Source organism: Kitasatospora sp. NPDC001309 (genome assembly GCF_042896295.1).
GTDB lineage: Bacteria > Actinomycetota > Actinomycetes > Streptomycetales > Streptomycetaceae > Kitasatospora.
The window spans coordinates 1-56,624 of sequence record NZ_JBIAXC010000059.1 but is presented as its reverse complement, the minus strand read 5'-3'; the positions used below and the strand labels follow the sequence as shown (position 1 = coordinate 56,624).

The 56,624-nt window shown below is 75.2% G+C and carries 49 protein-coding genes (1 of these 49 running past the window's edge); 26 read left to right on the top strand and 23 right to left on the bottom strand.

The window, feature by feature from the left end:
• The 3 genes from ACFY2K_RS38425 to ACFY2K_RS38415 all read right to left on the bottom strand — a co-directional run.
• Positions 1-4,274, bottom strand: the 5' portion of a protein-coding gene (locus ACFY2K_RS38425; RefSeq protein WP_380594836.1) for a hypothetical protein. The gene continues 292 nt to the left of window position 1, outside the view; the window shows 4,274 of its 4,566 coding nt (coding positions 1-4,274); its start codon is at positions 4,272-4,274; the stop codon falls past the left edge of the window.
• Positions 4,275-4,316: 42 nt separating this feature from the next.
• A complete protein-coding gene (locus tag ACFY2K_RS38420) occupies positions 4,317-5,192 on the bottom strand; it encodes a hypothetical protein (protein ID WP_375892322.1) in 876 nt (291 codons plus the stop codon).
• 77 nt (positions 5,193-5,269) lie between these two features.
• Positions 5,270-6,805, bottom strand: a complete 1,536-nt coding sequence (locus ACFY2K_RS38415; RefSeq protein ID WP_380525632.1) for a hypothetical protein — start codon at positions 6,803-6,805, stop codon at positions 5,270-5,272.
• A gap of 194 nt (positions 6,806-6,999) precedes the next feature.
• Between ACFY2K_RS38415 and ACFY2K_RS38410 the strand changes: the two genes are divergently transcribed.
• From ACFY2K_RS38410 to pxpB, 4 genes are all read left to right on the top strand, one after another.
• A complete protein-coding gene (locus ACFY2K_RS38410) occupies positions 7,000-8,043 on the top strand; it encodes an IPT/TIG domain-containing protein (protein WP_387717285.1) in 1,044 nt (347 codons plus the stop codon).
• A 232-nt stretch (positions 8,044-8,275) separates the two neighbouring features.
• Complete coding sequence (locus ACFY2K_RS38405) at positions 8,276-8,800, top strand: hypothetical protein (protein WP_387717284.1); 525 nt, start codon at positions 8,276-8,278, stop codon at positions 8,798-8,800.
• Between the two features lie 143 nt (positions 8,801-8,943).
• Positions 8,944-9,720, top strand: coding sequence for a LamB/YcsF family protein (locus ACFY2K_RS38400; protein WP_375892327.1), 777 nt, complete (start codon positions 8,944-8,946; stop codon positions 9,718-9,720).
• 68 nt (positions 9,721-9,788) lie between these two features.
• A complete protein-coding gene (gene pxpB, locus ACFY2K_RS38395; protein WP_380594846.1) occupies positions 9,789-10,400 on the top strand; it encodes a 5-oxoprolinase subunit PxpB in 612 nt (203 codons plus the stop codon).
• Positions 10,401-10,469: 69 nt separating this feature from the next.
• Here pxpB and ACFY2K_RS38390 read toward each other — a convergent pair whose 3' ends face one another.
• Positions 10,470-11,396, bottom strand: a complete 927-nt coding sequence (locus ACFY2K_RS38390) for an aminoglycoside phosphotransferase family protein (RefSeq protein ID WP_380525626.1) — start codon at positions 11,394-11,396, stop codon at positions 10,470-10,472.
• Between the two features lie 33 nt (positions 11,397-11,429).
• Complete coding sequence (locus tag ACFY2K_RS38385; RefSeq protein WP_387717282.1) at positions 11,430-12,209, bottom strand: alpha/beta fold hydrolase; 780 nt, start codon at positions 12,207-12,209, stop codon at positions 11,430-11,432.
• A 149-nt stretch (positions 12,210-12,358) separates the two neighbouring features.
• Here ACFY2K_RS38385 and ACFY2K_RS38380 point away from each other — a divergent pair, with 149 nt between their 5' ends.
• The 3 genes from ACFY2K_RS38380 (at position 12,359) to ACFY2K_RS38370 (ending at position 14,765) form a co-directional block, all read left to right on the top strand.
• Positions 12,359-12,892 (top strand): PadR family transcriptional regulator, encoded by a 534-nt coding sequence (locus ACFY2K_RS38380; RefSeq protein WP_375892330.1) that lies wholly within the window; start codon positions 12,359-12,361, stop codon positions 12,890-12,892.
• A 57-nt stretch (positions 12,893-12,949) separates the two neighbouring features.
• Positions 12,950-13,684 carry a class I SAM-dependent methyltransferase gene (locus ACFY2K_RS38375; RefSeq protein ID WP_387717280.1) on the top strand — a complete coding sequence of 245 codons (735 nt, stop codon included), beginning with the start codon at positions 12,950-12,952 and terminating at the stop codon, positions 13,682-13,684.
• Positions 13,685-13,922: 238 nt separating this feature from the next.
• Complete coding sequence (locus ACFY2K_RS38370; protein WP_380525629.1) at positions 13,923-14,765, top strand: undecaprenyl-diphosphate phosphatase; 843 nt, start codon at positions 13,923-13,925, stop codon at positions 14,763-14,765.
• Positions 14,766-14,858: 93 nt separating this feature from the next.
• Here the strand turns inward: ACFY2K_RS38370 and ACFY2K_RS38365 are convergent, their stop codons facing one another.
• A complete protein-coding gene (locus ACFY2K_RS38365) occupies positions 14,859-16,355 on the bottom strand; it encodes a HEAT repeat domain-containing protein (protein ID WP_380593206.1) in 1,497 nt (498 codons plus the stop codon).
• A 287-nt stretch (positions 16,356-16,642) separates the two neighbouring features.
• On the opposite strand from ACFY2K_RS38365, the gene ACFY2K_RS38360 reads away from it, so the two are divergent.
• The gene (locus tag ACFY2K_RS38360) at positions 16,643-17,146 is read left to right on the top strand and encodes a PAS domain-containing protein (RefSeq protein ID WP_380525623.1); all 504 of its coding nucleotides are present in this window, start codon (positions 16,643-16,645) and stop codon (positions 17,144-17,146) included.
• 117 nt (positions 17,147-17,263) lie between these two features.
• On the opposite strand, the gene ACFY2K_RS38355 is transcribed toward ACFY2K_RS38360, so the two are convergent.
• The gene (locus ACFY2K_RS38355; RefSeq protein WP_375892337.1) at positions 17,264-18,745 is read right to left on the bottom strand and encodes a hypothetical protein; all 1,482 of its coding nucleotides are present in this window, start codon (positions 18,743-18,745) and stop codon (positions 17,264-17,266) included.
• A 469-nt stretch (positions 18,746-19,214) separates the two neighbouring features.
• On the opposite strand from ACFY2K_RS38355, the gene ACFY2K_RS38350 reads away from it, so the two are divergent.
• Positions 19,215-20,426 (top strand): phosphotransferase, encoded by a 1,212-nt coding sequence (locus ACFY2K_RS38350; RefSeq protein WP_375892338.1) that lies wholly within the window; start codon positions 19,215-19,217, stop codon positions 20,424-20,426.
• A 57-nt stretch (positions 20,427-20,483) separates the two neighbouring features.
• Here the strand turns inward: ACFY2K_RS38350 and ACFY2K_RS38345 are convergent, their stop codons facing one another.
• The 4 genes from ACFY2K_RS38345 to ACFY2K_RS38330 form a co-directional block, all read right to left on the bottom strand.
• Complete coding sequence (locus ACFY2K_RS38345) at positions 20,484-21,788, bottom strand: acyl-CoA dehydrogenase family protein (protein ID WP_387717277.1); 1,305 nt, start codon at positions 21,786-21,788, stop codon at positions 20,484-20,486.
• A gap of 222 nt (positions 21,789-22,010) precedes the next feature.
• The gene (locus ACFY2K_RS38340; protein ID WP_380642323.1) at positions 22,011-22,094 is read right to left on the bottom strand and encodes a putative leader peptide; all 84 of its coding nucleotides are present in this window, start codon (positions 22,092-22,094) and stop codon (positions 22,011-22,013) included.
• Between the two features lie 117 nt (positions 22,095-22,211).
• A complete protein-coding gene (locus ACFY2K_RS38335; RefSeq protein ID WP_375892343.1) occupies positions 22,212-22,706 on the bottom strand; it encodes a hypothetical protein in 495 nt (164 codons plus the stop codon).
• A 792-nt stretch (positions 22,707-23,498) separates the two neighbouring features.
• Complete coding sequence (locus ACFY2K_RS38330) at positions 23,499-23,687, bottom strand: DUF397 domain-containing protein (RefSeq protein WP_360243590.1); 189 nt, start codon at positions 23,685-23,687, stop codon at positions 23,499-23,501.
• Positions 23,688-24,099: 412 nt separating this feature from the next.
• Between ACFY2K_RS38330 and ACFY2K_RS38325 the strand changes: the two genes are divergently transcribed.
• Positions 24,100-24,639 carry a PTS-dependent dihydroxyacetone kinase phosphotransferase subunit DhaM gene (locus tag ACFY2K_RS38325; RefSeq protein WP_380525620.1) on the top strand — a complete coding sequence of 180 codons (540 nt, stop codon included), beginning with the start codon at positions 24,100-24,102 and terminating at the stop codon, positions 24,637-24,639.
• A 53-nt stretch (positions 24,640-24,692) separates the two neighbouring features.
• Here the strand turns inward: ACFY2K_RS38325 and ACFY2K_RS38320 are convergent, their stop codons facing one another.
• On the bottom strand, positions 24,693-25,181 hold the full coding sequence (locus tag ACFY2K_RS38320) for an NUDIX domain-containing protein (RefSeq protein WP_380525619.1): 489 nt from the start codon (positions 25,179-25,181) through the stop codon (positions 24,693-24,695).
• A 276-nt stretch (positions 25,182-25,457) separates the two neighbouring features.
• On the bottom strand, positions 25,458-25,727 hold the full coding sequence (locus tag ACFY2K_RS38315; protein ID WP_375892349.1) for a hypothetical protein: 270 nt from the start codon (positions 25,725-25,727) through the stop codon (positions 25,458-25,460).
• Positions 25,728-26,068: 341 nt separating this feature from the next.
• Between ACFY2K_RS38315 and ACFY2K_RS38310 the strand changes: the two genes are divergently transcribed.
• Positions 26,069-27,259 carry a polysaccharide deacetylase family protein gene (locus ACFY2K_RS38310; RefSeq protein WP_380525618.1) on the top strand — a complete coding sequence of 397 codons (1,191 nt, stop codon included), beginning with the start codon at positions 26,069-26,071 and terminating at the stop codon, positions 27,257-27,259.
• Positions 27,260-27,818: 559 nt separating this feature from the next.
• On the opposite strand, the gene ACFY2K_RS38305 is transcribed toward ACFY2K_RS38310, so the two are convergent.
• Positions 27,819-28,589 (bottom strand): glutamate racemase, encoded by a 771-nt coding sequence (locus ACFY2K_RS38305; RefSeq protein ID WP_380525617.1) that lies wholly within the window; start codon positions 28,587-28,589, stop codon positions 27,819-27,821.
• 57 nt (positions 28,590-28,646) lie between these two features.
• Here ACFY2K_RS38305 and ACFY2K_RS38300 point away from each other — a divergent pair, with 57 nt between their 5' ends.
• Positions 28,647-29,795: a glycosyltransferase gene (locus ACFY2K_RS38300; protein ID WP_380525616.1), complete on the top strand. Its 1,149-nt coding sequence runs from the start codon at positions 28,647-28,649 to the stop codon at positions 29,793-29,795.
• A gap of 103 nt (positions 29,796-29,898) precedes the next feature.
• Positions 29,899-30,645 carry an SAM-dependent methyltransferase gene (locus tag ACFY2K_RS38295; protein WP_380593210.1) on the top strand — a complete coding sequence of 249 codons (747 nt, stop codon included), beginning with the start codon at positions 29,899-29,901 and terminating at the stop codon, positions 30,643-30,645.
• A gap of 18 nt (positions 30,646-30,663) precedes the next feature.
• Here the strand turns inward: ACFY2K_RS38295 and ACFY2K_RS38290 are convergent, their stop codons facing one another.
• The 3 genes from ACFY2K_RS38290 to ACFY2K_RS38280 form a co-directional block, all read right to left on the bottom strand.
• Entirely contained in the window at positions 30,664-31,542 is an 879-nt protein-coding gene (locus ACFY2K_RS38290) for an alpha/beta fold hydrolase (RefSeq protein WP_387717273.1), read from the bottom strand.
• Between the two features lie 65 nt (positions 31,543-31,607).
• The gene (locus ACFY2K_RS38285; RefSeq protein WP_380642304.1) at positions 31,608-32,300 is read right to left on the bottom strand and encodes a thiol:disulfide interchange protein DsbA/DsbL; all 693 of its coding nucleotides are present in this window, start codon (positions 32,298-32,300) and stop codon (positions 31,608-31,610) included.
• A gap of 92 nt (positions 32,301-32,392) precedes the next feature.
• On the bottom strand, positions 32,393-33,595 hold the full coding sequence (locus ACFY2K_RS38280; protein ID WP_387717271.1) for a glycosyltransferase family 4 protein: 1,203 nt from the start codon (positions 33,593-33,595) through the stop codon (positions 32,393-32,395).
• Positions 33,596-34,093: 498 nt separating this feature from the next.
• Here ACFY2K_RS38280 and mscL point away from each other — a divergent pair, with 498 nt between their 5' ends.
• The 5 genes from mscL to ACFY2K_RS38255 all read left to right on the top strand — a co-directional run bounded on the left by mscL (position 34,094) and on the right by ACFY2K_RS38255 (position 40,022).
• Positions 34,094-34,540, top strand: a complete 447-nt coding sequence (gene mscL, locus ACFY2K_RS38275; protein WP_375892363.1) for a large conductance mechanosensitive channel protein MscL — start codon at positions 34,094-34,096, stop codon at positions 34,538-34,540.
• Between the two features lie 419 nt (positions 34,541-34,959).
• Positions 34,960-35,754, top strand: coding sequence for a DUF6643 family protein (locus tag ACFY2K_RS38270; protein WP_375892364.1), 795 nt, complete (start codon positions 34,960-34,962; stop codon positions 35,752-35,754).
• 262 nt (positions 35,755-36,016) lie between these two features.
• Positions 36,017-36,892 carry an MOSC domain-containing protein gene (locus ACFY2K_RS38265; protein WP_380525612.1) on the top strand — a complete coding sequence of 292 codons (876 nt, stop codon included), beginning with the start codon at positions 36,017-36,019 and terminating at the stop codon, positions 36,890-36,892.
• A gap of 297 nt (positions 36,893-37,189) precedes the next feature.
• Entirely contained in the window at positions 37,190-39,643 is a 2,454-nt protein-coding gene (locus tag ACFY2K_RS38260) for a right-handed parallel beta-helix repeat-containing protein (RefSeq protein WP_387717268.1), read from the top strand.
• A gap of 73 nt (positions 39,644-39,716) precedes the next feature.
• Positions 39,717-40,022 carry a DUF6191 domain-containing protein gene (locus ACFY2K_RS38255; protein WP_380525611.1) on the top strand — a complete coding sequence of 102 codons (306 nt, stop codon included), beginning with the start codon at positions 39,717-39,719 and terminating at the stop codon, positions 40,020-40,022.
• Positions 40,023-40,123: 101 nt separating this feature from the next.
• On the opposite strand, the gene ACFY2K_RS38250 is transcribed toward ACFY2K_RS38255, so the two are convergent.
• Entirely contained in the window at positions 40,124-41,254 is a 1,131-nt protein-coding gene (locus ACFY2K_RS38250) for a PLP-dependent cysteine synthase family protein (RefSeq protein WP_375892372.1), read from the bottom strand.
• A 163-nt stretch (positions 41,255-41,417) separates the two neighbouring features.
• Positions 41,418-42,692, bottom strand: coding sequence for an ROK family protein (locus ACFY2K_RS38245; RefSeq protein WP_375892374.1), 1,275 nt, complete (start codon positions 42,690-42,692; stop codon positions 41,418-41,420).
• A 17-nt stretch (positions 42,693-42,709) separates the two neighbouring features.
• On the opposite strand from ACFY2K_RS38245, the gene ACFY2K_RS38240 reads away from it, so the two are divergent.
• Together ACFY2K_RS38240 and ACFY2K_RS38235 are read left to right on the top strand one after the other, a co-directional pair.
• Positions 42,710-43,966, top strand: coding sequence for an MFS transporter (locus tag ACFY2K_RS38240; protein ID WP_387717266.1), 1,257 nt, complete (start codon positions 42,710-42,712; stop codon positions 43,964-43,966).
• A gap of 109 nt (positions 43,967-44,075) precedes the next feature.
• Positions 44,076-44,666, top strand: coding sequence for a HutD family protein (locus ACFY2K_RS38235; RefSeq protein WP_380593215.1), 591 nt, complete (start codon positions 44,076-44,078; stop codon positions 44,664-44,666).
• A gap of 62 nt (positions 44,667-44,728) precedes the next feature.
• Here the strand turns inward: ACFY2K_RS38235 and ACFY2K_RS38230 are convergent, their stop codons facing one another.
• A complete protein-coding gene (locus ACFY2K_RS38230; RefSeq protein ID WP_387717288.1) occupies positions 44,729-45,649 on the bottom strand; it encodes an esterase/lipase family protein in 921 nt (306 codons plus the stop codon).
• A gap of 150 nt (positions 45,650-45,799) precedes the next feature.
• Between ACFY2K_RS38230 and ACFY2K_RS38225 the strand changes: the two genes are divergently transcribed.
• Positions 45,800-47,251, top strand: coding sequence for a PucR family transcriptional regulator (locus tag ACFY2K_RS38225; RefSeq protein WP_387717263.1), 1,452 nt, complete (start codon positions 45,800-45,802; stop codon positions 47,249-47,251).
• A 129-nt stretch (positions 47,252-47,380) separates the two neighbouring features.
• Here ACFY2K_RS38225 and ACFY2K_RS38220 read toward each other — a convergent pair whose 3' ends face one another.
• Positions 47,381-48,136, bottom strand: coding sequence for an acyltransferase (locus tag ACFY2K_RS38220; protein WP_387717261.1), 756 nt, complete (start codon positions 48,134-48,136; stop codon positions 47,381-47,383).
• A gap of 188 nt (positions 48,137-48,324) precedes the next feature.
• On the opposite strand from ACFY2K_RS38220, the gene ACFY2K_RS38215 reads away from it, so the two are divergent.
• Positions 48,325-49,086, top strand: a complete 762-nt coding sequence (locus ACFY2K_RS38215) for a maleylpyruvate isomerase family mycothiol-dependent enzyme (protein WP_380525606.1) — start codon at positions 48,325-48,327, stop codon at positions 49,084-49,086.
• 106 nt (positions 49,087-49,192) lie between these two features.
• Here ACFY2K_RS38215 and ACFY2K_RS38210 read toward each other — a convergent pair whose 3' ends face one another.
• Positions 49,193-49,966, bottom strand: a complete 774-nt coding sequence (locus ACFY2K_RS38210; RefSeq protein ID WP_375892385.1) for an enoyl-CoA hydratase family protein — start codon at positions 49,964-49,966, stop codon at positions 49,193-49,195.
• Positions 49,967-50,173: 207 nt separating this feature from the next.
• Here ACFY2K_RS38210 and ACFY2K_RS38205 point away from each other — a divergent pair, with 207 nt between their 5' ends.
• Both ACFY2K_RS38205 and ACFY2K_RS38200 read left to right on the top strand, forming a co-directional pair.
• A complete protein-coding gene (locus tag ACFY2K_RS38205) occupies positions 50,174-50,971 on the top strand; it encodes an ATP-grasp domain-containing protein (protein WP_380593218.1) in 798 nt (265 codons plus the stop codon).
• Between the two features lie 64 nt (positions 50,972-51,035).
• Positions 51,036-51,440 (top strand): RidA family protein, encoded by a 405-nt coding sequence (locus tag ACFY2K_RS38200; protein ID WP_375892389.1) that lies wholly within the window; start codon positions 51,036-51,038, stop codon positions 51,438-51,440.
• Positions 51,441-51,514: 74 nt separating this feature from the next.
• On the opposite strand, the gene ACFY2K_RS38195 is transcribed toward ACFY2K_RS38200, so the two are convergent.
• Positions 51,515-52,873, bottom strand: a complete 1,359-nt coding sequence (locus tag ACFY2K_RS38195) for an MFS transporter (protein ID WP_387717259.1) — start codon at positions 52,871-52,873, stop codon at positions 51,515-51,517.
• A gap of 92 nt (positions 52,874-52,965) precedes the next feature.
• On the opposite strand from ACFY2K_RS38195, the gene ACFY2K_RS38190 reads away from it, so the two are divergent.
• Together ACFY2K_RS38190 and ACFY2K_RS38185 are read left to right on the top strand one after the other, a co-directional pair.
• Positions 52,966-53,949 carry an ArsR/SmtB family transcription factor gene (locus tag ACFY2K_RS38190; RefSeq protein WP_375892392.1) on the top strand — a complete coding sequence of 328 codons (984 nt, stop codon included), beginning with the start codon at positions 52,966-52,968 and terminating at the stop codon, positions 53,947-53,949.
• A 249-nt stretch (positions 53,950-54,198) separates the two neighbouring features.
• The gene (locus ACFY2K_RS38185; RefSeq protein ID WP_387717256.1) at positions 54,199-56,469 is read left to right on the top strand and encodes a glycosyl hydrolase family 18 protein; all 2,271 of its coding nucleotides are present in this window, start codon (positions 54,199-54,201) and stop codon (positions 56,467-56,469) included.
• The last annotated feature ends 155 nt before the right edge of the window (positions 56,470-56,624 follow it).

Here is a 56,624-nt window from a genome sequence, read left to right as displayed (position 1 = left end):
CGGCCGATCGGGTTGTCGAGGAACAGCGTGCCGGCGTGCCGCAGTTGGGACTGGCCGCGGTCGTTGGCGCGCAGCGCGGCCATCGTGCAGTAGAGCGCGATGGCGGCGGTGAGCAGCTGGCCGCCGGAGAAGACGTCGGACATCTGGCCGACGCTCACCCGCTCGGCGCGCAGCACCGCGTCGGGCTTGAGGATCTCGACGCTGACGCCCTTGGGGCCGATCGCGGCGGCGACGCCGCGCAGCAGCAGGGACATGCCGTCGCGGCGCAGGTCGCTGTTCTTCCGGACGGCGGCACGGGTGGCCTCGTCGATGACCTCGCCGAGGCGCTCCACCAGGGTGGTGTGGTCCGGGTCCTCGAAGCGGATCCGCAGGAACTCCTGGCCGGACCACTCCCCCAGGCCCTCGGGCAGCCGGGACAGCCGCTGGGCGGCCCGCAGGGTGGTGAGCGAGGACTCGACCAGTCCGCGCAGCCGGTCGACGATCGAGCCGCGGTTGCGCTCCAGCTGGGTGAGCTCGTCGGTGAGCACCCGCAGCCGGGGGGCGAAGGCGGTGGCCCAGGCGGCCGCGTGCTCGGGCAGCGCGGACGCGGGCAGCTCGCGGATCTGCTGGCGGGCGGGGGTGCGGACGGCCTCGTAGCGGGCCGCGTTGGCGTGCCGGACCAGGGCGTCGGAGGCGTCCCGGACGGCGAGTTCGGCGGAGGACAGCTCGCCGACGGACGTGCGCAGCGCGCGGCGGGCGTCGGTGGAGGCGTTGCGGGCCTCGGGCAGCGAGCCGAGGTAGGGCTCGACCGGCCGGCCGTCCTCCTCCTGCTGCTCGCGCAGGCCGTCGCGCAGCTGGCCGGCCAGCTCATCGAAGTCGGCGGCGGCGGACTGGGCGGCGTCGAAGGTGCGCTGGAGGTCGGCGTGCGCGGTGCGGGCGGTGTCGACGGCCTCGCGGCACTCGGCGAGCCGGCCGGTGGCCGTGCGCAGCAGGACCTGGGCGTGCTCGGGGTCGGCCGGGACGAGTTCCTCGGGCAGCTCGGTGTGCGCCTCACCGTCGGCCGGGGCGGAGCGCTCGGCCTCGCCGCGCAGGCGGCCGAGCTGCTCGCTGGCGGCGGCGGAGCGGGCCTCGATGGTGGCGACCAGCTCCTCGGCGCGGGCCGCGGCGGCCTGGCGGGCGGGGCCGTCGGCGCCGTCGGGGCTGCCGAGGAGTTCCTCGGCGCGGGTGCGGACCTTGTTGGTGAGGCGGTCGAGCTCGGTCGCGGCGGCGGCCTCGTCGCCCTCGGCGCGGGCCTGCTCGGCGCGCAGGTCGGCGCCGACGCCGACCTTCTCGTACAGCTGGGAGGCGGCCCGGTAGGCCTCGCGCAGGGCGGGCAGCGCGGCGGGGGCGGTCTGCTCGGCGGGCTCGTCGGCCTGCTCGGCGGCGGGGATCTCGGCGCGTTCGGCGCGCAGCGCGCGCACGGTGCGGCGGGCGTCGTCGGCGGCGCGCTGGGCGGCTCGGCGGTCCTCGTCGCAGGTGCGGGCGCGTTCGGCGCAGACGGCCTGGCGGCGGTCGCACTCGGCGGCGTCCTCGGCGAGTTCGCGCTGGCGGCGGGCCCAGGTGGCGCGCTCGCGCAGCCGGAAGGCGAGGCCGGAGAGGGCGTCGGCGCGGCGGCGGGCGCGCTGGGCGGCCTCCCGCTGCTCCTCGTGGGCGGAGGCGGCGGCCGCGTGGTCGGTCTCGGCCTCGTCGTGGTCGGAGCGCAGGGTGGCCAGCGCGGCGGCGGCCTGCTCGGCGTGCTCGCGGCCGGCCTCGGCGGCGGCGGCGAGTTCGGCGAGGGTGCCGGGCGGGCAGCTGGCGTGCCAGGAGGCGAGCCGGGCGGCGAGGGCGCGGTCGGCGCCGAGCCGGCCGGCGAGTTCGCGGATGTGCTCCTCGCGGGCGGCGGCGCGGGCGCGCAGTTCGCGGCGCTCGCCGTCGGCGGCGGACTCGTCGTGCATGGCCGGGTTCGGCGGCACCAGGAAGAAGGCGGGCCGGTCGGTGATCGGGGCGATCAGCGAGGCGGCGGCGCCGACGGCGACGGTGGAGCGGGGCAGCAGGGCGGCGGCCTGGAGGGCCTCGCGGGCGCGCTCCAGCGAGGCCGGGTCGGTGACGACCACGCCGTCCACCAGTTCGGGGCGGGCGGCGAGGATCGCCTCGTGGTCGGCGGGGTCGACGGACTGGGCGAGGTAGCGCCAGCCGGGCAGGGCGGGGATGCCGTGCTCGGCGAGGTACTCGACAGTGGCCAGCACGTCGGGGCCGGGCGGCAGCAGGCCGCCGTCACCGAGGGCGGCGAGGATGCGGGAGTCGTCGGCGGCGGCGGTGCGCAGGTCGAACAGGGTGCGTTCGGCGGTGGCGATGGCCTCGTCGAGGAGTTCGCGCAGGTACTCGGCGTTGCGGTCGAGCACGGCGGGGGTGAGGAAGCCGGCGTCCTCCTCGCCGCCGTCCTGGTACGGGGTGAGGGAGAGCAGGTCGGCGAGGCGCTGCTCGGTGGCGAGCAGGGCGGCGGTGCGCTGCTCGGCGGCCAGCGCGCGGGCCGCGTCCTTGCGGGCGTCGCCCGCCCGTTCGGCGGCGAGTTCGGCGCGGGAGGTGGCGGCGGCGGCCTCCCGCAGCCGGGTGGCGCAGGCCTCCGCGACGGTCCGGGCCTGGGCGAGGGCCGCGGCGGCGGCCTGCTCCACGTCGGCGGCGTGCAGGGCGGCGCGGGCCGGGTCCGCGTCGCCGTCGGAGTCGATGAACCCGGCCTCGACGGCGGCCTCGGTCTCCTGCTCGACCTCGGCGAGGCGCTGGCGCAGGTGCTCGGCCTCGCTGCGGGCCTTCTGGGCGGCGGTGGCGGCCTCGGTGGCGGCGGACTGGGCCTTGCCGCCGTCCTCCTGGAGCTCGCTCGCGCGCTGCTCCTCGGTGTCGGCGCGGGTCTCGGCGGCCGCGGCGGCGGCTTCCAGGGCGCGGGCGAGCGCGCCGGCGGCGCGGGCGCGGGCGGCGAGCGCCGGGGCGGCGTCCAGTTCGGCCTCGCGGATGGCGACGGCGACCCGGGCGACCCGGTCGGCGGCGGCGCGCTGGCGCAGCACGGCCTCGGCGGCCTGCCAGGCGGAGTGCAGGGTGCGGGCGTCGATGAGTTCGCGGCGCAGGGTGGCGGCCTCGGCGGTGGCCGCGGCGAGGCTCAGGGTGGCGTGCCGGTGGGTGAGTTCGTCGGCGATCAGGCTGTGCCGGGTGCGGTCGGACTCGGCGGCGGTGACGGCGCTCACGGCGGCGGCGACCTCGATGGCGAGGTCCTGGGCGCGGTCGCGTTCGGCGGCGGCGCGGGAGGTGAGGGCGTGGGCGAGGCGGCGGGCGCGGCGTTCGGCGGTGCGGTGCGCCTCGCGGACGGTCTCGCGGGCGGCGGTGGCCTCGACGATGCGTTCCAGCAGGTCGAGCGAGCCGGCGGTGAAGTCGCGTTCGGCGGTGAGTTCGGAGCGCAGGCCGAGCTTGGCGGCGAAGCCGTGGACGAGGTCGGCCAGACCGTCGGTGTCCCGGGTGTCGGTGACGGCGCGCAGCAGCAGGTCGGTGAAGTCCTTGTCCTGCTTGACCGCGAAGAGGCCGGCCGCCTCGCCCTCGTCGGCGTTCATCTCGCGCTGGTAGCGGAAGAGTTCGGGGTCGAGGCCGAGTTCGCCGAGGTGTTCGGTCCAGCGGTCGTGGCCGTCCTCGAAGACCAGGTCGAGGTGGGGGTGGGCCTTGCCGGCCTCGGTGAGGGCGTCGCGGAAGCCCTTCATGGTGCGGCGGCGGCCGCGGGCCTTCTGGTCGCCGACCAGGCTGACCCGTTCGGCGACGGGGAGCGAGTCGAGGGTGAGGCCGGGGCCGGGGCGGAAGGAGTACCAGGTCTCGGCGAACTTGCGCGGGTCGGAGGAGACCTGGCGGCCGCGCCACTCGCTGACCTTGCCGACCACGATCGGTTCGCCGGTGACGGTGTGCTGCCACTCCAGGGCGACGTGGCCGCAGTCGTCGGCGAGCAGGAACTTGCGCAGCACGCCGGAGCTGGCGCCGCCGAGGGTGTTGCGGTGGCCGGGGAGCATCACCGAGAAGATCAGCTTGAGCAGGACGGACTTGCCGCCGCCGTTCTCCAGGAAGAGCACGCCGGCCGGGGCGGGGCGGCGGACCGGGCCCTCGGTGTCCTCGCCGAACAGGCCGATCTGCTGCGGGGCCGGGTCGGCGACGGGCTCACCGACGCCGCGCAGGTCGAGCACCGTGTCGGCGTAGCGCGCGCCGGCCGGTCCGATCGAGTAGAGGCGGACCCGGTTGAGCTCGTACATGTGCGGCGGTTCTCCGTGCGTCTTATGGGGTTGTCAGAGCGATCAGAGCGAGTGGAACGGCAGGCCGGCGTCGGCGACCAGCTCGTCGCCGGTGTCCGGCGGCAGCAGGCTGGCGGTGCCGTCGGAGACCGGGACGATGCCGAGGTCGAGCAGTTCGGCCATCGCGGCGCCGCCGGCCAGGTCGCGGACCTGGAGCTGGTAGCGGGCGGTGGTGCGGTAGGTGCCGCCGGAGTCGTCGGAGACCTTCTGCAGGAAGCCGGAGTCGACCAGGAACATCACCGCCTTGGCCACGATGCCGATGGTGGAGCCGGAGAGCCGGCGGGCGTCCTTGGTGGCGCCGGTGGCGGTGCGCCGGGCCCAGACCCGCCAGGCGGCCTCCAGCCCGGGGGCGTCGCTGGCCGGGTCGGTGTTGGCGCCCTCGGCGTCGGCCTGCTCCTCCAGGCGGCGGCAGGCCTGGCGGACGAAGGAGTCGACGCCGTTGACGGTGATCCGGCCGAGGTAGCCGTCGTCGGCGAGGTCCTCGGGCCGGGGGAAGGCCATCGCGGCGACGGCGAGGTGGGCCAGTCCGTGCAGGAAGCGGTCGGTGGACTCGGAGGCGGCGCGGCGCGAGTAGTCGCCCATCCGGACGGCGAACAGCGACTCCTCGGCGGCGGCGACGGCCATGCCGGCCCGCGGCGAGACCTCCAGGACGACCAGGCCCATGCCGGTGGCGACGGCGTCGGCGAGGCGGGCAAACGGCGGGTCCTCGCGGTGGCGGCGGACGAGTTCGGCGTACTCGGCGTCGCGGGCGGGGAGCAGCTTGGCCTGGAGGCCGAAGGAGACCAGCCGGGCGGCGTCGGCGACGTCGGCCGGGGTGATCGGCGCGGGGGCCGCGGGTTCGGTCTCGGCCGCCCAGGACGTGTCGTGGTGGGTCGTCACGGGCGGTGCTCCTCGGGGGTGGCGCGGTGGTGGTGGTTCGTCAACGTGGGTGCCTGTGGGTGTCGCGGCCGGGCCGGTCAGCCGGCGTCCTTGCGGTCGGCGGCCATGCCGACCGCGTCGAGCAGGGCGCTGCCGACGATCAGGTCGGCGCCGCCGAACTCCCGGTCGCGCAGCGGGGTGCCGTCGTCCACGGCGAACAGCAGCCGCTCCTCGCCCTGGCGGTAGGCGGTGCCGACCGGCGGGCTGGCCGCGTGCACGGCCAGCAGGGCGACCAGGTACGGGAGTTCCGGGTCCTGCTTGCGGGCGTCGGCGAGCAGGCCGGAGAGCCGGCGGGGGGCGTCCGGGGGCAGGTCGAGCAGGACCTGGGCGGCTTCCAGCTGGGCCTCGGAGAAGCGGCTGTCGTCCGGGGTGGCGACGAGGTCCGGGTCGGGCAGTTCGGCGCCGAGGTGCTCGCGCTCGACCGGCGGGGTGAGCAGCAGGTCGACCAGGTCGGCGACCCGGACCGAGACGGGGGTGCGCAGGCCGGCGCCGCGGGCGAAGAAGGCGCCGGTGGGCCGGACGGCCTGCTCCACCGGGAGCCGCAGCACGGGGGCGAGCAGCTGGCCGTACAGGTCGATGCCGCTGCGGGCGCCGGGGGCGGCGAAGGCCTGCCGGTCCTGCTCGGCGCGGAACAGCGGCCCGGCCTCCAGCAGCCGGGTCTGGAGCTGGGTGTGGCGGCGGATGCAGTCCTTGACGATGTCGACCAGTTCGGCGGCGCGGCGCTTGTGCTCCTGGTCCTCGGCCTCGTCGCGGGCCTTGCGGATGTTGGTGAGAATCGCGTTCTCGTGCCGGTAGCGGTCGGCGATGTGGTCCAGCGCCTCGTCGATGAGGTCGGGGACGGCCTGCATCCAGTCGACCGCGCGGACGTTGCGGCGGGTGGCGTCGAGGGCGCGGCGCAGCGTCTCGGCGTACTGGACGGTGCGGTAGCGGGCCTGCTCGGCGGCGAGCTGGGCGTCGGCCAGGCGGCCGCGGCGGATCAGCACCTCCAGCTTGACCTCGGCGGCGATCTGGGCCGAGGTGACGTCGGTGTCGAGCGCGCCGACCAGGACGTTGACCGCCTCGTCGGTGGTGCGCAGGTAGACACCGCCGTCGGGGCCGGGGACCTCCTCGATCAGCTTGAAGTCGTAGTCCCGGCGGACGTACTCGCCGTCGGCGCCGAAGGTGCCGTAGACGGCGCGGAAGCCGCGGTCCACGCTGCCGACGTTGATCAGCGACTCCAGCACCCAGCGGGCGACCCGCTCGTGCTCGGGGGCGGGCCGGCGCGGGGCCTGGGCGGCGACCCGGGGCAGCATCCGGGCGAGCACTATCTCGCGGTCGGCCCCGGTGTCGAAGTCCATGTGCAGGGTGACCAGGTCGATCGCGGCGAGGCCGACCTCGGCCATCGCGTAGCCGCCGTACTCGCCGGCCAGGTTGACCTTGCGGTTGTCCAGGTCGTGCAGCGGGGCGGTGCAGGCCAGCGCCTTGAGCCGGCGGGCCAGGCCCTCGTCGGCGGCGGGGCCGGGCGCGGGCCGCGGTGCGGGCACGGCGGCGCCGGCGGCCGGGCGGAGGCCGGGCTCGGTGGGCGGGTCAGCGATGACGGTCACGGTGGACAAGATTAGAGGTTCGCACCGACATCGACCGAAACGGACCTTGTGGACGGGCGGAGCGGCAGCTGGGTGGCGGTCCCCGGGGCCGAAACGGAACGGGGTTTCGACGGGATTCCGCCATTCTCGAACGGTCATGCGAGAAAACCGTGAGGTCAGCGCGATGGTTCGGTGATGATCGACCCATGATCACCCGACTGGCGAAAGCCGGCCTCGCCGCCGCGCTGTCCGTGACCGTCCTCAGCACCGGTGCCGCCGTCGCCGCGGCGGCCCCCGGGGCGCCCTCCGCGTCGACCTCCGCCCAGCACGTGACCGTGTCGCAGAGCGGGAACTACCCCGGCGGCATCTTCACCTCCGGCAACATGTCGGCGAGCTGGACCTCCGCCGGCACCGCCGACCTGACCGGGCCGACCCACTTCACCGTCGACCTGCCGCCGGGCGTCACCACCGACGGCGCGATGTTCTACTCCACGCCGTACGACTACACCTTCACCGAGACCCTCTCCCCCGACGGCCGCCACCTGGAGGCCGTGCTCACCGGCACCCGGGTGGTCGGGAAGAGCGAGTTCATGAAGCTCAACCTGCGCACCACCCCGGGCGTGCCGATCGCCGGCGTGATCACGGTCACGGCCGCCAACCCCAACGACACCGACCCGACCGGGCACGTCTCCCGGTACGACCTCGGCAGCCGCGGCTACCTGCCGGCCACCGTCCAGGCCGCCCCGGCCGTCAGCGGCCTCGGCACCACCACCGGCCCGGGCACCGGCGGCACCGCGGTGACCGTCAACGGCAGCAACCTGTCCAACGGCATGGTGCTGGTCGGCGGCGTGCCCGCGCCGGGCACCTGCACCGACACCGCCTGCACGGTGACCACCCCCGGCGGATCGGGCAGCGCCCCGGTCAGCGTGGTGACCCCCGGCGGCACGGCCGCCTCCCCGGTCGCCTTCGACTACACCGGCGCCGCACCGGCGGCGCCGCCCGCGCCGGTGGTGAGCAACCTGACCACCAAGAGCGGGCCGGTGGCCGGCGGGACCCAGGTGTACCTCCAGGGCACCAACCTGACCTACGGCTCGATCACCTTCGGCGGGGTGCCGGCCGCGCACGTCTCCTGCGGGCCGTCCTTCTGCTCGGCGACCTCCCCGGCGGGCGCCGCGGCCGGGCCGGTGGACGTGGTGCTCACCACGGCGGGCGGCACCAGCGCGCCGGTGACGTTCACGTACACGGCGTAGCCGTTCCCCCTCCCGGTGCCCGGGTGCCGCTTCGGCGCCCGGGCACCGGTGCGTCCGGGGGCGGTCGCGAGGGGGCCGCGAGGGGGCGGCCGCCCACGGGTCGCCGGCTTCCCGGGGGCCGTGTTGAACACGTTCAAATCGAGGGTCTAGAGTCGGCCGTACGCAGACGGGACAAGGCCCGCCTGCACAACCGGCATGGGCGCGCGCCCGGCGCGCGCGGGAGGTGTGCGTGATGGACGGCGATCCTGCGGTCATCCTGCGGCGGATCCGGCGCTGGCTCGGGTTCTTCCTGGTCTGCCTGGTGCTGAGCGGCCTGACCGCCTTCCCGCTGGAGACCGAGACCGGCTGGCTGGTCGACCTCGCCTCCGGCCCGGCCGCCCCGCTGGCCGACCGCTTCCCGGGCGCCGCGGCCTGGTTCGAGCGGGTGCACACCGGCCTCGTCGAGACCAACCGGAGCTACCCCTTCCTGGCGTACGGCAGCGACTGGCTGGCCTTCGCCCACCTGGTGATCGGCGCCGCCTTCTGGGGGCCGCTCAAGGACCCGGTCCGCAACATCTGGGTGATCCGCTGGGCGGTGCTCGCCTGCGGCGCGGTGATCCCGCTGGCGCTGATCTGCGGACCGCTGCGCGGGATCCCGCTGGCGTGGCGATTCATCGACATGTCGTTCGGCGTCTTCGGTGTCGTTCCGCTGCTGATCGTGCTCCGCGCCCTGCGCCCGCTGGAACGTTCCTTCCAGGAACGCCTAGCCGCGAACTGAGCCGACCGCCCCGGGGTGCCGCCCCGGGGCGCGTGCGTGCAGGCTGCGCGCCGGTGGGCCCGTCGGCCGTCCGGGTGACGGGCAACGGGCTTCACCGCCAGGCCCTACCATCTGGCTCAACAGCTGCTGGGAGGCGGACGGGCGTGGCCGATGCGGTGATCGATCTCAATGCGGACCTCGGCGAGGGGTTCGGACGCTGGACCCTGACCGACGACGAGGCCCTGCTCTCCGTGGTGACCAGCGCCAACGTCGCCTGCGGCTTCCACGCCGGGGACCCGTCCACGATGCGCCGGGTCTGCGCGCTGGCCGCCGAACGCGGCGTCCGGATCGGCGCCCAGGTCTCCTACCGCGACCTCGCGGGCTTCGGCCGCCGCGCCATGGACGTCCCACCGGAGGAACTCGCCGACGAGATCGCCTACCAGATCGGCGCCCTCCAGGTCTTCGCCCGGGCCGCCGGCTCCCGGGTCTCCTACGTCAAACCGCACGGCGCGCTCTACAACCGGGTGGTCTCCGACTCCGAGCAGGCCGAGGCCGTGGTGGCCGGGGTGCTGCGGGCCGGCGCGGTCTGCGACGGGCCGCTGCCCGTCCTCGGACTGCCCGGCTCCCGGCTGCTCGCCGTCGCCGAGGGGGTCGGACTGCCGGTGGTCGCCGAGGCCTTCGCCGACCGCGCCTACACCTGGGCCGGCACCCTCGTGCCGCGCCGCGAGCCCGACGCGGTGGTGCACGACCCCGAAACGGTCATCACCCGGGCCGTCGGGATCGCCCGGGACCGCGCGGTGGAGGCCGTCGGTGGCGACCGGATCGCCGTCGAGGCGCGCTCGCTCTGCGTCCACGGCGACACCCCCGGCGCCGCCCAGCTCGCCTGGCGGATCCGTGGGGCGCTCGCCTCGGCCGGGGTGCGGGTCGAGGCGTTCGCGTGACGGGCGGCGCCGGGGAGCGGCCCGGCGGGGAGCGGCTCGGCGCGGGCCCTCCCGGTGCGGGCCCGGCGGTGCGGCGGGTCGGCGAGCGGGCGCTGCTGGTCGAGCTCCCGGGGACGGCCGAGGTCGCCGCGCTGTACGGCTGGCTGCGCGACCGGCAGACCGGCGGGGAGCTCGGCGAGGTCGGCGAGATCGTGCCCGCCGCCCGCACCGTCCTGCTGGACGAGGTCGCGGACGTCACCGCGCTGGCGGCGCTGCTGCGCACCGCCCGCCCGACGGCGGCCACGACCGCGGGCGGGCCGCTGGTGGAGATCCCGACCGTGTACGACGGCGCCGACCTCGCGGAGGTCGCGGCCCGCTGGGGCGTCTCCGCCGAGGCGGCCGTACGGATCCACACCGAGCCCGAGTACGTGGTCGCCTTCTGCGGCTTCGCCCCCGGCTTCGGCTACCTCACCGGTCTGCCGCCGCGGTACGGGGTGCCGCGCCGGGCCACCCCGCGCAGCGCCGTCCCGACCGGCTCGGTGGCCCTTGCCGGGACGTACACCGGCGTCTATCCGAGCCCCTCCCCCGGCGGCTGGCAGCTGATCGGGCGGACGGCGCTGGCGCTCTGGGACCCGGCCCGGGAGCCGGCGGCCCTGCTGGCGCCGGGGGTACGGGTCCGGTTCACGGCGGTACGGGCGTAGCGGCGGGCCGGCCGGACCGGTGGCGGCGCGGGGGCCGCGTCCACGCCCGGTGGCGGCGCCGGACGCCCGTCAGCCCCGGCCCGACACCAGCTCCGCGATGACACGTTGGCCCGGGTCGAGCGCCGTCTCCCCCTCCTCGGCCGCCCAGACCGCGTTCTGCAGGACCCGGGCGAGGGTCCAGGCGGCCGCCGCCTCCCGGTCCACCTCCAGCGCCTCCACCAGCAGGTCGAAGCGGCGCCGCAGCGCCCTGGCCGGGCTGCCGCCGGCCGTGACGTCCGCCCAGCGGTTGCGCAGCGCGGGCAGCAGCTCGAAGCCAGGGTGCCCGGCCAGCGGCTTGGGGTCGATCGCCAGCCAGGGTGCCCGGTCGGTGTCCGGCAGCGGGGCGAGGACGTTGCCGTGGTGCAGGTCCCAGTGCAGCAGGCGGTCGCCCGGTTCGGCGCGGACGGCACGGAGGGCGGCCGCGCAGTCGGCGAGCAGGCGCCGTTCGTCCGGGTCGGTGTGGGCGGCAGCCGCGGCCGGGGCGCGCAGCAGCAGCTCGTCCGCGACGTCGGCCAAGGTGCGCAGGCCGGGCGGCGCCTGACGGAGCGTCAACTGTCGCAGCAGTTCGGCGATCACCCGTACCGCCGCGAGGTCGTCGGCCATCGTGAGCAGCGAGCGGGACGGGTCCAGGCGCTCCAACAGCATGGCGCCGGTGGCGGGTTGGTGGTCGAGCAGCCGGACGGCGCCACAACCGCCCCAGGCCCGGAGGGCGAGCGGCTCGCCCACCGTCTCCTCGTCCACCGGCTGGAGCTTGAGCGCCGCGGGCGTACCGTCGGCGCGGCGCACCGGCAGCACCAGCGCGACCACGCCGTGGGCCGCCGGGCCGTCCGGGCGCAGCTCCCAGCGTTCGGCCGACTCGGCCGCCAGGGAGGGGAGTCGGGCCACCCAGGCGCGTCCCCGCGCGCCGAGGGACCCGGCCAGTGACGCGGCCAGTGCGGGCGGGACGGCGACGGGCATCGTACGGGCTCCTCTCCGGCGGTGCCGTCCAGCCTAGGACGTCCGCGCCGGCCCCCCGAGCGCCGTGGCGGCCGCCGCCGCGAAGCCGTCCGGATTGTCGAGCATGATGGTGTGCCCGCAGTCCGGCACCGCCACCACCCGGACCCCGGCCGCGCGCAGGCCGTCGGCGTCCGCGGGGGCGTCCGCCTCCGGGTGGAGGAAGGTGCGCGGGAGGTCGAGTCCGAGCAGCAGGGCGCGCATGGTCGGCTCGCTGCCCCGGGCGAGGTGCACGGCGCTGCGGTGGAGGGCCTCGGGACCGGCCAGCCGCATGGTGGACCACCAGGACGGGCCGACCCGTTCGGCGACCTCCGCCCGGCCGCCGGCCAGGAACTCGGCCTCGGTGCGGGCCGCGATGCCGCTGCTGCCGATCCGCTCGGGGTCGGGGGCGATCGGGTCGAGGTTGGCGTCCACCAGGACCAGCCGGGAGACCAGCCCGGGGTGGCGGTGCGCCAGGACGATCGCGATCGCGCCTCCCATGCTGTGGGCGACCACCTCGACCTGCCGGAGCCCGGCCGCCGCGACGGCCGTGGCGACCGCGTCGGCGTGCTGCTCCAGGGTGTAGCCGAAGTCGGTGGGCCGGTCGCTGATCCCGAAGCCGAGCAGGTCGAGCAGCAGTGCGCGGCGTCCGGTGAGCAGCGGGTGGGCGGCGGCGGCCGCGAAGTAGACCGGTGAGCTGGCGCCGAGGCCGTGCAGGTAGAGCCGGGCGGGCTCGGCGCCGGGCAGCTCGACCCAGCGGATCCGGTCGCCGTTCGGGGTGACGGGGGCCTCGCGCACGTGCACACACTCCTGGGTCGGTTCGGGTCGGGTCGGGTCGCTCGGCGGTTCCGGTTCGGGACTGCCGAGGCCAGACCATACCTCGAAGTCGAGGTACACCGGAACCGATATACCGGCGCACCGAGACACCGATCTGGGAGAGTGGCCCCATGCTCAAGCTCGCGATCCTCGGCTTCCTGTACGACCGCCCACTGCACGGCTACGAACTGCGTCGCCACCTCGCCGCGCTCACCGGTCACATCCGCCCGATCAGCGACGGCTCGCTCTACCCCGCGATCAAGCGACTGGAGGCCGACGGCCTGCTGGTGCGCGAGACCGAGCCCGGCAGCGCCGCCGCGCCCCGGCACACCCTCCACCTGACCGGAGCCGGCCGCACCGCACTGCTCGACCGGCTGCGCGCGCCCGAGCCGCTCGACATCAGCGACGGCAACCGCTGGACCACCGTGGTCTCCTTCCTCCGCCACCTCGACGACCCGGCCGCCCAGGCCGCCGTACTCCGCCGCCGGCTGACCTTCCTGTCCGAGCCGGCCAGCTTCTTCTACGAGGGCGAGCGCCCGCGCAGCGCCGAGGAGTTCGCCGACCCCTTCCGGCGCGGCCTGCTGCTCACCGCCCGGGCCACCACCGAGGCCGAACTCGCCTGGCTGCGCGCCACCTTGGCGGATCTGGAGCTCCTGACGGGCTGACCGAAAGCCGCCCGGACCGCCTTTCCTCCCCGCCCCGCGCGTGTTCCGATGGCCCCCATGGGCAACGACTTGCACGAGAACGGCGGCGCGCACGGGCACGACGGGCGGCGTGAGGGCTACGAGGGCACGGGCGCGGGCGCGATCACGCCGGACGGCTGCGCGGTGGAGGTGTGGACCCGCCTCCCGGTGGGCGACGCCCCGGACGTGATCGAGGCGGCCGCCCCGCCCGGCGCCCGGATCCTCGAACTGGGCTGCGGCGTCGGCCGGATGACCCACCCGCTGGTCGAGCGCGGCTTCGCCGTGACGGCGGTGGACGAGTCCGCCGAGATGCTCGCCCGGGTGCGCCCGGAGGTCCGTACGGTGCGCAGCCCGATCGAGCGGTTGGACCTCGGCGAGCGCTTCGACGTCGTGCTGCTCGCCTCCTTCCTGGTGCACGCCGGCGATCCGGCCGTCCGCCAGGGCCTGTTGGAGACCTGCCGCCGCCACGTCGCCGGGGACGGCTGCGTCCTGGTGCAGCGCGAGGGCGAGGACTGGCACCGGAACGTGCCGCGGGAGAGCCGGATCGCCGGGACGGACGGGGTGGCCAGGATCCTCACGGCGACACCGGTCGGTGCCGGGGTGAATTCGGTCCGGACGGAGTACGTCTTCCCGGACGGCACCTGGACCCAGACCTTCCTGTCCCGCCCGCTCTCGACGGCGGCCTTCGAGGAGGCCCTGGCGGACGCCGGGCTGCGGATCGAGACGTACCTGACGGACGATCGGACCTGGGTCCGGGCCCGGCCCGCCGGCTAGCCCGGCGCGGGCCGGGTGCGAGCCCGGTGCGAGCCCGGTGCGCAAAGTCCGATTAAAGGGTGAACAAAGAACTGTTACCTTCACCCCGTACCATCGGCCGCGCGCCGGGCCCGTGCGCGGCCCGGGGTCGCGCGGGTCGCGGTCGTCCGCACGCCCGCACGCCCGCTCCGACCCGCGAGGACCCGCCCATGCCGCACCCCCGCCACGCCCGCCCGATACCCCCGGCGGGTGTTCGGTGATCGACTGGTTCCACGGGGCCGTTCTCGGCCTGATCCAGGGGCTCACCGAGTTCCTGCCGATCTCCTCCAGCGCCCACCTGCGGGTGTTCTCGGCCCTGTTGGGCTGGGACGACCCGGGCGCCGCCTTCACCGCCGTGACCCAGCTCGGCACCGAGGCCGCCGTGCTGATCTACTTCCGCCGGGACATCGCCTCGATCGTCCGCACCTGGGCGCTGTCGCTGTTCCGCCCGGCGCTGCGCTCCGATCCGGACGCCCGGATGGGCTGGTTCGTGATCCTCGGGACGCTGCCGATCGGCGTCCTCGGCAAGCTGTTCCAGGACTCCATCGAGACCCACCTGCGCGACCTGCGGGTCATCGGCACCACGCTGATCGTGTTCGGCCTCGTCCTGGCCCTCGCGGACCGCACCCGCGCCGTCCGCCACGCCCGTCCGATCACCGACCTGACCCTGCCGCACGCGGCCGCCTACGGCTTCGCCCAGGCGCTGGCGCTGATCCCCGGGGTCTCCCGCTCCGGCGGCACGATCAGCGCGGGCCTGCTGCTCGGCTACAGCCGGGAGGCGGCGGCCCGCTACTCGTTCCTGCTCGCGATCCCGGCGGTGCTCGCCTCGGGGACGCTGGAGCTGTTCAAGATCGGCGAGGGCCCGGCGCCGGCCTGGGGTCCGACGATCCTGGCCACCCTGATCGCCTTCGCGGTCGGCTACGCGGCGATCGCCTGGTTCCTCAGGTACATCTCGAACAACAGTTTCCTGCCGTTCGTGGTGTACCGGGTGCTGCTCGGCGTTCTGATCATCGGTCTGGTGGCGGGCGGCGTGCTGGCGCCGGACGCGGGTTCGGTCAAGTAGAACGCGGTTCCACCAGTGGCGCCGGAACGGCCCGGGGAAACGGTGGGCCGGGGCACCGACACGGTGCCCCGGCCCACCCGGTGCCGGACGGACCTACCGCCCGGGCTCCCGGGCGGTCAGCCGGCCGCGGACGGCGGCGTGGACCTCGGCCTCCTCGGCCGGGTCGGCGGCGAGCCTGCGCAGTCGCTCCAGCACACGCGCGTCGCCGGTGGTGGCGACATGGCGCGCGGCGAGCTCGCGGGTGGACTCCTCGCAGTCCCAGAGGCACTCGACGGCGGGCCCCTCGGGGAAGCGCACATCGGTCACGGCGAGCGCCCGGGCGGCGCGGCCGCGCAGTTCGGAGGAGGCGGCCTCCCCGTAGACGTGGCGCAGGACCGGGACGGCGTCGGCGGCGGCCAGCCGCCCCGCACCGTCGACCAGGGACCCGAGCCCGGTACCGCTGACCCCGTGCACGGAGATCCAGCGGCGCAGACCGGCGACCACCAGCGGGGCGTCGGCCGGCTCGCCCGCGTCGGCGAGCAGGCGCACGGCGGTCTCGCCCAGCGCGCTGTCGGCGCCCCCGCTGGCCGGGTCGGCCCAGCGGCGGGCCTGCGCCAGCACCTCGGGGCCGCGCATCCGGCCGAGCAGCTCCAACGCGGCCCGGACGATCCGGTCGTCCACGTCAGCTGCGGCGGCCTCGATCAGTTCGAGGGCGGCCCCGTCGCGCTGGTCGACCAGGTAGCGCAGGGCGGCCCGCCGGGCGCCGGGCAGGCCGTCCCGGGCGGCCTCCAGCAGGAGCGGACGGTCCTCGGGGCGGACCACGGCGGTCAGACAGCGGGCGGCCGCGGCGGCCCGGCGGTCCACCGCGTCGGGGCCGGAGCGGTCCTCGTCGGTGCGCACGGGCTCGGGGCGGCTCAGGAAGGCACCGGCGCCGAGATCGCCCAGCTGGCCCTGGTCGGCCCAGGCCAGGACGTCGGCGGTGGACCAGCCCGGGGTGACGCCACCGCGGTTGAGCTGGCGCTGCCAGAGGTCGAAGGGCGACTGCTCGGCGGCGGCGGCCACTCTCGGGTGGTAGGCCGCCCAGAGCCGCCAGGGCCTGGGTTCGTAGGCGTTGCGGATGAAGTCGCGCAGCTCGGCGTCGCCCTCCGGACCCGGCGGGAACCGGTCCAGCACGGCCGTCCCGAGCAGCAGCAGGCCCCGGTCGTCGTCGCGCAGGGCGAGTTCGTCGAGGGCCCAGGCCCAGTTGGCGCCCGTGGCGGCGTACTCGCGCAGCATCAGCAGCGCGTCGCGCCGGCCGTAGGCGGCGAGGTGGCCCAGGACGGAGAGGGCGAGGCCGGTGCGGCTCTCGTCGTCGCTGACGAGGTCCTCGGCGGAGTGGAGGTGGTCCTCGATGCCCTCGAGGGAGGCCTCCAGCTCCATGTAGAGGCGTGCGTAGTAGAGGGAGCGGCTCTCGACCTGCCAGTCGGCCCGCGGATCCCTGGTGACGCATTCCTCCAGCGCGGCGATGGCCTCGGCACGGTCGGCGGCCAGCGCATGGAGCTGCCCGTCACCACGGCCTCGTTGCAGGAGGCCAAGGAGGCTGGCGCTAGGTGCTATCACTGGCTCGAACATGAGGTCAGCATCCGTTGCGGCGGTCGTAGTGGCAACGGGATTTCCGTCGCCGGGGTCTCTGGTCGGTACTGCGGTGGGCGCCCGGGCGCCGGAATCACCGAAGGTTACCGCCTCGGACCCCCTTCCGCACACAGGGCGACGAAGGCCGCTGCCACAGTGGCATATGCCAGGGGAACTTTGCCTGCGTTCTGTCCAAATCGCCCACACCGCCCGGAACGCTGTGCGACAGTCTTCTCACCACCACGACACCCCGCACACGGGGGGACACACCGAGCGATGGACCCGTCATGAACATGTCCTCAGGCACCGCCCGCCCGCCGGACACCGCCACGGTGGTGGACGGCGTCCGGGCGGGCGCGGACGGCAACGCCGACGACGGCTCCGACAGCGGAACGGACGGCAGAGTGGACGGCACGGCGCAGGAGCCGTCCGGGCCCCACCTCGGCGGCGGCCCCGGCGAGGACCGGCCCGTCGGCTCGGCCGAGTGGGACCTGCTGACCGACGGAGTCCGCTGGGACCAGGCGACCTACCTCCTCCTCGGCTGCGACCCTGGCCGCGGCCCGCTCAGCCTGGACCGGCTGCCCGACCGCCTCCCCGAGGCGGACCGGCCGCTGCTGCGGCGGATGATGACCGACGCCCTGGTGCACGGCCGTCCGGCCGCCGGCACCCTGCGGATCCGACGCCCCGGCGGACGGCACGACCACGTCGAGTGCGCGGGCGAGCCCGTGCTCGACGCCGACGGCACCGTCACCGCGCTGCGGATGCTGCTCCGGCCGGCCCCGCCGACCTGAACCCCGGGCCTTCCCGGCCGGGCCTCTCCCGCTCGCGCCCTGCCCGCTCGCGCCCTGCCCGCTCGCGCCCTGCCCGACCGGCCCCGTGCCGCTCCGACCCCGGACCGGCCGCCCGTCTCACGACGGCCGCGGCCGGTTCTTCGCGTCCGCCGCCCGCAGCTCCCGCCCGAGCTGCGCCCGCAGCTCGTCCACCACCGGCAGCCCCCGGTACCGGGCGGTCAGCCGGTACATCTCCCGCAGCCGGTCCCAGGTCCGGTGCGAGGAGTTCTGGCCGATCAGGTTCATCACCATCTTGGCCTGGAACTCCGCCGCGTCCGGCTCCCCGGTGATCCAGTGCACCGAGGCCAGGGTGATCCGGTCGAACAGCGCCGACCGCAGCTGCCCGGTGCCCTCCCGCAGGGTGATCACCCGCTCCGCGTGCCGCCGGGCCCGCGGGGCCGCCGCCGGGTCGTGCTCGGCCAGGGTGCGCAGCACCAGCGCCTGCATGCCGCGCAGCTCGGCCTCGTCGAAGACCTGCATCCAGGTCGGCGGCGGCTCCGGCGCGTCCTCGGTGAAGAGGTCCTCCGCCTCGCCGAGCAGCCGGTAGGTGTCCTGGGAGTGCCCGATCGAGGCGTGCGCCCAGGCCTCGACGGTGTTGAACATCGCCCGCGCTCTGGGCAGCAGCAGGCCGCCGCCCGCCTTGGCCGCCGACATCAGTTCGATCGCGTCGTCGGCCCGGCCGAGGTGCACCATCTGCCGGGCCGCCCGGGAGATCGCCTCGCCGGCCCGCGGCCGGTCACCGGCCTCCTTGGCGGCCTCGGCCGCCATCATGAAGTACTTCTGGGCGGTGGGCTCCAGGCCCACGTCGTGCGACATCCAGCCGGCCAGCACCGCCAGGTTGGCCGCGACCAGCCACAACCGCTGCTCCACCACCGGGGCGTGCCGGTGCGTCAACAGGCCGCCGACCTCGTTGAGCTGGCCGACCACCGCCTTGCGCTGGAGCCCGCCGCCGCGCGCGGCGTCCCAGGCCCGGAACACCTGCACCGAGCGCTCCAGCGACTCCACCTCGTCGAGCCCGACCGGGCCCGCGTCGTACACGTCGACCACCGGGCGCGCGCCGCCCCCGGTGACCACCTGGCGCGGGCCCGGCAGGGAGGCCGCGTACGCGACCGCGTCCCCGCCCAGCCAGCCCTTGAGGGAGTCGGCGACGACCGCCCCGGCCGTGAGCGCGGCTCCGGCGCCCACCAATCCACGTCGGTTCAGCATGAGGTCCATTCCCGTGAACTCGGTGAGGACCGCGGCTGTTCGATCCGGCGACCACGGGACTGCTGCGGACGGCTCCGCTCCGGACCTGGTGGGCCGGTGTCGTTCCAGACCGAGGTCCTCAGTGGTGACGACACGTCCGAGCCGCTCCGTGAACACGGCCGCCAGCACCCTCGGCACCGGATCGCGCGGGATCTCCCCCTGCTCGATCCACCGCCGTACCCTCGACGTGTCGGTGGACAGCTGCTGCTGACCCATCGCGGCACCCCGACGGTTGACCAGCCGGGCCAGTTCGCCCTTGGACCATCCGGTCAGGACGAACAGATCGGCGAGTCGGGTGTTGGGTTCCCTGCTCAAATGAAGCCCCCAGGTTCCTCGGCACCTCCGAGGCTAGAGGCTCCGGCAAGTGCCAGGCGAGCATTCGCCACCGTTCGCCAGGGCCCGCCAGACTACTAAGCCAGTGCCCGACGGGTGTGTTGTAGGGATGCGCCACCTCGCCCCTCGGGTCGGGCGGCGTCCCACCAGCGTCGGGGCAGTCCCCCGACCGTGGCACGGGACGCCCCCGGTCCTCACCCGAGGGGGTGGCGCGGCCGGGTGGCGCGGGGGCGCCGGGCACGGCCGCGGCAGTCCGGCCGACCGCATTCCCCAGGGTGCGGACGACCGGGACGCCGTCGAACAGGGGTTCCTGACCCCTCGTCCGTGCCCGGCGCCCGCGCACCACCCACCGAAGCAGGGCCGCCGTCACGCCAGGAAGCACGCGGCACCAGCCCTCCCCCGCCCCGCGGGGCGAACCCGCAGACGGACCGGAAGGGACCACCCTCAGCCCATGTACTCCTCAGCGACGACCCCCACGCCGACCGCGAGCCGCACCGCGCTGCGCCCCCCCACCGCAGCCACCGGCCGTCCGGGGCCCCGGCAGGTGCCCCCGGCGAGCCGTCCGGTGGCCCCGCGGGGCACCGAGGGCCGGGCCGCGGACGCCCGCGTCCCGGTCGGCCGCACGGCGCTGGGACTGCGCACCCCCGAGGCCGCCCCCCCGGCCGGCCACCGCCTCCCGCTGGCCCGGCAGGCCGACGGCCAGGTGCTGCGCACCCGGCGCCCCGGCCAGCCGCTCGGGCCCGAGCGGATCGACCCGGCGGCGCTGCAGACCCCGTCGGTGCGGGCCGCGCTGGGGAGCATCGCGCGGATATGTCCGGCGTTCACCCCGCGCCAGGTCCTGCGCGAGGGCAGCCGCCACATCCTGGTGGCGGGCACCATCGGGCGGGCGCCGGTGGTCGCCAAGTGCCTGGCGCCGCAGGCGGTGCGGAGTGAGTACTTCGAGCAGCTGGTGGCCGACTTCCACCACGAGGTCGCGGTCTACCGGGCGTTCGTCCGGCACCGCCCGCCGGTGCGGCTGCCCCGGCTGGTCGCGGCCGACCACGACCGGTGCGTGCTGGTCATGGAGCGGATCCCCGGCCGCCCGGCCGCCCGGGAGCGCCACCCGGTCAACGCGCCCACCCCGGGCGAGGTCCGCGCGCTGCTCGGCGCGGTCCGGACACTGAACCTCTGGCGGCCGCCGAGCGACGTGTTCCAGCCGCGCCTGGACTACCAGTTGGAGATCGCCCGCTACCACTCGGTGGGCCAGCTCACCGACCGGGACGCCGGCGACCTGCGCGGCCTGCTGCACGGCCTGGGCAACACCCCGCTGCAGCTGTGCCACGGCGACGCGCTGCTCAGCAACATGCTGCTGGCGCCGTCCGGGCCGGTGCTGGTCGACTGGGAGCAGGCCGGCTGGTACCTGCCGGGCTACGACCTGGCGGTGCTCTGGGGCGTGCTCTCCGGCGACACCGCCGCCCGCCGCCAGATCAGCCAACTCGCCCAGAGCGGCGGCACCATGGCCCGGGACGCGTTCCTGGTCAACCTGGTGCTGGTGCTGATGCGGGAGATCCGGCTGTACGACGTGCCGGGCGCCGGCGAGGAGCAGCGGATCATGATCCGCCGGCTCTACGACGACGCCGCGCTGGCCCGCCGCGCGGTCCGGGCGGCGGTCGGCACCCGCTGACCACCTCCGCCCAACCCCCGTCACCGGCCCTGGCGCAGGGCGCCCCGGCCGGTGACGCTATGCCCGGACGCCCTTCGCCAGGGCGGCCCGGCCGGCGGCGTCCAGCACCGCCTCCTCGGGCGCCAGGTGCACCCGGCTGCTGAGCACGTCCCGCAGGTAGCGCTCCAGCGGGTGACGCCGGCTCAGTCCCGGGTTGCCGGTGAGCGCGACGGCCTGCTGGACGGCCGCGGTGGCGGCCCGGGTGGCCAGCAGGTGGGCCGGTCCGGTCCGGGCCACCGCGTCCGCCTCGCCCCGGTCCACCCGGGGGGCCAGGCCGTACAGCAGTTCCTCGGCGCCGATCAGCTGGGCGTCGATCTCGCCGAGCCCGGCGCGGTAGCGCGGCAGGGTGCCGAGCGGCTCGGTGAGATTGGCCGGAGTGCGCTGGTTCAGGAAACGGACCAGCCAGGCCTCGGCGGCCCGGGCGACCCCGACCGCCACCGCGGCGAGGGCCAGGTCGTGCCAGGCGCGGGCGAGTTCGGCCTCCTGCGCGTCCTCCCGGCCGGGCGTGCGCAGCCCGAGCCCGAGTTCGAGCGGGACCCGCACCGCGTCGAGGACGACGTCGTGGCTGGCGCTGGCCCGCAGGCCGAGCTGGTCCCAGGTGGGGTCGATCTCCAGGCCCTCGCTCTCCCCGCGGACCAGGAAGGTGCCGACCCGCGGCTCGGGTTCGTCGGTCCGCGCGGTGACGGCCATCCAGGCGAGTGCCTCGGCGCCGGTGCAGTACGTCTTGCGGCCGGTCAGCAGCCAGCCCTCGTCGTCCCGTCGGGCCACCGTCCCGAGCGGCTCGTCCGGCCGGCCGCCGGGCTCCGCCCGCAGCGTGTTGACCAGCGCGGGCCCGCGCCGGGACTCGGTCAGCAGCCGCCGGTAGCCGGCCGCCGGCCAGCTCGCGCGGCGGGCCTGCTCGGCGTGCTGGAGCAGGGTGAAGGCGGTGACCACGGCCACCGAGGCGTCCCCGCGGCCGAGTTGGGCCAGCACCCGGACGGTGTCGGCGAGCGTCCCGCCCGGTCCGCCGTACCGCTGGGAGACCGTCAGGGTGAGCAGCCCGGCCTCGTGCACCGCCTCGATGCCCTGGTACGGGAAGGTCGCGTCGCGGTCGTGCTCCTCGGCGCGGGCGGCGAGCAGGTCGACCACCCGGGGCAGGCCGGCCAGCGCGGCCTCGACCGCCGAGCGGTCGGGCTCGGCGGTGGCGGCGGTCGCGGTGGGAGGGGTGGCAGCGGCGGGAGCGGGCGGGACGGGTGCCGTGGGCGCCGCGGGGCGGGAGGGCCGGGCGGGGGACGCCGGGCGCGCGGGCGGGGCGGAAGGGGCGGGATGGCCGGAATCCGACAAATCGGTTCGGGGACGATCGTTCGGTGAACGATCGTTGGCGGCGATGGTCGTCATGGGGCTGGTGCCTCCGGGCGGCAGCATGGGCTCAGCGGGTGCGGACGGCACGCCGTACGGGCGCGCGAACGGGCCGGCGGCCCCGGAGGCCGGCCCGCGGCCCGCCCCCGGTCTCGGCGCCGACCCGGTCCGGTCGGCCACCCGCCGCCACGGGGGCGAGATCCCCCCTCAGCGGCCCGGACACACCCCGCCGGCGGTCCGGCACAGGTCCAGATGCCTGCGACGGGTCAACAGCGGGAGACGGCACGGCATGTTCGCGACTGTACGAACCGGTGATCGATACCGTCAAGCAGCGTCCGAGCCCTGGCCGGGCCCCGACCGGGCCGCGGGCGGGCACGGTCGGCCGTGCCGGAATCGGCCCCGCCGGAATCAGCCCTGCTGGAACATGTCGGCCGGCAGCGGCTTCAACAGCTGATACAGGTCGTCCGAAATCGGTCGGTCCCACGACGCGATGGTGACGAGCACCCCGTCGCTGCGGCCGAACTGGGCGCAGAACACGCGCTCCTCGCTGACCTTGACCTTCTTCACGATCAGCAGGTCGTCCCCGAGCATCACCGGGAAGTCCTCGGCCGAGGCGAACTCGACCGGCTCGTCGTTCTCCAGCGCCGCGAGCAGCTGCCGCACCTCGAAGGGCACCTCGTCGCCGGTGTCCCGGGCGGGCGAACCCTCGGGGAGGTTGCCGATGAACATCGCCGGGCCTCTGCCGCCGAACAGGTCGTAGCGCAGGAAAATCCCCTGGCAGGAGCCGTCCGGGCCGGTCATCATGGCCGCACCGAAGTCACCGGGCCAGTCACCCGGGTCCATCGCGAGCACGTCGAAGTCCGGGCCGGCGGGCTGTCCGGAGCGACGGCGGAGAAAAGACATGGGAACATCGTACGTGTCCGGCACACCACACTCGCGAGGCGGGTGGGACGCCGACGGGGGGCGGGCGGGAGGTCGACGCTCAGAGACCAATGTTGACTCTGAGCAACCGTCCGGGCTACGTTCGGTTCAGCACGACAGCCGTTCTGGGTTTCACCCTCCGGGGGGACGGCATGTCGCAACGCGGCCCTACACGCGTATCCCTCACTGTGCACTCGTCGTGCCGAACTGCCGAGCACCCAGCTTCGTCGTCGCACACAGCACGAACACACAAGCCAACAGTTCCACTGCAGTTCCGTGCAACAAGAGCCAGATCCGCGGGGCCCCGGCCCGTCGCTCCCGTGGATCTGCTCGGGACGCCGCCGCGTGGGGGCGTGCGGGTCCCGAGCAAACGGTGCCGTCCGTCGAGTCGCTCTCGGCGGTGGTGCCAGCCTCCCGGCGACTGCCGGCCCCTCGTGGGCCGGGACCGGCCGACGCACCCCGGTGCGCAGGGGATGACTGGGAGGTATGGCCTGGCAGTGCTGCCGGGCCGCAACAGCAGGCGCCGTGTCTGGCCGCGTGGGGGCGGTGGGCACGGCGTCTGCCTGTGCTCATACTCTGAGCTGCGTTTGTCTAACAGTCAACAGAAATTCTGACGGGGCACGCTCAAAAGATCATCAGTTGTGATGTTCGGTACCGGAATCAGCGACCCACCCGACCCGCCCGCCCCGGACGCACCGACGGAGCGGACCCGGACGCCGCACTTCTCCCTGCAGCTCGGACCGCTCCGCGGGTGCGCCCGGACGGCGCGGACGATCAGGTGAGGTCGAACTCGCCGTCCCGGGCGCCGAGCACGAAGGCCCGCCACTCGGCCGGGGTGAAGACCAGGACCGGCCCGTCCTCCTGACGGCCGTCCCGCATCCCGATGTACCCGTCCACGAACGCGATCTGGACGTCCCCGACGCCCTGGCTGCTGCACAGCCACTCGGCCCCGGTGAAGTCCACCTTCGGCTTCCCGTTCCGCGCGAGCTCCGGCTCGGCGCCGACCGTCCCGGTGCTCGCCCCGGTGTCCGTACCGCTGTTGACTGCCACTGACCGATCTCCTCCCGACGGCATTCCAGCGCCAGCCTAACCACAGCCACCGGCCCCGGTCAGCGGGTTGGCGAGGTCACCCCCACGTCTGCGCCACGCCTCGGCCGGGTCTCCTGCCATGCCTCGACCGCGTGTTCTGCCGCGCCTCCGCCGCGCGGGGCCGGTGGATCGGCGAAGGGCCCGCGGAGGAGCGGTCGGGGCCCGGTGGGGCGTGTCCCGCCGGACCGGGCCGCGGGCAGCTGCCAGAGTGCTGCCAGGGCGCGTACGGTCCCGCCCGCGCCCCGTTTCACCACCCCAACCTCCACCTCGCCCCAGGGAGCAGCCGATGAGCCGCCGGGACGGCACCCGCGCCGACGTCATCCCCATCTCCGACGCTCCCTCGGCCCACCCGCCGGCCCCCCGCACCCCGCCCTCGCCCACCCCGCTGCCCCGCCCCACCCCGGCGCGGACGGCCGCGCACGGCCGGGTCGGGATCGTCCTGGTCTCGCACAGCCAGGAACTGGCCACCGCCGTACGCTCCCTGGCACTCGCGCTGACCGGATCCGACTCCCCCGCGCCGGTCGCCGCGACGGGCGGCGACCCGGCGGACGGACCGGGCATCAGCGCGGTCCTGGTGGCCGCCGCCACCCGGCGGGTCGACCAGGGCCACGGCGTGGTGGTGCTCGCCGACCTGGGCGGAGCCGTCACCACCGTGCGGGCCCTGCTCTCGGACGCCGACGAGCACGGCCTGCCGTTCCCGGTCCGCTTCGCGAACGCGCCGTTCGTGGAGGGCGCGGTGGCCGCCACCGCGACCGCCACGGCGGGCGGGGACCTGGCCGCGGTGCTCGACGCCGCGGAGGAGGCCTACCGGCAGCACAAAGGCTGAGATCCGTCGGGTGGGCTGAGAGCCGCCACCGGGACGTAGCGCCGCCGGGCCCGCTACGGGCGCTCCCGGCCCTCCCAGGTGAAGACCGCCGGGCCTTGGCACTCCAGCGCGTGGCGCAGCCGGTCGTGCTCGAAGTCGAGCATCGGCGGCAGCTCGTCCAGCCCGAACCAGCCCACCTCCAGCGACTCGTCGTCGTTCACCCGGGCCTCGCCGCCGACGGCCCGGCAGCGGAAGGTCAGCACCAGGTACTGGGTCACGTCGCCGTTGGGGTAGTGGACCGGAGGGGTGACCGTGGTCGAGGCGAGCAGCTCGGGCACGACCTCCACGCCGGTCTCCTCCAGGCACTCGCGCACCACGCCGTCGGCGGGCTGCTCGCCGGGATCGAGGATGCCGCCGACCGACGCCCACCGGCCGTCGTCGGCCCGGCGGGCGAGCAGCACCCGCCCCCAGTCGTCCACGACGACGGCGGCGACGGCGCTCAGCCAGAGCGGACGGTGGCCCACGAGGGAGCGGAGTTCGAGGAGGAAGGGAGGGATCGCCATGCGACGCAGCCTATCCAGCCCGCCGCTCGGGCCTCCGGCCGTCACCGCCACCAGCGGCTCGGGGCGGTCGGGGCCGCGGGAACGCATTCACCGGAGAGGGGGGAAGGGGGTGTCACCCGGAATTGCGGGAGAAGGGGGTGCGGGATTGTCCGATGAGATGAAATTCGGTCGTTCTGACCAAATTCGCTCTATCTGTTAATGCATCTGTTGAAAAGTTGATCGGCTCACGCCGGACCATCCGATCGGACGTCCGACGGAGTGACCCCGAGGGCTCCGTCAGAGCGCGGCACCCCGCCGCCGGACCACCCCGAAGGCGATCCGGCCGAGCAGCAGGACCCCCGCCGCCAAGCAGCCGGCCACCGCCATCGCCCACGCCGGACCGTCACTGTCCGGAACGATCACGGCCACCACGATGCCCAGCACGAGACAGGCCACACCCGCCGCCGTCAGCGGAATCCGGTGGGTGACCAGGGCTCCGCCGCTGCACGCGCGGTTCCAACGGGTCGCGCCGTGCAGGTGGAAGTGATCACGGTCCGCATCTGCCATGAGCCCAAGGTACCCCGGGCGGGCCCCCGAGGCAGCCCGCAGGGAGTGAGGGCCCGGACACCCTGCGCGAGCAGCCCCGCGGGGGTGCCCCTGGCCTGCTCACGCGTGTACGGGCTCCACAATCAGTCCACGAAAAATCCTCGTCCCCCCGGTACAACCATCCGTCCGGTGCAGCGGTCTCAATGGCATCGAGTGATCCAGGAGCCGTTCACGGGACGGGAGAGAACCCCCCACCGAGAACCGGAATACCCAGGGAGCGGAGCCGCCGCCCCCTGGAGCCGGAGGCCGGGCTCCGTCCTCCGGCGGTACCGCCACGCCGCTCGGCGACCAAGGGGGAACCGTTGCCGCAGACCCAGTCCACCCCATCGACCGCCACTGCACGCGCCAGGCCCCGGCCCGGCCTGCGCCCCCTCCCACCCACCACCGGCTGCGCGTCCGACCACCACGGCGCCGGCCGACCCCGACCGGCCGTCGAGACCAAGCGCCTCGACGCGGGTCGACTCGAAACGGTGCGGATCGACCCGACCCTGCTCGACCCGACCCGGCTCGCCGCCAGACGCCTCGACACCCAACACCTGGAGACGAAGCAGGCAGACGCACAGCACACCGCGAAGGAACAGCAGGACGCACGGGGCGAATGGCTGCGGTTCGCCCCCGTACAACCGCTGTTCCGGGCCCGGGCCGCCCAGCGCCTCGCCGTCCTCGCCTACCACGGGGTGACCGACCACCGCTCCTTCGGCGCCCAGCTCGACCGGCTCCGACGGCTCGCCACCCCCGTCTCGCTGGAGGCCGTCCTCCAGGCCGTCACGGAGCGGCGGCCGCTGCCGCCGCGCAGCGTCCTGGTCACCTTCGACGACGCCGACCGGAGCGTCCTCACCCACGCCCTGCCCGCCCTCGACGCCCGTGGCATCCCCGCCACCGCCTTCGTCATCTCCGAACTCATCGGCACCGAACGCCCCTTCTGGTGGCACGAGGCCGACTTCCTCGCCCGCCACGGCGGCCGCGCCCGCTCACTCGACTGCGGCCACCCCTCCCAGCTGCTCCCCCGGCTCAAGGCCATGCCCGACCCGGACCGGCGCCGCAGCCTGCACGAACTACGGGTCAGTGCCGACCGCCGGCCGCCCCGCCAGGAACAGCTCACCCCGGCCGACCTGCTCGCCCTGCGGGACGGCGGGGTCGCCATCGGCAACCACACCCAGGGGCACCCGTGCCTCGGCCGCTGCGACGACGCCACCGTCCGCGCCGAGATCACCGGCGCCCACGAAGCCCTGACCCACTGGCTCGGCGAACCCCCCACCGCCTTCGCCTACCCCGACGGCGGCCACGACCCCCGTGCCGAAACCGTCCTGCAGGAGCTCGGCTACCGGCTCGGCTTCCTCTCCGACCACCGCCTCGGCCCCCGGCTCCCCTCCCACCCGCTCCAGATCAGCCGCCTCCAGGTCGACTCCACCACCAGCATCCGCCGCTTCGACACCATCCTCTCCGGCCTCGAACCCGCCTACCGCCGCTGGCGCCGCCAAGAGGTGGCCTGACCAGCGACACCGCCGCGCGGGAGGTCGACCCGGGCGACTCCCCGCGCGGCGCGGCGCGGGGCTCCGGGACGCACCCCGCCCTGCCTCCCAGGCAGGCTCCCTGCCCGAACGGCACCACCCCACGCACCGGAAGTCGGCCAGGCCGACTTGCTACGCCAGGAGGAAGGGTCTCTGCCCGCCCCGACTCCTCGAGGTCGGGCCCTCCTCCCCATGAGAAGTCGGCCAGGCCGACCTTCCGTGCGGCACGCGATCGTGGGGGGCTTGGCGCCTTGGAGCACGGGACCGCACCAGTATTCGCCCCGGCCCCCTCACCGGCAGGCCCTGACGCAAGAGAAGTCGGCCCGACCGACTTCCTGTACGGGGTGCCGATGGGCGGCGCAGCAACGGATCGGATCGAGACATGCCGGGCGCCGGCGGGATGGAATTGCCACCCCGACACTCGGATTCGGGCCAGGGCGCTGCGGAGCGGGAAGTCGGACGGGCCGACTTTCCGTGCGCGGGAGCGCCGAAGGGGCCGCGCGGGGGTGGGTCACCGGGTGCGGTCCCCGGGGCGCTGGGGTCAGGCGGGGACCGGGGTGAGGGTGAGGCCCTGGGGGTAGAGGGTGGCGGCGGGGGGGAGGGTGGCGGGGGCGCCGGCGTGGAGGACGGTGAGGGTGCCGCTGCCGATGCGGGTGGGGTCGGCGACGCGGCGGAGGGCCTGGGCGGCGACGGCCTCGGCGGAGCCGTGGAGGATCAGGCCCGGGGCGGCGGTGGGGGCGACGGCCGCGCGGATGCGGTCGGCCACCAGTTCGTAGTGGGTGCAGCCGAGCACCACCACGTCGGTGCCCTCCGGGGTGCGGGCGGCCGCGTCGGCGACGGCCGCGGTGATGGCGGCGTCGTCGCCGTGCTCGACCGCGTCCGCCAGGCCGGGGCAGGCGACCTCGGTGACCTCGGCGGTGCCGCCGAAGTCACGGATCAGCCCGCGCTGGTAGGCGCTGCCGGTGGTGGCGGGGGTGGCCCAGATCGCGACCCGGCCGCCGAGGGCGGCGGCGGGCTTGATCGCCGGGACGGTGCCGATGACGGGCAGTCCGGGTTCGAGTTCGGCGCGCAGCGTGTCGAGGGCGTGGACCGAGGCCGTGTTGCAGGCGATCACCAGGGCGTCGGGGCCGAGGGCGGCCGCGGCCCGGCAGCAGCCGAGGGCCAGCTCGGTGACCTCTTCGGGCGTGCGGGGCCCCCACGGCATCGAGGCCGGGTTGGAGGACAGCACCAGGTCGGCGTCCGGGCGCAGCTCCCGGATCGCGGCGGCGGCGGCCAGCAGGCCGATTCCGGAGTCCATCAGTGCGATCTTCACGAGGCAAGACTTTAGTCGATCCACCCCTCGCCGCCGGTTCTGCGGCAGACTGCCGGGGTGACCGTGCTGCTGTGGATCGCCGCGTTCTCCCTGCTGGTCTGGCTCTGGCTGGCGTGCTGCCACGGTTCGTTCTGGCGCACCGACGTCCGGCTGCCGCCGCGCCGTCCGCCGGCCCGCTGGCCGGAGGCGGCGATCGTGGTGCCGGCCCGGGACGAGGCAGCCGTGCTGCCGGTGAGCCTGCCGACGCTGCTGGCGCAGAAGTACCCGGGTCGGGCGCGGGTGATCCTGGTGGACGACCACAGTTCGGACGGCACCGGCGCGGTGGCGGCGGAGCTGCGGACGCTGGACGGACTGGAGCTGACGGTCACCACCCCTCCCCCGCTGCCCGAGGGCTGGACGGGCAAGCTGTGGGCGCTGCGGCACGGGGTGGAGCTGGCCGGCCCGGACGTCCAGTACCTGCTGCTGACGGACGCGGACATCGCGCACGGCCCGGACTCGCTGGCCGAGCTGGTGGCCGCGGCCGAGTCGAACGGGCTGGACCTGGTGTCGCAGATGGCCCGGCTGCGGGTGGAGACCGGCTGGGAGCGGCTGGTCGTGCCGGCCTTCGTGTACTTCTTCGCCCAGCTGTACCCCTTTCGCCGGAGCAACCGCCCGGGTGCGCGGACGGCGGCCGCGGCGGGCGGCTGTTCGCTGGTGCGGCGGGAGGCGCTGGAGCGGGCGGGCGGGGTGGCGGGCATCCGGGGCGCGGTGATCGACGACGTCTCGCTGGCCCGGTCGGTGAAGTCCTCGGGCGGGCGCACCTGGCTGGGCCTGGCCGAGGAGGTGGACAGCGTCCGCCCGTACCCGCGGCTGGAGCAGTTGTGGCGGATGGTGTCGCGCAGCGCGTACGCCCAGTTGCGGCACTCGCCGCTGTTGCTGCTGGGGACGGTGCTGGGGCTGGCGCTGGTGTACCTGGTGCCGCCGGTGGCGCTGGTGGCCGGGCTGGTGGCGGGGGCGCCGTGGGTGGCGGCGGCGGGCGGGGCGGCCTGGGCGTTGATGGCGGGCACCTATCTGCCGATGGTCCGGTACTACGGGCAGCCGGCCGTGGCCGTGCTGCTGCTGCCGTTCACCGCTTCGCTGTACCTGCTGATGACGGTGGACTCGGCGGTGCAGCACTGGCGCGGCCGGGGCGCGGCCTGGAAGGGCCGGACGTACTCCGGGAGGTGAGTCGCGAGGTGAGCCCAGAGGCGATTCCCGAGGCGATTCCCGAGGCGATCCCCGAGGCGGAAAAGGGCGGCGCGGCGGGCCGGTCGGGGCCCATACTGCTCGGATGGACCGTCAGCGGATCTCCCGGCTCGCCCATGCCCACCGCCCGATCGCGGCGCCCCTGTCGGACGGCTCGGTGTCCCGGCTGCTGGAGCGCGCGCTGGGCGGGCAGGACAGCGGCCGGGTGCTGGACCTCGGCTGCGGGGAGGGCGCCTGGCTGCTGCGGGCGCTGGCCGCGCGGCCGGGCTGGCGGGCGGTGGGGGTGGACGTGGACGCCGCGGCGCTGACCCGGGCGAGGGAGGCGGCGACGGCGCTCGGCGTGGTGCGCCGGATCGGCCTGCACCACCGGGACGCCCGGGAGTTCACCGACCGCGAGCCCTTCGACCTGGTGCTGTGCGTGGGCTCCACCCACGCCTTCGACGGACTGCTGCCCACGCTCGCGGCGGCCCGCGAACTGCTCGCTCCCGGTGGGCGGTTGCTGGTCGGCGAGGGGTTCTGGGAGCGGGAGCCGTCCCGGGCCGCGCTGGACGGACTGGGCGCCGTCCCGGAGGACTTCGCGGACCTCGCGACGACCACCGACCGGGTGCTCGCGGCGGGTTGGACACCGGTGTACGGGCACGTCAGCTCGGTGCGCGAGTGGGACGACTACGAGTTCTCCTGGACGGGTTCGCTGGCCGAGTGGGCACTGGATCACCCGGAGGACCCGGACGCGGCGGCCGCCCGCGAGGCCGCGGACGCGCACCGCACCGGATGGCTGCACGGCTACCGGGGGACGCTAGGCTTCGTCAGCTACCTGCTGCGCCGGGACTGAACTCCCCCGCCGAAGGGGCTACTTCTGCGTCCGGGCGAGGAAGTCGTCGATCAGCGGGGCGATTTCGGGCAGCTTCTCCTCCAGGGCGAAGTGCCCGGTGTCCAGGACGTGCAGTTCGGCCCCGGGCAGGTCGCGCAGGTAGGCGCGGGCGCCGGCCTCGATGAAGAACGGGTCGTTGCGCCCCCAGATCACCAGCGTGGGCGGCTGCTCGGCGCGCAGCCAGGCCTGCCAGGCCGGGTAGAGCTCGACGTTGGAGAAGTAGTCGAGGGCGAGCTCGACCTGGATGTCCTTGCGGCCGGGCAGGTCGAGGAAGTGCTGGTCGAGGGTCCAGCCGTCGGGGGCGACCAGGCTCGGGTCGGTGGTGCCGCCCTCGTACTGGCTGCGGGTGACGTCCAGGGTGAGGATCGAGCGGGCGGCCTCCTCGGCGCCGGGGACGCCGCGCCGGTTGGCGATGAACCCCTTTGCCTGGTCGGAGAGTCCCTCCTCGTAGGCGTTGCCGTTCTGGACCACCAGGCCGGTGATCCACTCCGGTCGGCGGGTGGCCAGCCGCAGGCCGACGGGGGCGCCGAAGTCGAAGACGTAGAGCGCGAAGCGGTCCAGGCCGAGGGCGAGGCAGAAGCGCTCGATGACGTCGGCGAGGGTGTCGAAGCGGTACGGGAAGGTCTCCGGCGAGGGGCTGTCGCTGTGACCGAAGCCGGGGTAGTCGGGGGCTATCAGGCGGTAGCGGGTGCCGAGCGCGTCGAGCAGCCGGGCGTACTGGTGGGAGGCGGAGGGGAAGCCGTGCAGCAGCAGGAGGACGGGGGCGTCGGCCGGGCCGGTTTCGCGGTAGAAGACGCGCAGACCGTCGAGGTCGACGTGGTGGTGGTGGTGGACCTGGGGGATCGTCAGCTCGCTCATGCTAACCATTAAAGCGCATCTGAACGGTTAGGCATAGGCCTGTGCGGGAGCGAGCTGACCAGAAGTCACCCGCCGATCGGGGTCCGGTGGCCCTTCACCTGCTCCTGCTGCACCAGGTAGTCGAGCACCTCGGGCATCGCCTCGACGCCGCCGGCCTTGGTCGGCGAGGTCCGGTACTCGCCCTGGACGACCACCGTCGGGAGCTCGTTGATGCCGTAGCGGACGAACTGGGCGGCCGCGTCGTCCACCGACCGCCCCACCTCGGCGGAGCGGTAGGCCGTACGGAAGCGCTGGGCGTCGACGCCGTGGCGCACCGCCCAGTCGGTGGCGGCGGCCTCGGTGGTGAGGTCGGCGTGGTCGGTGTGGATCGAGCGGAACGCGCTGACCTGGAGCCGGTCGACCAGCCCGAGGCGCTCCACGGTGTAGTACAGCCGGGCGTGGGCGCGCTGCACGCCCTCGTCCGAACCGCCCGGCCAGATCGCCGGGACCCGGCGGAGCGCGACGTCGGAGCGGTGCTTCTCGGCCCAGGCCTCCAGCGGCTGCTCCAGCGCCTGGGAGTGGCCGCAGTCGTACCAGAAGAACTCGACCGCCTCGGTGCGGGTGTCCTCGCGCACCGGCTGCGGGTGGTCGAGCTTGACGAACTGCGCTCCCTCGGAGGGGGATCGGTGGGCCACCGCACCGGCCTGGACGGGCGACACGGCGATCCCGGCGGCGATGGCGAGCAGGACGGCGGACCGCAGCAGCGACTTCGAGTTCACACCGGGCAGTGTGGTGCCGACGCCCCGTTACCGGCGAGTCGGTACGGGGCGGCGGGCCCGGATTCGCCCGAACGGCGTAGCCGGGCCGCGGCTCAGCTCGGCGGGCCGCCCGCCCACACCTCGGCGACCAGCCGCTGCCAGTCGTCCACCACCGCGCCCAGTTCGAAGTGCTCCAGCGCGTGCGCCCGGGCCGCGGCGCCGAGGCCCGCACGGTTGCAGGCCAGCACCTTGGCCAGCGCCTCGGCCAGCGCGAGCGGGTCCCCGGGGGCGACCAGCGCTCCGGTGGCACCGTCCCGGACCACCTCGCGCACCCAGCCGACGTCGGTGGCCACGGCGGGCACCCCGGCCAGCGCCGCCTCGATCAGCGCCCCGGGCACTCCCTCGCTGTCGCTGGTGAGCAGCAGTGCGTCCGCGGCCCGGTAGAGCGGGGCCGGGTCGGGCAGCGGGCCGAGGAAGTGGGCGCGGGCGGCGGCCGGGTGGCGCGCCAGGGCCTCCAGCAGCGGGCCTTCCCCGGCGACGGCCATCCGGACGTCGGGCAGCCGGTCGAGCACGTCGAGGGCGAGGTCGAGCCGCTTCTCGGGAGCTATCGCACCGATCCAGGCGACCAGCAGGACGTCGGCGGGCAGGCCCAGGGCGTGCCGGGCGGCACGCCGGTCGTCCCGGCCGTCGGCGGGCGGATAGCTCTCGGCCGCACGGGAGTTGGGGATCACCCGGACCTTGCCGCCGGGCAGTTCGAACTGTCCCTCCAGCACCTCGCGCGCCTCGTCGGTGAGCGTGGTGACGGCCGCGGCACGGTGCATCAGGGCGCCCCCGCGCAGTCTGCGCAGCCGGTTGGCGGTCCAGTAGCGGGGGTGGCCGACCGAGACGTAGACGAAGGGGGTGGGGGTGCCAGCCAGGGCGAGGGCGCAGGCGGCCAGGGTGTCGGAGCCGTGGGCGAGCACCACGTCGGCGGCGCGGGCGGCGGAGCGCAGCGCCCACAGGGTGCTCGGGCGCAGGCGGCCGGGGCCGAGCACGGCGGCGGCGCGCGGCCGGGCGGTGTCGGGGCAGCCCTCGCCGCAGGTCCCCGGGACGACCGTCCCCGCGGTGCACACCCCGGCCGCGCCCGCGCCCGGTCGGGCGGGTGGTACGGCCGGGTGCGGGGCGAGCGCGCACAGCGCGGAGGCCTGGCCCCGGCGGCGCAGTTCCCGGTGGAGGTCACGGGCGAAGTTCTGGGCGCCGCCCCGGCGTTCGTCGCTGATCAGGTGCAGGACGCGCGGGCGGGCTCCGGCCGAATCGGCCGCCGTAGGGTCGGGCATGGACCGACCTTGGCACAGCGCCCGGCGCGGTACAGCCCCTTCGCGCAACCTGGTGGTGGCCCGTGCGCCCGCGCCCGTACACCCGGTGTGCGCTGAGGACCCGCCGTCGTGCGCCGGTTGCGACCGCCGTGCGCCCCGCCTCGCCCCCCGCCGCTCCGCAGGACCGCCCTCCGCTCCCCCGCACGCCGCGTCGGGGACCGGCTCACGCCGCCGGCGCCGCGTCGGGGGCCGCACCGGGGGCCGCACCGGCGGTCACGGCAGCGGCGCGCACCCAAGCGTCACCCCAACGGGTCAACCTCGGGCCGCGGGCGGCCGGACGGCCGGTACGCGCAGGGCCCGTGCCCCGCCCGGGCGTGCCCGCTCCGGGCCGCCGACCGGTTACGCGGATCGGGTGAACGCGGTTGGACCTCGGCCCGCGCCGGTCGGCAGGATGTCCGGCCGGGGCGCCCGCCGTTCTGCCCCATCTCCCCCTTCCCCGTTCGGATTTGGAGTCACCCGGTGTTCAAGGGATTCCGCAGCTTCCTGCTGCGCGGCAACGTGGTGGACCTCGCGGTCGGCATCGTGATCGGCGCGGCCTTCACCGCCGTCGTCACCGGGTTCGTCAGCGCCTTCCTCACCCCGTTGATCGGGGTCGCCACCGGCGCGGTCGGCGACTTCACCCAGAAGACCTTCGAGGTGGGCGGCACCAAGTTCCCGTACGGCCTCTTCGTCAACGCGCTGATCGGGTTCGTGCTGGTCAGCGCGCTCATCTACTTCGCCGTGGTGGTGCCGGTCGGCAAGTTGCAGGACCGCTTCGAGAAGGCCTCGGCGCCGGCCGCCAAGGCCGACTGCCCGGAGTGCCTGAGCTCGATCCCGGCCGCCGCGACCCGCTGCTCCTTCTGCACCAGCGAGGTGGCCGCCCGACCCGGTCTGCCCGCGCAGTCCCAGGCGCTACAGTCGCACTGACGCCCCGGATGGCATCCGGACGGCGGTCGGACCGCTACCGGACCGCGCCCAAACCGGTACCGGACCGCGCCCGGAACGCCCGCTGTGGGCGCTGACGGGAAATTTATTCCCCAAACATTCACGAGCCTCCGCCGGACCGTCGGCGGGGGCTCGAATGCGCCGGCGCACGCCCTGTCCGCAAAAGTTTCTCCACAGCGTCCCCGAACGGCCATCGGCCCGTCACCGCAAGGCCTTGCGGGGGCTGCGTCCGGGTGCTGTTCGATCACTGACGGGGTGCCAGGACTGTCCGGAACTGAACGCCGGTATGTCCGTTCTTCCTACTTTCGAAACCTTTGTGCGGGCGAAGACTGTGTAAACACTCGAACTGCTCCCCCTCCCGCTCTCCTCAGCAGGCGCATTGTGGGCTTACCGTATGCCCCATGACCTCGCCCCGCTCCTACGACGGAGTCGGCTACCCCTCTCCGTCCTTCTCCTCCGGCACGCCGATCTACGACAGCCTCGTGGCTGAGCGCGGCGTCCCCCAGATCGCACCCATCAACGTGCCGGCGGCCCTGCCCCCGGCACTGTCCTCCGGTTACGGATCCGGCCTCGGCCAGTCCTACGAGAACCGGTACGGCAACGGGTACGAGAGTGCCGGCAGCAACCTCCCCGCGCTGCCGCCCGCCCGCCTCGCCCTGGGCCCCGGCCCGAGCAGCGGCCCCTCCGCCGGCCCGGCCACGGCGTACATCCCGGCGCAGCCCGCGCCCGCGTACGCCTCCGCGCCGCAGCCGCCCGTCCCCGGTTACGGCGCCCCCCAGCCGTACCAGCGACCGCAGCCCGCCGCCCCGACCTTCGCGCAGACCGCCGGCGGTGGCTACCAGCCGACCGGCGGCCAGAGCTTCGGCGGCCAGAACACCTTCATCGGCCAGGGCGGGCAGCAGACCTTCGGCGCGCAGCCGACCGGCGGACCGGCCGGTTTCGGCCAGGGCCAACCCGGCGGCCCGCAGGGCGGTCCGCAGGGCTTCGGCGGCCAGCAGTCCTTCGGCGGCCAGAACCCGGCCGGCCCCGGCTTCCAGGGCCAGGGCGGCGACCAGAGCTTCGGCGGCGCCCAGCTGCGCCCGGCCATGGCGCCGGTCGCGCCGGTCCGCCCGATGCAGCCGCAGCGCCCCGGCCCGTACGGCGAGCCCGGCGGCTACCAGCAGGGCGGCTACCAGCCGCAGGGCCAGGGGTACTGAGCCCGAGCACACCACGGGGCCGCCCCCACCGGCCACCACCCGCACCACCTGAGCACCACCCGGCGCCCCCCGAACGCCGGGCGAACGGAGAACGGGTCATCCACGGACCGCCCGGAACGCCCCCCACGGCGTACCGGGCGGTCCGTGCGCGTACGGGGGCCGGGAGAGGTCCCGGACCGGTGCTCCCCCACCGGTCCGCAGCGGTCGCGAAGCGCCCCGGGGCAGCCGCGTCCGCCCCGATCGCTGCTGGCAGGATGGAGGGATGCACCTCACCGGACTCCACGTCTACCCCGTCAAGTCGATGTACCGCCTGAGCCCCGACAGCGCCGCGGTCCATCCCTGGGGTCTGGCCGGAGACCGCCGCTGGATGCTCGCCGACCCCACCGGACGCTTCGTCAGCCAGCGCGAGAACGCCGCCCTCGGACAGGTCCGGGTCGACCTGCTGCCGGACGGCGCACTCGCGCTGACCGCCCCCGACGGCTCCCGGATCGAGGTCGCCGCGCCCGCCGCCGACGCCGGCGACCCGATCGCCGAGGTCGAGGTCTGGGGCACCCGCTTCCGCGCCGTCGAGGCCGCCAAGGACGCCCACGAGTGGATCGCCGACCGCCTCGGCGACTACCGCCTGGTGCACCTGGACGACCCGCGCGCCCGGCCCGTCGACCCGGAGTACGGCCGGCCCGGCGACACCGTCTCGATGGCCGACGGCTTCCCGCTGCTGCTCACCGCCACCGGCTCGCTGGAGCGGCTCAACGAACTGATCGCCGCCGAGCACCCGGACGGCCACGAGACCCTGCCGATGGAACGTTTCCGCCCCAACGTGGTGGTCGCCGGCTCCGAGCCCTGGGCCGAGGACGGCTGGCGCCGGATCCGGATCGGCGCGCTCACCTTCCAGGTGGTCAAGCCCTGCGGCCGCTGCGTGGTCACCACCACCGACCAGGAGAGCGGCGAGCGGCGCGGCCCCGAGCCGCTGCGCACCCTGGCCCGGCACCACCGGCTGCTGCGGAGGGCCGCGTTCGGACAGAACCTGATCCCCGAGCGCCCGGCCGGTGTCGAGGGCGACGTGCTGGGGACGCTGCGCCTCGGCGACGACGTCGAGGTCCTGGAGGACGGGGCGCACTGGTCCCCCGACCAGCGCTGACGCCACCACCGCGCCCTGCCCCGACTCCCGCGCCCTGCCCGGAGCGCGGCCTCCGGCCCGCCGGCACGGAACTCCGGCTGTGCGCGCTCGTTGAAGCAAGTGGTCGGAACCTGTGGCCGCGGTGGGCGCCCCCGGTGCCCGCCCGTGCCGAGCGGCCCCGGGCGGGCGCACCGGCCGGTCCGGACGGACGGACGGATCACCCGTCCGGGCGCGCTACGGTGGGCGGACGGCCCGCGCACCCCCGCGCCCACGGCCCGTTGATCGCCGGCACGACGAAGGTGGGGACGACAGATCGTCATGGCTGAGCACAGGGTCCGGGTCACCCAGGACAGCGCATCCCGCTGGCGCCGCCGCGCGGGCGAGTACGACACGCTCGCGGAGGCCCTGGCCGCCGCCGAGCCGGGCGACACCGTGACCGTCCGGCCCGGCACCTTCCGGGAGAACGTGCTGCTGGACAAGCCGGTGACGATCGTTGCGGCCCAGGGCCCGGGCACCGTCCGGATCGAACCGGCCTCCGGGGTGGCGATCACCGTCACCGCCGCCGCGACCGTGCGCGACCTGGTGGTCGAGGGCGGCGACAGCTCCGCCCCGGCCGTCCTGGTCACCGGAGCGCAGGCGACGCCCGCGTTCAGCGGCTGCCGGATCGAGACCCGCTCCGCCACCGGGGTCGAGATCGGCGGCGGCGCCCGCCCGACCCTGCGCGGCTGCGTGGTCGCCAACCCCGGCGGCCTCGGGCTGCGGCTGCGCGGCGAGGGCACCGCCGCCGCCTTCGAGGACTGCGAGGTCGCCGCGGCCGGCCAGGCCGGGCTCGCCGTGCTCGGCGGGGCGACCGCCGCCCTCGACCGCTGCCGGATCCACCACGCCTCCGGCGCCGGCGTGCTGCTCTCCGACCCGGGCAGCGCCGCGGAGCTCACCGGCTGCGAGATCTACGAGATCCGCGGCAGCGGCGTGCAGGCCGAGGCCCAGGCCGGCGGGCGGCTGGTCGACTGCGACATCCACCGGGTCACCGGCAACGGCCTGACCCTGGACGGCGAGGCCGAACTGGTGCTCACCGGCTGCCGGGTGCACGACCTGCCGGAGAACGGCGCCGACCTGCGCGGCCGCGCCAAACTCCGCCTCTCCAACAGCACCGTGCGGGACTTCGGGCGCGGCGCGCTCTCGGTCTGGGACCAGGGCACCGAGGCGGTCGCCGAGTCCTGCCGGATCCACGGCTCCACCGGTGAGTACCCGGCGCTGTGGGTCAGCGACGGCGCCCGGCTGACCCTCACCGACTGCTCGCTGTACGACCTGCCGGACGCGCTGTTCGTCCTCGACCGGGACTCCGCGGCCGTCGCCCGGGGCTGCTCGTTCAGCCGGATCCGCAGCTCGGCCGTCTCGGTCAGCGGCGGGGCCACCGTCACGCTCGCCTCCTGCCAGGTGCAGGAGGCCGGGACCGGGCTCTGGTTCCGCGACCACGGCAGCGGCGGACTGCTCACCGACTGCGAGATCTCCGACGTCGCCACCGGGGTGATCGTCACCAAGGGCGCCGACCCGGTGCTGCGCGAGTGCACGGTACGGGCCAGCACGGACGCCGGGGTGTACGTCTCGGCCCAGGGCCGCGGCACCTTCGAGGACTGCCGGGTCTCGCACGGCAAGGGCTTCGGCTTCCACATCATCGACGGGTGCCGCACCCAGCTCACCCGCTGCCGGGCGGAGCAGAACGAACGGGCCGGCTTCGAGTTCTCCGAGCCCGGACCGGTCGCGGAGGGGTGCACCTCGGACGACGTGGCCCCGCCCGCCCCGGCCGGCCCGGGCACCGCCGGACGGCCCGAGCTGCCCGCCCCGAGGCCCGCCCAACACGCCACGGCGGCACCGGTGTCGACCGCCCTCTCGACCTCTCCGGTGGCGGGCTCCGCCGCCGCGGCGACGGCCACGATCGCGCCGATCCCGGACTGCCGCCCGGCCGACGAGGCGCTCGCCGAACTGGACTCGCTGGTCGGCCTGGCCACGGTGAAGCAGGAGGTGCGCACGCTGATCGACCTGATCTCGGTCGGCCGGCGCCGCCGCCAGGCCGGCCTCAAGGCCCCCTCGCTCCGCCGCCACCTGGTCTTCACCGGCGCCCCCGGCACCGGCAAGACCACCGTCGCCCGGCTGTACGGCGAGATCCTCGCCTCGCTCGGGGTGCTCCAGCGCGGCCACCTGGTCGAGGTGGCCCGGGTCGACCTCGTCGGCGAGCACATCGGCTCCACCGCGATCCGCACCGCCGCCGCCTTCGACCGGGCCCGCGGCGGGGTCCTCTTCATCGACGAGGCGTACGCCCTCGCCCCCGAGGACGGCGCCCGGGACTTCGGGCGCGAGGCGATCGACACCCTGGTCAAACTGATGGAGGACCACCGGGACGCGGTGGTCGTCATCGTGGCCGGCTACACCGCCGAGATGGAGCGCTTCCTCTCCGCCAACCCCGGTGTCTCGTCCCGCTTCTCACGGACCGTCACCTTTCCCGACTACACGGCGGACGAACTCCTGGAGATCGCCCGGGCCCAGTGCGCGGAGCACGAGTACGCGCTCTCCGAGGCCGCCGAGGGCGCGCTGCTGGACCACTTCGGCGGGCTGGAGCGCGGCCCCAACTTCGGCAACGGGCGCACCGCGCGGCAGGTGTTCGAGACCATGGTCGAGCGCCACGCGGTGCGGGTGGCCTCGCTGGCCGACCCGTCCACGGAGGAACTGCAGCTGCTCGTCCCGGCGGACCTGCCGGCTGCAACTCTGCCGTAGGCCGGCCGGCGGGACGGCGGGACGGCGGGACGGTGCGGGAACTCCCCGTCGGCGACGGGGCGTTGGGCCGGTCATGGAAACGCTTCTGACGGGCGCCGCGGGCGGACTGCTGTTACCGGCCGGGCTGGTGGTGCTGTTCTTCCTCGGCGCGGTGGTACGGCGACTGCGCAGTCGGCACGCCGCCCCGGTCGGGCGCGGCGCCGGTGCGACCGCGACGGAGGAGCTGCACGCGCTGCTCTACCCGGGCAAGCGGGCACAGCTGGAGCAGCGCCGGGTCGAGCTGGTGCTGCGGGACGACGAGCACGACGGCGCACCGAAGCGCACCGGGATCGACCTCGCGGGCGGCCGGGCCGTGATCCGACGGGGTGCGGGCGGGTGACGGACGACGGATGACAACTGACAGATAACAGATTTTGAAATCTGTTATCTGTCAGTTGTCATCCGTCAGTTGTCAGTCGTCACCCGCCAGCCGACGACCCGTCAGCCCGTCCAGGCGCCGCCCGCCAGGAAGTCCTCCAGGGCGGACCGGTACGGGGCGATGTCGATCCGCTCACCGGCCAGCCAGTCGTCCGAGTAGTACTTGTCCAGGTAGCGGTCCCCCGGGTCGCAGATCAGGCCGACCACGCTGCCCGTCCGGCCGGCCGCCCGCATCTCCGCGACGATCCGCAGCGCGCTCCACAGTCCCGTCCCGGTGGAGGCACCGGCCTTCTTCCCGAGCACCTGCTCCAGCAGCCGCACCGCGGCGATCGAGGCGGCGTCGGGCACCTTCATCATCCGGTCGACCGCCCCGGGCACGAAGCTCGGCTCCATCCGGGGCCGCCCGATGCCCTCGATCCGGGAGCCGCTCGCGCAGACGGCGTCCGGGTCGTGGTTCACCCAGCCCTCGAAGAAGCAGGAGTTCTCCGGGTCCGCGACGCAGATCCGGGTGTCGTACTGCATGTAGTGCACGTACCGGGCGATGGTCGCCGAGGTGCCGCCGGTGCCCGCGGTGGCCACGATCCAGGCCGGCTCCGGGTGCGGCTCCAGGCGCAGCTGGGCGAAGACCGACTCGGCGATGTTGTTGTTGCCGCGCCAGTCGGTGGCCCGCTCGGCGTAGGTGAACTGGTCCATGTAGTGCCCGCCGGTCTCCTCGGCGAGCCGCGCGGAGGCCTCGTAGACCTCGTCCGAGCGCTCGACCAGGTGGCACTCGCCGCCGTGGAACTCGATCAGGTCGATCTTGGCCTGGCTGGTGCTCTTGGCCATGACGGCGATGAACGGCACCCCGATGAGCTGGGCGAAGTACGCCTCGGAGACGGCGGTGGAGCCGCTGGAGGCCTCGATCACCGGCTTTCCGGGGCGGATCCAGCCGTTGCAGAGCCCGTAGAGGAAGAGCGAGCGGGCCAGCCGGTGCTTGAGCGAGCCGGTCGGGTGGGTGGACTCGTCCTTGAGGTAGAGGTCGATCCCCCACTCGGCGGGCAGCGGGAAGCGCAGCAGGTGGGTGTCGGCGGAGCGGTTGGCGTCGGCGTGGACCTTGCGCACCGCCTCCTTGAGCCAGTCGCGGTACTGCTGGTCGGAGCGGTCGACGTCGACGGTCGGCTCGATGCCGACGATCCCACCGGACTGGGTGCTCATGGTCACGTACTCCCTCGTTGCGGCCCCCCGCTGCTCACTACGAGTGTACGAGAGTCACGATAAGTGACCGTTTTCGTAGGCCCAGCTTCCGCTTATCGCCCCTCGCGGCCCGCCCGCCGCCCGCCGCTTGCCGCGCGCCACCCGCTGCCCGCTGCCCGCCTCCTCAGACCGGCACCGACTGCGGGTCCGCGAGGTACGGCCCCCAGCCGAGCTCGGCGGCGCCCGCGAGCGCGCCGTGCGCCAGCTCCGCGCCGACGATCGGCACCCGCCCGCTGCGCCCCCACAGGCTGCGGTCGGCGACCACCGCGCGCAGCCGGTCGGGGGCGGCCTCCAGGAGGTCGAGGTGCAGGCCGCTGAGCACCACCCGGTCCGGGTTGAGGATGTTGGCGACCCCGGCCAGCCCGAGCCCGAGCCGGTCGATCACGTGCTCCACCGCGGCCCGCGCCCGCTCGTCGGTCGCGGCCGCCCAGCACAGCTCGCGCGCCTGGTCGAGCAGCGGGCGGCCGGGCTCCGGGGTGAGGCCGGCGGCGGCGAACAGCGCGTCCGGGTCGGTCTCGGCGTTCAGGCAGCCCCGGTTGCCGCACGCGCAGGGGCGGCCCTGCGGGTCGACGGTGAGGTGGCCGACCTCCAGGGCGAGCCCGGCGCTGCCGGTGTGCAGGTGCCCGTCGATCACCAGCGCGCCGCCGACGCCGCGGTGGCCGGAGGTGACGAAGAGCAGGTGCCGGGCACCGCGCCCGGCGCCGTGCCGGTACTCGGCGAGGGCGGCGAGGTTGGCGTCGTTGGCGATGACGGCGGGCAGCGGCCGCACGGCCTTCGGGCCGTGGTCGGCGCGGCCGACCTCGACGTCGTAGAGGTCGGCGACCGGGGTGCCGCTGGGCCAGGCGAAGTGCAGCGCGGCGAGCGCGGTGCCGTCCGGCTCGGTGACCGGGTTGGGCAGTGCGAGCGAGGCGGCCAGGCAGCGGCGGTCGGTCGCGCGGGCCAGCTCGGCGCCGGCCTGGGCGACGGCGCGCAGCATCCGGACCGGATCGGTGGCGGCGGGCAGCGGCAGGTGGACGGGCGGGTCGAGCAGTCCGCCGAGTCCGGCCAGGGTGACGCTCAGGCCGTCGGCGTGGATCTGGCCGGCGACCACGACCGGGCCCTGCGGGTCGATCGCCAGCCGGTGCGAGGGACGGCCGCGACCGCCGCCGGCCGGGCGGGAGTCGACGGTGATCAGGCCGAGCGCCTCCAGTTCGGCCGTGACGGCGCCGGCGGTGGCCCGGGTGACGTCCAGCGCGCGGGTCAGCGCGGACCGGGTGGGCGTCTGGCCGGTGTGGATGAGCGAGAGCGCCGGGCCGAGCAGCGTCCGACCGCGGTCGGGCGCCGCGCGGCGGTGGGCGTCGCGCTGCGCGTCGGCGTCGGTCCCGGAGCGGGGCCGCGGGCTTGAAGGTGAGAGCTGCACGCCCCTATTGTGACTTTGTGTCGCTTCGAAACAAAATCAGTTCCCACCGCCACGCCGACCCGGCCTCCCCCCAGTCTCGCAGCACACCCCCGGTCGCGGACAGCCCCTGGGGCGCCGCACGGCTCGCGCTCACCGCCTTCTTCGCCGTCGACGGCTTCCTGTTCGCCGCCTGGGTCGTCCGCATCCCGGACGTCCGCAGCCAGGTCAACGCCTCGCACAGCGCCCTCGGACTGGCCCTGCTCTGCCTGTCCGTCGGCGCCGTCCTCACCATGCCGGCCGTCGGTCGGCTCTGCCTGCGCTACGGTTCGCGCCCGGTCACCGTGGCCTCGCTGGCCCTGCTCGCCCTCGCCGTCCCGCTGCCCGCGCACACCCATTCGGTGTACTCGCTCGGCGGGGTGCTGTTGCTGTTCGGCGCCGGGTACGGCGGCGCCAACGTCGCCATGAACAGCGCCGCCGTCGACCTGGTCGCCCAGCTGCGCCGGCCGGTCATGCCCAGCTTCCACGCCGGGTACAGCCTGGGCGGGCTGCTCGGCGCGGGCATCGGCGGACTGCTCGCCGAGCGGCTGACCACCGCGTGGGCGCTCGCGCTCGGCGGCCTGCTGGGACTCGCCGTGACCGTCGGCGCGGGCGTCGTCCTGCTGCGCAGCCCGGCCGCGCCGATGGTCGCCCCGGACCGGACCCCCGGCCCGGCCGACGCTCCAACCAGCGTTCCGGCCGGCGCTCCGGCCGGCGGGAGGCACGTCCGCCTGCTGGTCCTGCTGCTCGGCCTCACCGCCCTGTGCACGGCGTACGGCGAGGGCGCCGTCGCCGACTGGACCACCCTCCACCTCACCGACGACGTCCACGCGGGCGCGGGCACCGCCGCCGCCGGGTACGCCGCGTACGCCTTCGCCATGACCAGCGGACGGGTGGGCGGCACCTGGCTGTCCATCCGGCTGGGCCAGAACCGGCTGATGCTGCTCGGCGGACTCACCGCCGCGGCCGGCATGCTGCTCGCCGCCCTGGCCCCGTCGGTGCCGGTGGCCATCGGCGGGTTCGTCCTGGTCGGCCTCGGGCTGGCCAACCTGTTCCCGCTCGCCATCGCGCGCGCCGGTGCGGCGGGCGGGCCGCAGGGCGTCGCGCTCGCCTCGACGCTCGGGTACGGCGGGATGCTGATCGGGCCCGTGGTGATCGGCTTCCTCGCCGATGCGGTCGGACTGCCGCTCGCCCTGACCACGGTCGCGGTCGCGGCCACCGCCGCGGCCCTGCTGCCGCTGACGGTCCGGCGGCACTGACGGCCGGGCGACCGGGCAACCGGGCAACCGGGCGGGGCTCGCGGTCGAACGGCACTGACGGCCGGGCGGCACTGACGGACCCGCCCCGGCAGTGGCAGGATGCGGACCCATGACCACCACCGGACGCATCCAGGTACTGCGGGCGAGCGAGCGCCCGGCCACCCCGTGGCTCAACGGGGGCGGGGTGACCCGGGAGGTCGCCGGGTCCCCCGCCGGGGCCGGGATGGCCGACTTCGACTGGCGGGTGAGCCTCGCCGATGTCGCCTCGGCCGGCCCGTTCTCGCCGTTCCCCGGGATCGACCGGGTGATCACCCTGGTCGAGGGCGCCGGCATGGCGCTCGCCGTGGACGGCGTCGAGCAGCTGGTCGACGCCCCGTTCCGCCCGTTCGCCTTCCCGGGCGACGCCGCCACCGACTGCCGGCTGCTCGGCGGCCCGGTGGTGGACTTCAACGTGATGACCCGCCGCGGCCGGGCCGACGCCGTCGTGGAGCTCCGGACCGGGCCCGGCAGTGTCGCCGTCCCGGAGGGGTCGACCGTCCTGCTGGTCTGCCTGGCCGGTACGGCCGTCGTCGACGGCGGCACCGAACTCGGCCGCTACGACGCCGCAGTACTCGACGCACTGGGCACCCACGAGCTGCGGCCCGACGGCGTCACCGCCGCGATCACCTTCCGCACCTCCGCACTCCGCACCACCGACTGAGCAGCCCGCTGCCCGTACCCCCGCCGGAACCGGGGGTACGGGCAGCGGCGGCACCGGCCGCGTCAGCCGCAGAACACCGGCGTGGCGTGCGCCGGGTCCAGCGCGTTGGTCACCAGGTGCAGCGCCGTCGGCGAGAACGCGATGGCGACGTGCTCGGCGAGGGTGACCGGGCAGTGGTCCTGGAGCACCTGGTTGCCCACGTCCGGCCCGTTCAGGAACTGGGTCCGCCACGGGGTGACGACCTCGTCGTACACGGTCGAGATCACCGTGTAGTGCACGCCCGGCACGGTGTCCGGCCGGGAAGCCATGGTGGCGTTGAAGGCGGAGCCCACCGCCTGGTCGCGGCAGGCCTGGCAGACGGTGTAGATCAGGTCGGCGACGCCGGGGAAGTACGGCGCCAGCTTGGTGATCCCGTCGAGGGTCGTGCCGTGGTTGGACGGTGCCAGGCCGATCAGCCTGTCCACCTTGGAGGCCCCGCCGAGGAACTTGAGGTAGTAGTTCGGCAGCATGCCGCCCTGGGAGTGGCCGACGATGTCGACCTTGGCCGCACCGGTCGCGGACCTCACCAGGTCGACGAAGTGGGCGAGTTGGGCCGCCGAGGCGGGCACCGGACCGAGGCCGCCGATCGGCAGCAGCAGCCCGCTGCCGGTGGAGGTGATACCCGGAACGGTGCCGTAGTCGAGGGCGAAGACGCAGTACCCGAGGCCCTTGAGCAGCGGGGAGAGCGCCAGCCAGTTCTCGTAGCGGTTGGCGAAGGTGCCGTGCACCAGCACCACCGGGTCGGGGTGGGCGGCGGACGGCCGGCAGCTCCAGTCGTTGGCGCCGGGCGGCGAGGCCACCGAGTCACCGTCGGGCGGGAGCGCGGCCGAGGCGGGGGCCGCGGCAGCGGCCGGGGTGGCGACGGCCGGGGCGGCCGCGGCGGCGACCAGCAGCGCGCCCGCCAGGACGGCCGCGCCGAAGGCTCCGCCGAACCGGCGGCGCAACGGAGTTGCGGAGAAGCGGAGAAGTGGGGTTCTCAACTGTTGCCTCCACAGCGGAAGTTTGTTACCAACAGGTAACCCGAGTGGCTCAATGATGCGGTCACCCTTCCGGCCCGGCCCTTGGGCGTCCCCCAGACCTGGACGGTGTTCTCTGTGACCGGTCACAACGCGCCCCACTGCACCCCCACCAGCCGCTCCGCCGAACTCCCCGCGCACCGGCCCGCCGACGCCTCAGCCGAAACGGCCGCCGACCCGGCCACCGAAGCGGCCACCGACACGGCCGCCGGCGCCGCCGACCACCCCTCACCGTGGCGCGTCCCGGTGATCGGCGGACTCCCGGCCGACCAGAGACTCCTCGGCGGCGCCCGCGCGTTGGCCGCCGTCGTGGTCGCCGCCCTGCTGGAACGGGTGCCGGTCTACCACCGCCTCCCGCGCGAGCAGCTCACCGGCGAACTCACCCGGGACACCGAGCGCCGCATCCGCGGCCTGGCCCACGCCGTCCGCACCGGACTCCCCGCCCCCGCCGAGGAGTTCACCGCCGTACGGGAGGCCGCAGCGCGCCGCGCCGAGGAGGGCCTGCCCCTGGACGCCGTCCTGCTCGCCCACCACCTCGGACTGGAGGTCTGCTGGGAGTTCCTCACCCGGGACGCCCACGCCGGGGACGCCGCCGACCTGGTGCTGCTCAACCGCCTGCTGCTCGACCAGCTCCGCCGGGCCACCACCGCCGCCGGCGCCGGCTACCTGGACGGGCAGCAGTCGGCCGGCGACCGGAGCTCGACCGCCCGGCAGTCCCTCCTGACCGCACTGCTCGCCGGCACCCCCGCCGAGGAGGTGGCCGCCCGGGCCGGCACCGAACTGCCGGCCGGCTACGCCGTGCTCTGCCTGTCCCTCGCCGACCACCCGGACGAACACTCCCCCGGCATCGACCCGGCCATCGCCGCCCGCCGCAAGCTGCGCCGCTTCCTCGCCGAACTCGACCACCGCACACGGCAGTCGGCGCTCTCCACGCTCACCCCCTCGGGCGGCCTGCTGCTCCTCCCGCTGCCGTCCCCGACCAACCGGGCCGACGGGCCCGCCGACGGCTCCGAGAACGGATCGGCCGACGGCTCCGAGGACGGGGCCGACTGGCCCCGGCTCGGCGCCACCCTCGCCGCCGCGGCCCGAGCCGCCGGTGTGCCCGTGCTGGCCGGAGCGGCCGCCGCAGTGCCGGCAGAGGTGCCCGGCGCCGCCGCCCTCGCCTATGAAGTCCTGGACGTCGCCCGGGCGTTCGGCCGACCGCCCGGGCTGCACCGGCTGGACGACGTGCTGCTGGAGTACCAGCTCACCCGGCCCAGCCAGGCCCGCGCCCGGCTCGCCGCCCTGCTCGAACCCCTCGCCGACGGCGGGGAGTTGCTCACCACCCTGCGCATCCACCTGGCCGGCGGCCTCAACCGCCGACAGACCGCGAGCGCCCTGCACCTGCACCCCAACACCGTCGACTACCGGCTGCGCCGGATCGCCGTGCTCACCGGGCTGGACCCGGCGCGCCCGGCCGACGTCCTACGGATCACCGCCGCGATCGCGGCCCGGACGGCCGAACGGTCGGCCCCGGCCCACTGGTCGTGAAACGACGGCACCCGCGCCGACCGCGGCGCGGGCGCCGTCCCGAAGTCAACGCCCCGAGGCCAACGCCCCGAGGTCAGCAGCTCGGGGCCAGCATCTCGAGGTCGACAGCTCAGGGTCGACAGAACGACCTCAGTCCTGCTCCCCCGGCAGCCGCAGGTCCCACCCCACCAGGGCCCGCAACTGCTCCGCCGTCACCCCGTCCGGCAGCGGCCGGGGCGGTTCGTGCCGCAGCGGCGGCTGCCAGCCCTCCTCCTCGGTCCAGCGCCGGACCACCTTGGCCGGGGCCCCGGCGACCACGCTGTGGTCGGGCACCTCGCCGCGCACCACCGCACCGGCCGCGACCACCACGTTGCGGCCGATCCGCGCCCCCGGCATGATCACCGCGCCGGTGCCGATCCAGCTGCCGGCGCCGATCTCCACCGGCTCGTTGCGCGGCCACTGCTTGCCGATCGGCAGCTCGGTGTCCCGGTACTCGTGCGCCTGGTCGCTGACGTACACCCCGGGACCGGTCCAGACGTCGTCGCCGATCACGATCGACTGGTGGCCGACGATGTGGCTGTCCCGCCCGATCACGCAGCCGCCGCCGATCCGTACGATCGGCTCCGGCCCGAGGTCGAGCCCGGGCAGGAAGCCCGCGCTGATGGTGACCCGCTCGCCGATGATCGAGAACGGCCCGATGGTGATCCACCGTTCGTTGAACACCGCCCCGAGCGGGAAGGCGAGGGTGGTGCCGTCGCCCAGCTCGCCGAACCGGTACGGACCGGGGTTCCGGTTGCTGACCGCGCCGGTCCGCTGCACCCAGCGCCAGCCCCGGTGGACGAGGCGCCCGGCGGCCCGGCGGCCGCCGTCCCGGAAGGCGGAGAGGAGGGAACGGGTTATCGGCATGCGCTCACGTTACCGGCCCGTAGCGTCCGTCCGGTGACCGGGAGGCCGACATCACACCGGCCCCACCGCCCCCTTCAGCACCACCCCCGGGCCCGCCCCGGGCCACTCCCGGACCGTCCCCGCGGCCGTCCCCCGCGGCCGTCCGAAATCCGCCACCGATGTCCGTCGGCAGTGGAACACTCCGTCCCATGGAGATCTCCGAGCACATCGAAGCAGTCCGCCGCGAGGGCGCCCTGCTGGCCGACGCCGCCGCCCGCACCGACCTCACCACGCCCGTCCCGACCTGCCCGGACTGGCGGTTGAGCGACTTGCTGCGCCACATCGGCCAGGTCCACCGCTGGGCCGCCGCCTTCCCGGCGAAGGGCCTGAGCGCCCCGCCGGAGGGCGCGGACCGGCAGGCCGTGGTCGGCCCGGACCCCTCCGACGCCGCACTGCTCGACTGGTACCGGGAGGGCCACGCCGCCCTGCTGACCGTGCTGTCCGAGGCCCCCGCCGACGTCGAGTGCTGGACCTTCCTGCCCGCGCCCAGCCCGCTGGCCTTCTGGGCCCGGCGCCAGGCGCACGAGACCGCCGTGCACCGCTTCGACGCCGACGCGGCGGCCGGTTCGCCGGGCCCGGGCGTCGACGGCACGCTCGCCCTGGACGGCATCGACGAACTGCTGCGCGGCTTCCTGCTCCGCGGCCGGTCCACGGTGCACAGCGACGACCCGCGCACCATCCGGATCCGGCCGACCGACGGGGCCAGCTCCTGGCACCTGACGCTCTCCCGGGAGCCGCTCGCCGTCACCACGGAGGAGCGCCCCGAGCCCGCCGACCTGACGGTCAGCGGTCCGGCGGCCGAGCTCTACCCGCTGCTCTGGAACCGGCTGACCGTCGAGCGGGCCGGGCGGGTCGAGCTCAGCGGCGACCAGGACCTGTTCGACCACTGGCGGACCGCCGCGACGATCTGACCCCGGTCGGGCCGGGCCGGAGTCAGGTCCGGCCCGGCCCGGCTCGATCCAGCCCAGCCCGACCCGGCCCAGCCAGGCCCGGCCCGGCCCGGCCCGGCCCAGGAGCTCAGCGCACCCAGGCCGCCGGCCGCTTCTCCAGGAACGACCGCATCCCCTCCTGCGCCTCCGCCGACCCGAACAGCCGCGCCGACAGCTGCACCAGCTCGTCCGCGTCCCGCGCGAAGGAGCGCGCCACCTCGGCGTTGGCCAGCCGCTTGGACTCCGCCAGCCCCTGCGGCGAGCCCTGGCGCAGCGCGTCCAGCAGCCCCTTCACCAGCACCCCGGTGGACTCGCTGGACTCGGCCGCCTGGGTGATCAGACCGATCCGGGCCGCCTCGGCGGCGTCGAAGACCTCGCCGGTCAGGTAGTAGCGGGAGGCGGCGCGCGGCTCCAGCTTGGGGCGCAGCGGCAGCGAGATGACGGCGGGCGCCAGGCCGAGCCGGACCTCGGTGAAGGCGAAGGTCGCGGCCGGTCCGGCGACGGCGAGGTCCGCCGCGCCGATCAGGCCGAGGCCGCCGGCCCGGGCGTGCCCGTCGACCACGGCGATGACCGGCTTGGTGCAGTCCACGATCGCCTTCTGCAGCTCGACCAGGCCGCGCGGGCCCACCGTCGGGTCCGCGCCGGTCGCCTCGGAGAGGTCCGCGCCCGCGCAGAACACCTTGCCGGTGTGGGTGAGTACCACCGCGCGGACGTCCCGGTTCGCCGCGGCCACCGCCAGTCCGGCGTGCAGCTCGGACATCAGGCGCGAGGAGAGCGCGTTGCGGTTGTGCGGCGAGTCGAGGGTGAGCGTGGTGACGGCGTCCGCGGTGCTGACGCGGACGAGGGGCTCTGCGCTGGTCATCGGCGTGGGCCTGCCTTCCGGCTGAGGGTGGGTCGGACTGCGGGCGCGGCCCGGGGTGCCCGGACCGCGCCCGCACGACTCTGGCACGCCCACCCGCCCCGCGGCCAGAGCCGACCGGCACCCCTCGGCCAGAGCCGACCGCCGCCCTCCGGCCGCCGGGTCGAAAACCGCTGGTGGCAGCCCCGGTCCGCCCGTCAGCATGGGCCCATGACCACCGACCCCCCGGTCCTGCTGCTCGCCCCGCGCATCAACGAGACCGGCCTCCAGCTGCGCACCGCCGCCGGGCTGCGCGGCCTGCGCGCGTGCACCGCCGCCTCCTGGCGGGCGCCGCGCGAACTGCTCGGCGCCGCGGTGCACGTGTACGGCGGGCCGCTGTTCGCGGACGCGGTCGGCCGGGAGCTCGGCCTCGCCCTGCTGGAGCCCGCCGAGGACTGGCTCGCCCGACTGCCGCTCGCGCTGACCGGCCGACGGATCTGCGCGACCACGCTGGCCGAGGCCCGTGCGCTGGGCGGCCCGGCCTTCGTGAAGCCGCCCGCGGACAAGCTGTTCGCCGCCCGGGTCTACCCCGACGGCAGCGCGCTGCCCGGGCCCGGGCTGCTGGACGGGGACACCCCGGTGCTGGTGAGCGAGGTCGTACGGTTCCGCACGGAGTACCGGCTGTTCGTCCTGGACGGCGCGGCGCGGACGGGCTCGCGCTACGCGCGGGACGGTGACCTGGCCGTCGCACCGCTCGGGGCGGACGGCCCCGAGGTGCTGGCCTTCGCCCGCGACGTGCTGGCCGCCTCGGCCTCGCACGCCGCGTTGCCGAGCGCGGTGGTGGTGGACGTCGGACGGACGGACCGGGGCTGGGCGGTGGTGGAGGCCAACGCCGCCTGGGCCAGCGGGGGTTACGCCGCCGACCCGGGCGAGGTCCTGGACGTGGTGCTGCGCTCCTCCGGCCCCGCTGCCCAACTGCCTTGCACCGACCGGGCGTTCCTGCGCGAGCTGCCCGAAGTGGTGCGCTGACCGGCGGGTTGACCGGGGGCGGCCGCTTGCGGTCCCGGCCTGCGGTGGCGCACGATCGGGCACCATGACCACCACGCACCTCACCCACATCACCCAGCCGCCGGGCGTCTTCCCCGCGAAGGGCTACACCCACGTCGTCACCGGCACCGGCCGACTGGTCCAGGTCTCCGGGCAGGTCGCCTTCGACGAGCACGGGGACCTGGTCGGCGCGGGTGACCCGAAGGCCCAGGCGCGTCAGATCTTCGAGAACCTGCGCCGCTGCCTGGCCGCCGCCGGCGCGGACTTCTCGGACGTCGTCAAGTTCACCTTCTTCATGACCGACATCGCCCACCTCGCGGCGATCCGGGACGCCCGGAACGAGTACCTGGGCGACCTGCCGCTCCCGGCGGCCTCGGCGATGCAGGTCGCGGCGCTGTTCCGGCCCGACGTGCTGATCGAGATCGAGGCGACGGCGGTCGTCCCGGAGTAACGCCCGTACGCCCCCTCGCACCAGAGCTCCTCACCCCAGAGCTCCTCACCCCAGAGCTCCTCGCTCCGGCCCCCTCAGGCCGCCCGCAGCCGCGCCTCCCGCCGTCCGGCCCACCGGACGGCGGGCCCCATCGCCAGGCCCGCCGCCAGCAGCGCCGCGCCCAGCACCGCCCACCCGGCCACCCCGTACCCGATCACCGCGGTGCTGACCACCGCCGGTCCGGCCATCATCGCGGCCGCCGAGCCCGCGTTGAACACCCCCTGGTAGGCGCCGTGTTCGTGCTCGCCCGCGAGGTCGTAGCTCAGCGCCCAGCCGCCCGCCTGTCCCATCACCTCGGCGAGCGACTGCAACCCGATCCCGACCAGTGCCACGGCGGCGGCGAGGATCCCGGGCAGGCCGTGCGCCATGGCGATGACCAGGCAGGAGGCGGCCAGCACCAGCCCGGCGCGCCGGCAGGCCCGGGCGGCGGCCGTCCGCTCCTCGGTGCCCCGGGTGGCCCGCACCTGGAGGGCGATCACCATCAGGGTGTTGACGATGAAAGCGCCGGCGACGGTGATCCGCGGCGCGTCGGTCTGCTGGACGATCCACAGCGGGACGCCGACCTCCAGGACGGCGAACTGCAGCCCGAGGACGGAACACAGCGCGGTCACCACCAGGAACGGACCGTCGCGCAGCGCCGGGTTGCGCCGCCGACCCTGCCCGACGCCCGCCCCGCCCGAGGCCGAGGCCGAAACCGAGGCCGAGGCGGCAACCGGTGCGGAGGCACCCGCACCCGCGCCCGCCTCCGCCGGCAGCCGGTACATCAGCAGCGCGACGGCCACGTACGAGACGGCGTCGGCCAGGATCGCCGCCAGGTAGACCGGCCGGGTGTCGAACTGGAGCGCGATCGCGCCGAGGCCGGTCCCCAGGCAGATGCCGATGTTGGTCACCACCCGCAGGTACGCCCGGCCGGCCACCCGGCGGTCGGCGGGCAGCACCTGGGCGTACAGCGCGTTCCGCACCGCGGCCGCGCCGCGGTCCACCGCGGAGACGGCGCAGGCCAGGGCCACGAAGGCGGCGTAGCCGTGCACCAGCGCGTACCCGGCCGTGCCCACGGCCTCGATCGAGACCAGCACCACCAGGACCCGCCGGGCGCCCCAGCGGTCGGCGGCCCGGCCGGCCGGCACGCTGGCGGCGACCCCGCACAGACCGGCGGCCGTCATCCCGAACCCCAGCTGGGCCGCGCTCAGTCCGAGCACCCGGGTGAAGAACAGCACCGCGACGGCCAGCGAGAGGCCGTTGCCCACCGTGTTGACCAGGGTGATCCCGGCCAGTCGACGGACCGTCGGATCGGGGTGGAGGCGGCGCCGGAGGGCCCCGGGCAGGCGGCCGTTCGGCTGGTGCGCGGGCACGCCGAAGGGTGGTGCGGAGGACTCCGCCGGTGTGGTGGTCATGCCGAGGATTCCACCGTCGGGCGGGCCGCACCCGACACTCCTTTAGGCTCTGGCTAAAAGCTCGACGACCGGCAGCCGACGGGAGGATCCCGGTGCACCGCTTCACCCTCCGGCTGGCCGACCTCGCCAGCACCTGGTTCGCCTACTCCCCGATCCTGGAGGCCGTGCTCAGCCTGCGGATGTGGACCCACCCGGGCCGGTACCGGCTCCAGAGCCCGGCCTTCGAGCGGCTGGGCCCCTCGTTCGCGCGCCTGGACTCCCGGCTGCTGCTCTCCCTGGTCGCCGAGAACCGCTGGGTCCCCGACTTCCTGACCCCCCGACCGTCCTCCCCCGCACCGGAGTTCCGCACCCAGCTCGCCACCGTCCGCGCCCTCCCGCCGGAGCAGCTGCGCGGCGAACTGGAGCTGACCTTCCGGCCGCACGGGCAGCCGCTGCCCGCCCTGCTCGACGCCGGACTGGCGGATCCGGCCCGGCTGTTGAGCCGGATCTGCGACTCCCTGGAGGAGTACTGGGAGGCGTGCCTCGCACCCGCCTGGTGGCCGCAGGCCCGCGCGGTCCTGGAGGCCGACCTGGTGTACCGGGCCCGGGTGCTGGCCCAGCACGGCGCGACGGCGCTGTTCACCGACCTCGACCACCGTCTGGAGTGGGCGGACGGCGCGCTGTCGATCAACCGGCACTGGACGGACGGGGACGTGGAGACCGCCGTGGACGGGCGCGGGCTGGTGCTCAGCCCGACCTTCTTCGTCCGGGGCGCGATCACCATGATCGACAGCACCCGCGCCCCGCAGATCTGTTACCCGGCGCGCGGCCAGGCCGCCATGGCCGGACAGGGCCCGCCGGTGCCGCCGCGCGCGCTGGAGGCCCTGGTCGGCGCGCCGAAGGCCCGGCTGCTCGGCCTGCTCGCCGAGCCGGCCTCCACCACCGAGCTCGCCTACCGCCTGGGCGTCACCCCGGGGGCGGTCAGCCAGCACCTGTCCGTCCTGGCCGCCACCGGCCTGGTCAGCCGGGCCCGGCACGGCCGTTCGGTGCTCTACCGGCGCAGCGCGCTCGGGGACGAGCTCTCCGGCGGCCGGTGAGCGCCCCGCCGGCCCGCCGACCGGCCGCCCGGCCACCCCGCCACCCCGCCACCCGGCGACCTCCCCAACTCCCCACTGGTACAGACCTGTTGACGCATTGGTCCAGTCCTCCTACAGTGCCCATGCCCCCGCCCCCCACGGCGCGGGCACCGGTCGCCCACGGATCACCCCGGTTCTACGTCACCCTGTCCAACCCCCACAGCCACAGGGAGAACCATGTCCGCTCGATCCCGGGCGGGACGCCCCCGCATGCGCAGCAGACTGCTGGCACTGCTGTCCGTCCTGCTCCTCCCACTCGCCGTCCTGACCGCACTCGCCGCCCCCGCGCTCGCGGCGGGCAAGCTCACCGCCACCTTCACCACCGCCGACAACGGCTCCTGGTGGCAGGGCACATACATCGTCCACAACGACAACGCCACCGCCGTCACCGGTTGGACCCTGGACTTCGACCTGCCCACCGGCGTCACCCTGGGCAACACCAGCAACGGCACCGCGACCGTCAACGGCCGGCACGTCACCGCCACCGCCGCGTACTACAACGCGACCGTCAACGCCCACAGCACCACCGAGCCGTACAGCTTCTGGTTCGTCGGCACCGGCCCGGTCTCCACCCCGCTCAACTGCCGCATCAACGGCGACAAGTGCGACGGCTCCGCCGACGTCCCGCCGTCCGCGCCGGGCACCCCCACCGTCACCGGGTCGACCGCGCACACCCTCGCCCTGAGCTGGCCGGCCGCCACCGGCGGCGACTTCCCGGTCGCCTCCTACGACGTGCTGAACGGCGCCACCGTGCTCGCCTCTGGCCCGACCGCCAACGCCCTGGTCACCGGGCTCACCCCGGCCACCTCGTACACCCTGACCGTCCGGGCCAAGGACAGCCGCGGCAACACCGGCCCGCTCAGCGCGCCCGTGACCGCCAGCACCTTCGACCCGTCCACGGACACCGTCCCGCCGACCGCGCCTACCAACCTCCGTGCCACGTCGGTCGGTTCCTCCGACGTGACGCTCGCCTGGAACGCCGCCACCGACAACGTCCGGGTCGCCGCGTACGACGTCTACCAGGGCGCCACCCTGGTGACGACGGTCGACGGCGGCACGCTGACCGCATCCGTCGGCAGCCTCTCGCCGTCCACCGCCTACACCTTCACGGTGAAGGCCCGCGACCCCGCCGACAACGCCTCACCCGCCTCCGCGCCGCTCGCCGTGACCACCGCGGACATCGTCGGCGCCGGCAAGTACGCCCGGGTCGGCTACTTCGTCCAGTGGGGCATCTACGGCCGCCAGTACTTCGTCAAGAACCTCGACACCTCGGGCAGCGCGGCCAAGCTCGACATCGTCAACTACGCCTTCGAGAACATCGATCCGGTCAACCTGACCTGCCTCGCGGGCGTCACCAAGGGCACCACCGCCAACCCGGAGGACCCGGACCAGGGCACCGGCGCCGGTGACGCCGACGCCGACTACGCCCGCCCGATGAGCGCCGACCAGTCGGTGGACGGCGTGGCCGACGACGGCTGGGGCAAACTCCGGGGCAACTTCAACCAGTTGAAGAAGCTCAAGGCCAAGTACCCGAACCTCAAGGTGGTCGTCTCGCTCGGCGGCTGGACGTACTCCAAGTACTTCTCCGACGTCGCCGCCACCGACGCGTCCCGGCAGAAGTTCGTCAAGTCCTGCGTGGACACCTGGATCAAGGGCAACCTGCCCGCCTACAACGGCGCCGGCGGTGACGGCGTGGCCGCCGGGATCTTCGACGGCATCGACCTCGACTGGGAGTGGCCCGGCTCCGGCGACGGCCACCCGGGCAACCACTGGAGCGCGAACGACAAGACCGACCTGACCCTGCTGGCCGCCGAGTTCCGCAAGCAGCTCGACGCGCTGGGCGGCCCGCACAAGCTGCTCACCGCCTTCACCCCGGCCGACCCGGCCAAGGTCGCGGCCGGCTGGGACCTCGGCAAGGTCTTCACCTCGCTCGACATCGCCAACGTCCAGGGCTACGACTTCCACGGCTCCGGCAGCGACAACTCCTGGGAGCCCAACCGCACCGGCCAGGCCTCCAACCTCTACCCCGACCCGAACGACCCCTACGCCTTCCACTTCAGCGTGGACGGCGCCGTCCAGACCTACCTCGCCGCCGGGGTCAACCCGCGCAAACTGACCATCGGCTTCCCGTTCTACGGGCGCGGCTGGCAGGGCGTGGCGGACGGCGGCGCCCACGGCGTCTGGCAGTCCGCGAACGGCGCGGCGCCCGGCCAGTTCGCCGAGGAGGCCGGCACCCGCGGGTACCAGAACCTGGTCACCGGCGTGCCGGGCCTCACCGTCTACCACGATCCCAAGTCCGTGGCCACGTACGGCTACACGGGCGCGAACGGGCAGTGGTGGACCTTCGACGACGCCTGGTCGATCGCCCAGAAGACGGCCTACCTCAAATCGAAGAACCTGCTCGGCGGCATGATCTGGGAGATGTCCGGCGACACCCCGGCGGGCAGCCTGATGTCCGCCCTCGACACCGGGCTCAAATAACCGGGCTCACCTAGCCGACCGTCCCCGCACCACGGGCCGGGCCGGGGGGGGGCCCCCCCCCCGGGGGGCCGGCCCCCCCCCCCCCCCCCCGCCCCCCCCCCCGCCGGCCCCGCCCCCCCCCGCGGCGCCCCCCCCGGCCCCCCCCCGCCCGCGGC

Coding starts and splice junctions, on each gene's coding strand:
- ACFY2K_RS38290 (WP_387717273.1), bottom strand. CDS start 31,542: ATGAGCGAGCTGACGATCCCCCAGGTCCACCACCACCACCACGTCGAC.
- ACFY2K_RS38410 (WP_387717285.1), top strand. CDS start 7,000: ATGATCACCCGACTGGCGAAAGCCGGCCTCGCCGCCGCGCTGTCCGTG.
- ACFY2K_RS38365 (WP_380593206.1), bottom strand. CDS start 16,355: ATGTTCGAGCCAGTGATAGCACCTAGCGCCAGCCTCCTTGGCCTCCTG.
- ACFY2K_RS38335 (WP_375892343.1), bottom strand. CDS start 22,706: ATGTCTTTTCTCCGCCGTCGCTCCGGACAGCCCGCCGGCCCGGACTTC.
- ACFY2K_RS38265 (WP_380525612.1), top strand. CDS start 36,017: ATGCACCTCACCGGACTCCACGTCTACCCCGTCAAGTCGATGTACCGC.
- ACFY2K_RS38220 (WP_387717261.1), bottom strand. CDS start 48,136: ATGCCGATAACCCGTTCCCTCCTCTCCGCCTTCCGGGACGGCGGCCGC.
- ACFY2K_RS38390 (WP_380525626.1), bottom strand. CDS start 11,396: ATGCCCGTCGCCGTCCCGCCCGCACTGGCCGCGTCACTGGCCGGGTCC.
- ACFY2K_RS38210 (WP_375892385.1), bottom strand. CDS start 49,966: ATGACCAGCGCAGAGCCCCTCGTCCGCGTCAGCACCGCGGACGCCGTC.
- ACFY2K_RS38185 (WP_387717256.1), top strand. CDS start 54,199: ATGCGCAGCAGACTGCTGGCACTGCTGTCCGTCCTGCTCCTCCCACTC.
- ACFY2K_RS38295 (WP_380593210.1), top strand. CDS start 29,899: ATGGACCGTCAGCGGATCTCCCGGCTCGCCCATGCCCACCGCCCGATC.
- ACFY2K_RS38250 (WP_375892372.1), bottom strand. CDS start 41,254: ATGAGCACCCAGTCCGGTGGGATCGTCGGCATCGAGCCGACCGTCGAC.
- ACFY2K_RS38380 (WP_375892330.1), top strand. CDS start 12,359: ATGCTCAAGCTCGCGATCCTCGGCTTCCTGTACGACCGCCCACTGCAC.
- ACFY2K_RS38280 (WP_387717271.1), bottom strand. CDS start 33,595: ATGCCCGACCCTACGGCGGCCGATTCGGCCGGAGCCCGCCCGCGCGTC.
- ACFY2K_RS38260 (WP_387717268.1), top strand. CDS start 37,190: ATGGCTGAGCACAGGGTCCGGGTCACCCAGGACAGCGCATCCCGCTGG.
- ACFY2K_RS38215 (WP_380525606.1), top strand. CDS start 48,325: ATGGAGATCTCCGAGCACATCGAAGCAGTCCGCCGCGAGGGCGCCCTG.
- ACFY2K_RS38235 (WP_380593215.1), top strand. CDS start 44,076: ATGACCACCACCGGACGCATCCAGGTACTGCGGGCGAGCGAGCGCCCG.
- ACFY2K_RS38315 (WP_375892349.1), bottom strand. CDS start 25,727: ATGGCAGATGCGGACCGTGATCACTTCCACCTGCACGGCGCGACCCGT.
- ACFY2K_RS38255 (WP_380525611.1), top strand. CDS start 39,717: ATGGAAACGCTTCTGACGGGCGCCGCGGGCGGACTGCTGTTACCGGCC.
- ACFY2K_RS38340 (WP_380642323.1), bottom strand. CDS start 22,094: ATGCCGTGCCGTCTCCCGCTGTTGACCCGTCGCAGGCATCTGGACCTG.
- ACFY2K_RS38195 (WP_387717259.1), bottom strand. CDS start 52,873: ATGACCACCACACCGGCGGAGTCCTCCGCACCACCCTTCGGCGTGCCC.
- ACFY2K_RS38360 (WP_380525623.1), top strand. CDS start 16,643: ATGAACATGTCCTCAGGCACCGCCCGCCCGCCGGACACCGCCACGGTG.
- ACFY2K_RS38350 (WP_375892338.1), top strand. CDS start 19,215: ATGTACTCCTCAGCGACGACCCCCACGCCGACCGCGAGCCGCACCGCG.
- ACFY2K_RS38200 (WP_375892389.1), top strand. CDS start 51,036: ATGACCACCACGCACCTCACCCACATCACCCAGCCGCCGGGCGTCTTC.
- ACFY2K_RS38270 (WP_375892364.1), top strand. CDS start 34,960: ATGACCTCGCCCCGCTCCTACGACGGAGTCGGCTACCCCTCTCCGTCC.
- ACFY2K_RS38405 (WP_387717284.1), top strand. CDS start 8,276: ATGGACGGCGATCCTGCGGTCATCCTGCGGCGGATCCGGCGCTGGCTC.
- ACFY2K_RS38205 (WP_380593218.1), top strand. CDS start 50,174: ATGACCACCGACCCCCCGGTCCTGCTGCTCGCCCCGCGCATCAACGAG.
- ACFY2K_RS38375 (WP_387717280.1), top strand. CDS start 12,950: ATGGGCAACGACTTGCACGAGAACGGCGGCGCGCACGGGCACGACGGG.
- ACFY2K_RS38320 (WP_380525619.1), bottom strand. CDS start 25,181: ATGGCGATCCCTCCCTTCCTCCTCGAACTCCGCTCCCTCGTGGGCCAC.
- ACFY2K_RS38325 (WP_380525620.1), top strand. CDS start 24,100: ATGAGCCGCCGGGACGGCACCCGCGCCGACGTCATCCCCATCTCCGAC.